This is a genomic window from Halomonas sp. SpR8 (genome assembly GCF_031010195.1).
In the GTDB taxonomy this organism is placed as follows: domain Bacteria; phylum Pseudomonadota; class Gammaproteobacteria; order Pseudomonadales; family Halomonadaceae; genus Vreelandella.
The window spans coordinates 1-57,671 of the sequence record NZ_JAUAMC010000014.1 but is presented as its reverse complement, the minus strand read 5'-3'; the positions used below and the strand labels follow the sequence as shown (position 1 = coordinate 57,671).

The 57,671-nt window shown below is 54.5% G+C and carries 52 protein-coding genes and 2 rRNA genes (1 of these 54 running past the window's edge); 27 read left to right on the top strand and 27 right to left on the bottom strand.

What is annotated here, in order from left to right:
* From QT230_RS20010 to QT230_RS19950, 13 genes are all read right to left on the bottom strand, one after another.
* Positions 1-341: the 5' portion of a methyltransferase domain-containing protein gene (locus tag QT230_RS20010; RefSeq protein WP_308323920.1), read on the bottom strand. The gene continues 268 nt to the left of window position 1, outside the view; only the first 341 of its 609 coding nucleotides appear in the window; it begins with the start codon at positions 339-341; the stop codon falls past the left edge of the window.
* 60 nt (positions 342-401) lie between these two features.
* Positions 402-1,106, bottom strand: coding sequence for an FkbM family methyltransferase (locus tag QT230_RS20005; RefSeq protein WP_308323919.1), 705 nt, complete (start codon positions 1,104-1,106; stop codon positions 402-404).
* A 120-nt stretch (positions 1,107-1,226) separates the two neighbouring features.
* Positions 1,227-2,135 (bottom strand): glycosyltransferase family A protein, encoded by a 909-nt coding sequence (locus tag QT230_RS20000; RefSeq protein WP_308323918.1) that lies wholly within the window; start codon positions 2,133-2,135, stop codon positions 1,227-1,229.
* 46 nt (positions 2,136-2,181) lie between these two features.
* Positions 2,182-3,135 carry a DUF6492 family protein gene (locus QT230_RS19995; protein ID WP_308323917.1) on the bottom strand — a complete coding sequence of 318 codons (954 nt, stop codon included), beginning with the start codon at positions 3,133-3,135 and terminating at the stop codon, positions 2,182-2,184.
* Positions 3,128-4,033: a hypothetical protein gene (locus tag QT230_RS19990; RefSeq protein WP_308323916.1), complete on the bottom strand. Its 906-nt coding sequence runs from the start codon at positions 4,031-4,033 to the stop codon at positions 3,128-3,130. The genes QT230_RS19995 and QT230_RS19990 overlap by 8 nt, the downstream gene beginning before the upstream one ends.
* Before the next feature lie 179 nt (positions 4,034-4,212).
* On the bottom strand, positions 4,213-5,130 hold the full coding sequence (locus tag QT230_RS19985) for a glycosyltransferase family 2 protein (RefSeq protein WP_308323915.1): 918 nt from the start codon (positions 5,128-5,130) through the stop codon (positions 4,213-4,215).
* Complete coding sequence (locus QT230_RS19980) at positions 5,127-5,969, bottom strand: glycosyltransferase family 2 protein (protein ID WP_308323914.1); 843 nt, start codon at positions 5,967-5,969, stop codon at positions 5,127-5,129. The genes QT230_RS19985 and QT230_RS19980 overlap by 4 nt, the downstream gene beginning before the upstream one ends.
* 40 nt (positions 5,970-6,009) lie before the next feature.
* On the bottom strand, positions 6,010-7,017 hold the full coding sequence (locus tag QT230_RS19975) for an NAD-dependent epimerase (RefSeq protein WP_308323913.1): 1,008 nt from the start codon (positions 7,015-7,017) through the stop codon (positions 6,010-6,012).
* Positions 7,018-7,597: 580 nt separating this feature from the next.
* The gene (ybiO, locus tag QT230_RS19970; protein ID WP_308323912.1) at positions 7,598-10,009 is read right to left on the bottom strand and encodes a mechanosensitive channel protein; all 2,412 of its coding nucleotides are present in this window, start codon (positions 10,007-10,009) and stop codon (positions 7,598-7,600) included.
* Between the two features lie 170 nt (positions 10,010-10,179).
* Complete coding sequence (locus tag QT230_RS19965) at positions 10,180-10,611, bottom strand: YqaA family protein (protein WP_308323911.1); 432 nt, start codon at positions 10,609-10,611, stop codon at positions 10,180-10,182.
* Between the two features lie 17 nt (positions 10,612-10,628).
* On the bottom strand, positions 10,629-11,450 hold the full coding sequence (locus tag QT230_RS19960; protein ID WP_308323910.1) for an IclR family transcriptional regulator C-terminal domain-containing protein: 822 nt from the start codon (positions 11,448-11,450) through the stop codon (positions 10,629-10,631).
* 180 nt (positions 11,451-11,630) lie between these two features.
* On the bottom strand, positions 11,631-12,452 hold the full coding sequence (locus tag QT230_RS19955; RefSeq protein ID WP_308323909.1) for an enoyl-CoA hydratase: 822 nt from the start codon (positions 12,450-12,452) through the stop codon (positions 11,631-11,633).
* 86 nt (positions 12,453-12,538) lie between these two features.
* Positions 12,539-13,501 carry a rhodanese-related sulfurtransferase gene (locus QT230_RS19950; protein WP_308323908.1) on the bottom strand — a complete coding sequence of 321 codons (963 nt, stop codon included), beginning with the start codon at positions 13,499-13,501 and terminating at the stop codon, positions 12,539-12,541.
* 185 nt (positions 13,502-13,686) lie between these two features.
* Between QT230_RS19950 and QT230_RS19945 the strand changes: the two genes are divergently transcribed.
* Entirely contained in the window at positions 13,687-14,376 is a 690-nt protein-coding gene (locus QT230_RS19945) for a pirin family protein (protein WP_308323907.1), read from the top strand.
* A 92-nt stretch (positions 14,377-14,468) separates the two neighbouring features.
* Here the strand turns inward: QT230_RS19945 and serA are convergent, their stop codons facing one another.
* Positions 14,469-15,704: a phosphoglycerate dehydrogenase gene (gene serA, locus QT230_RS19940; protein WP_308323906.1), complete on the bottom strand. Its 1,236-nt coding sequence runs from the start codon at positions 15,702-15,704 to the stop codon at positions 14,469-14,471.
* A gap of 249 nt (positions 15,705-15,953) precedes the next feature.
* Here serA and QT230_RS19935 point away from each other — a divergent pair, with 249 nt between their 5' ends.
* From QT230_RS19935 to QT230_RS19915, 5 genes are all read left to right on the top strand, one after another.
* Positions 15,954-16,244, top strand: a complete 291-nt coding sequence (locus tag QT230_RS19935) for an exodeoxyribonuclease VII small subunit (RefSeq protein ID WP_308323905.1) — start codon at positions 15,954-15,956, stop codon at positions 16,242-16,244.
* Complete coding sequence (gene ispA / locus QT230_RS19930; protein WP_308323904.1) at positions 16,238-17,131, top strand: (2E,6E)-farnesyl diphosphate synthase; 894 nt, start codon at positions 16,238-16,240, stop codon at positions 17,129-17,131. The genes QT230_RS19935 and ispA overlap by 7 nt, the downstream gene beginning before the upstream one ends.
* Before the next feature lie 2 nt (positions 17,132-17,133).
* On the top strand, positions 17,134-19,059 hold the full coding sequence (gene dxs / locus QT230_RS19925; protein ID WP_308323903.1) for a 1-deoxy-D-xylulose-5-phosphate synthase: 1,926 nt from the start codon (positions 17,134-17,136) through the stop codon (positions 19,057-19,059).
* 58 nt (positions 19,060-19,117) lie between these two features.
* A complete protein-coding gene (gene djlA / locus QT230_RS19920) occupies positions 19,118-19,882 on the top strand; it encodes a co-chaperone DjlA (RefSeq protein WP_308323902.1) in 765 nt (254 codons plus the stop codon).
* A gap of 110 nt (positions 19,883-19,992) precedes the next feature.
* Positions 19,993-20,616, top strand: coding sequence for a glutathione S-transferase family protein (locus tag QT230_RS19915; RefSeq protein ID WP_308323901.1), 624 nt, complete (start codon positions 19,993-19,995; stop codon positions 20,614-20,616).
* Here QT230_RS19915 and QT230_RS19910 read toward each other — a convergent pair.
* On the bottom strand, positions 20,613-21,299 hold the full coding sequence (locus QT230_RS19910) for a hemolysin III family protein (RefSeq protein WP_308323900.1): 687 nt from the start codon (positions 21,297-21,299) through the stop codon (positions 20,613-20,615). The two genes, QT230_RS19915 and QT230_RS19910, sit on opposite strands and share 4 nt — an antisense overlap.
* 37 nt (positions 21,300-21,336) lie before the next feature.
* Positions 21,337-21,972: a GTP cyclohydrolase II gene (gene ribA, locus QT230_RS19905; RefSeq protein WP_064235670.1), complete on the bottom strand. Its 636-nt coding sequence runs from the start codon at positions 21,970-21,972 to the stop codon at positions 21,337-21,339.
* Between the two features lie 288 nt (positions 21,973-22,260).
* On the opposite strand from ribA, the gene hemE reads away from it, so the two are divergent.
* The 6 genes from hemE to QT230_RS19875 all read left to right on the top strand — a co-directional run bounded on the left by hemE (position 22,261) and on the right by QT230_RS19875 (position 28,761).
* Positions 22,261-23,376 (top strand): uroporphyrinogen decarboxylase, encoded by a 1,116-nt coding sequence (hemE, locus tag QT230_RS19900; RefSeq protein WP_308323899.1) that lies wholly within the window; start codon positions 22,261-22,263, stop codon positions 23,374-23,376.
* The gene (gene speE / locus QT230_RS19895) at positions 23,373-24,239 is read left to right on the top strand and encodes a polyamine aminopropyltransferase (protein WP_308323898.1); all 867 of its coding nucleotides are present in this window, start codon (positions 23,373-23,375) and stop codon (positions 24,237-24,239) included. Before hemE ends, speE begins: the two co-directional genes overlap by 4 nt.
* A gap of 268 nt (positions 24,240-24,507) precedes the next feature.
* Entirely contained in the window at positions 24,508-25,533 is a 1,026-nt protein-coding gene (locus tag QT230_RS19890; RefSeq protein WP_308323897.1) for an amino acid ABC transporter substrate-binding protein, read from the top strand.
* Between the two features lie 102 nt (positions 25,534-25,635).
* Positions 25,636-26,826 carry an amino acid ABC transporter permease gene (locus QT230_RS19885; protein WP_308323896.1) on the top strand — a complete coding sequence of 397 codons (1,191 nt, stop codon included), beginning with the start codon at positions 25,636-25,638 and terminating at the stop codon, positions 26,824-26,826.
* A gap of 15 nt (positions 26,827-26,841) precedes the next feature.
* Positions 26,842-27,942: an amino acid ABC transporter permease gene (locus QT230_RS19880; protein ID WP_308323895.1), complete on the top strand. Its 1,101-nt coding sequence runs from the start codon at positions 26,842-26,844 to the stop codon at positions 27,940-27,942.
* Positions 27,943-28,032: 90 nt separating this feature from the next.
* Entirely contained in the window at positions 28,033-28,761 is a 729-nt protein-coding gene (locus QT230_RS19875; protein ID WP_374694487.1) for an amino acid ABC transporter ATP-binding protein, read from the top strand.
* Between the two features lie 154 nt (positions 28,762-28,915).
* Here QT230_RS19875 and QT230_RS19870 read toward each other — a convergent pair whose 3' ends face one another.
* Positions 28,916-30,124 (bottom strand): ABC transporter substrate-binding protein, encoded by a 1,209-nt coding sequence (locus QT230_RS19870; RefSeq protein WP_308323893.1) that lies wholly within the window; start codon positions 30,122-30,124, stop codon positions 28,916-28,918.
* A 117-nt stretch (positions 30,125-30,241) separates the two neighbouring features.
* Positions 30,242-30,487: a hypothetical protein gene (locus QT230_RS19865; RefSeq protein WP_308323892.1), complete on the bottom strand. Its 246-nt coding sequence runs from the start codon at positions 30,485-30,487 to the stop codon at positions 30,242-30,244.
* A gap of 102 nt (positions 30,488-30,589) precedes the next feature.
* Here QT230_RS19865 and QT230_RS19860 point away from each other — a divergent pair, with 102 nt between their 5' ends.
* Both QT230_RS19860 and rapA read left to right on the top strand, forming a co-directional pair.
* Positions 30,590-31,393 carry a TlpA disulfide reductase family protein gene (locus QT230_RS19860; protein ID WP_308323891.1) on the top strand — a complete coding sequence of 268 codons (804 nt, stop codon included), beginning with the start codon at positions 30,590-30,592 and terminating at the stop codon, positions 31,391-31,393.
* Between the two features lie 113 nt (positions 31,394-31,506).
* Positions 31,507-34,452, top strand: coding sequence for an RNA polymerase-associated protein RapA (rapA, locus tag QT230_RS19855; protein WP_308323890.1), 2,946 nt, complete (start codon positions 31,507-31,509; stop codon positions 34,450-34,452).
* Between the two features lie 3 nt (positions 34,453-34,455).
* Here the strand turns inward: rapA and QT230_RS19850 are convergent, their stop codons facing one another.
* On the bottom strand, positions 34,456-35,358 hold the full coding sequence (locus QT230_RS19850) for a TIGR01777 family oxidoreductase (protein ID WP_308323889.1): 903 nt from the start codon (positions 35,356-35,358) through the stop codon (positions 34,456-34,458).
* Between the two features lie 502 nt (positions 35,359-35,860).
* On the opposite strand from QT230_RS19850, the gene QT230_RS19845 reads away from it, so the two are divergent.
* The 10 genes from QT230_RS19845 (at position 35,861) to fabB (ending at position 45,448) form a co-directional block, all read left to right on the top strand.
* Entirely contained in the window at positions 35,861-36,781 is a 921-nt protein-coding gene (locus tag QT230_RS19845) for a MerR family transcriptional regulator (protein WP_308323888.1), read from the top strand.
* An 84-nt stretch (positions 36,782-36,865) separates the two neighbouring features.
* The gene (gene phrB / locus QT230_RS19840; RefSeq protein WP_308323935.1) at positions 36,866-38,272 is read left to right on the top strand and encodes a deoxyribodipyrimidine photo-lyase; all 1,407 of its coding nucleotides are present in this window, start codon (positions 36,866-36,868) and stop codon (positions 38,270-38,272) included.
* Between the two features lie 47 nt (positions 38,273-38,319).
* Complete coding sequence (locus QT230_RS19835) at positions 38,320-38,751, top strand: nuclear transport factor 2 family protein (protein ID WP_308323887.1); 432 nt, start codon at positions 38,320-38,322, stop codon at positions 38,749-38,751.
* Between the two features lie 44 nt (positions 38,752-38,795).
* Positions 38,796-39,581, top strand: a complete 786-nt coding sequence (locus QT230_RS19830; protein WP_308323886.1) for an SDR family NAD(P)-dependent oxidoreductase — start codon at positions 38,796-38,798, stop codon at positions 39,579-39,581.
* Positions 39,578-40,918, top strand: coding sequence for an FAD-dependent oxidoreductase (locus QT230_RS19825; RefSeq protein ID WP_308323885.1), 1,341 nt, complete (start codon positions 39,578-39,580; stop codon positions 40,916-40,918). Before QT230_RS19830 ends, QT230_RS19825 begins: the two co-directional genes overlap by 4 nt.
* Complete coding sequence (locus QT230_RS19820) at positions 40,915-41,691, top strand: DUF1365 domain-containing protein (protein ID WP_308323884.1); 777 nt, start codon at positions 40,915-40,917, stop codon at positions 41,689-41,691. Before QT230_RS19825 ends, QT230_RS19820 begins: the two co-directional genes overlap by 4 nt.
* Positions 41,688-42,956 (top strand): cyclopropane-fatty-acyl-phospholipid synthase family protein, encoded by a 1,269-nt coding sequence (locus QT230_RS19815; protein ID WP_308323883.1) that lies wholly within the window; start codon positions 41,688-41,690, stop codon positions 42,954-42,956. The genes QT230_RS19820 and QT230_RS19815 overlap by 4 nt, the downstream gene beginning before the upstream one ends.
* Positions 42,957-43,454 (top strand): DUF2878 domain-containing protein, encoded by a 498-nt coding sequence (locus QT230_RS19810; protein WP_308323882.1) that lies wholly within the window; start codon positions 42,957-42,959, stop codon positions 43,452-43,454.
* Positions 43,455-43,701: 247 nt separating this feature from the next.
* Positions 43,702-44,217 (top strand): 3-hydroxyacyl-[acyl-carrier-protein] dehydratase FabA, encoded by a 516-nt coding sequence (gene fabA / locus QT230_RS19805; RefSeq protein ID WP_308323881.1) that lies wholly within the window; start codon positions 43,702-43,704, stop codon positions 44,215-44,217.
* A gap of 13 nt (positions 44,218-44,230) precedes the next feature.
* Positions 44,231-45,448 carry a beta-ketoacyl-ACP synthase I gene (gene fabB, locus QT230_RS19800; RefSeq protein WP_308323880.1) on the top strand — a complete coding sequence of 406 codons (1,218 nt, stop codon included), beginning with the start codon at positions 44,231-44,233 and terminating at the stop codon, positions 45,446-45,448.
* Between the two features lie 111 nt (positions 45,449-45,559).
* Here the strand turns inward: fabB and QT230_RS19795 are convergent, their stop codons facing one another.
* The 4 genes from QT230_RS19795 to QT230_RS19780 all read right to left on the bottom strand — a co-directional run bounded on the left by QT230_RS19795 (position 45,560) and on the right by QT230_RS19780 (position 49,331).
* On the bottom strand, positions 45,560-46,294 hold the full coding sequence (locus QT230_RS19795) for a lysophospholipid acyltransferase family protein (RefSeq protein ID WP_308323879.1): 735 nt from the start codon (positions 46,292-46,294) through the stop codon (positions 45,560-45,562).
* Positions 46,291-47,181, bottom strand: coding sequence for a sugar nucleotide-binding protein (locus QT230_RS19790; RefSeq protein ID WP_308323878.1), 891 nt, complete (start codon positions 47,179-47,181; stop codon positions 46,291-46,293). Before QT230_RS19790 ends, QT230_RS19795 begins: the two co-directional genes overlap by 4 nt.
* A 52-nt stretch (positions 47,182-47,233) precedes the next feature.
* Complete coding sequence (locus QT230_RS19785; RefSeq protein ID WP_308323877.1) at positions 47,234-47,881, bottom strand: single-stranded DNA-binding protein; 648 nt, start codon at positions 47,879-47,881, stop codon at positions 47,234-47,236.
* 70 nt (positions 47,882-47,951) lie between these two features.
* Entirely contained in the window at positions 47,952-49,331 is a 1,380-nt protein-coding gene (locus tag QT230_RS19780; protein WP_308323876.1) for an MFS transporter, read from the bottom strand.
* Between the two features lie 204 nt (positions 49,332-49,535).
* Between QT230_RS19780 and uvrA the strand changes: the two genes are divergently transcribed.
* Positions 49,536-52,382, top strand: coding sequence for an excinuclease ABC subunit UvrA (gene uvrA / locus QT230_RS19775; protein WP_308323875.1), 2,847 nt, complete (start codon positions 49,536-49,538; stop codon positions 52,380-52,382).
* Positions 52,383-52,523: 141 nt separating this feature from the next.
* Complete coding sequence (locus QT230_RS19770; protein WP_308323874.1) at positions 52,524-53,261, top strand: Crp/Fnr family transcriptional regulator; 738 nt, start codon at positions 52,524-52,526, stop codon at positions 53,259-53,261.
* Between the two features lie 77 nt (positions 53,262-53,338).
* Here QT230_RS19770 and QT230_RS19765 read toward each other — a convergent pair whose 3' ends face one another.
* Both QT230_RS19765 and QT230_RS19760 read right to left on the bottom strand, forming a co-directional pair.
* Positions 53,339-54,124 (bottom strand): ribonucleoside-diphosphate reductase, encoded by a 786-nt coding sequence (locus QT230_RS19765; RefSeq protein ID WP_308323873.1) that lies wholly within the window; start codon positions 54,122-54,124, stop codon positions 53,339-53,341.
* A gap of 64 nt (positions 54,125-54,188) precedes the next feature.
* Positions 54,189-56,300 (bottom strand): adenosylcobalamin-dependent ribonucleoside-diphosphate reductase, encoded by a 2,112-nt coding sequence (locus QT230_RS19760; protein ID WP_308323872.1) that lies wholly within the window; start codon positions 56,298-56,300, stop codon positions 54,189-54,191.
* 215 nt (positions 56,301-56,515) lie between these two features.
* Here QT230_RS19760 and QT230_RS19755 point away from each other — a divergent pair, with 215 nt between their 5' ends.
* On the top strand, positions 56,516-57,112 hold the full coding sequence (locus QT230_RS19755; protein ID WP_308323871.1) for a hypothetical protein: 597 nt from the start codon (positions 56,516-56,518) through the stop codon (positions 57,110-57,112).
* Positions 57,113-57,299: 187 nt separating this feature from the next.
* Here QT230_RS19755 and rrf read toward each other — a convergent pair.
* Together rrf and QT230_RS19745 are read right to left on the bottom strand one after the other, a co-directional pair.
* Positions 57,300-57,415, bottom strand: a 5S ribosomal RNA gene (gene rrf / locus QT230_RS19750).
* A 152-nt stretch (positions 57,416-57,567) separates the two neighbouring features.
* Positions 57,568-57,671 (bottom strand): 23S ribosomal RNA (locus QT230_RS19745); the annotation flags it as partial.

Below are 57,671 nucleotides of genomic sequence, written 5' to 3'. Positions count from 1 at the left end.
ATACAGTCAGCTCTTATTTTGTCTTCTTGCTGAGTGACCATATGATCTTTTAATCGAAAGGCATCTTTATAAAAACTGACATTAGGATAGCATTGAGCAAGATTTTCACGTAATGAATTTTCATATTCGAAAGATAAAAATGATGAATTTTCACGGCGCAAAGCATTTATCTCTTGCGTTATAACACCTGTACCAGCGCCAAGTTCAACAATAACGCGTGTTTGTTCCCATTCTACACAGCGAACCATAGCAGCAGCCAGATGACGTGAACTTGGCATGACGCTACCAATTGCGATAGGGGAGCGTAAAAAATGTTTTAAAAACAACCAATTTTGTGACATAAAAAAGCTCCAAAAATTTGAATTCAACTCAATTATGATTCATAGCCTTATCAGCATCCACTAACTTATTGCATAGGAATCACGCCCTAACGCGAATATTTTGTAGCCCTCGGTTTCTAATAAATTTACTATTTTCTCATATCCATTGATTGTCAAATGCTTTGTTTCGAAAAATATTATCTTTGGCTTAATTTTTGTAAAATCTAGGCTTGTGATCACTTCAAGTTCATAGCCCTCTACGTCAATAGTTATTAAATCCACATCCCAGTATTCATATTTTTCAATTATTGTTCTAAGTGGAATAACCGCCACTTCTAAATTAATTATATTTTTCCTCAACATCGGTACATACCAAGAATGACTTTCTATAATTTTTCTATCAAAAGAAGCTAGCCTTTTACCAAAAAAAATAGTTATCCATGGCGCTTTAGGATTTATGAGATAAATATTTTTTTGCGATTCCTCACTCCCAATAGCAGCCTGCTCTAATATTATTTTTCTGCTTTTTTTATAATTCTCTTTTAATAAACTAAAATATTCTGGTATTGGTTCAATAAAGACTCCTTCCCAATCGTATTTTTTCAGAAAAGGAGCTATAGGGTCATGTTTTATACCATCATTTGCTCCCACGGATATAAATTTTATATTAGCTATATCTAACTCATATTTTTTTATTATATCTCCCAGCCTTTCTTTTTTTTGATATTTTAAATCACTTAACTCATAAGCAATTTTTTGAAAAATATTTTTTTTAAAAAATTCCATAACCATAGAACCTATACAAAAACACAGAATAGTAAGACTTAATAATACCAATATTTCCTTACCCTATGATGAATTAATCGTTCACATTTCATTCACATGAACTCGTAAAGAAAAAATAGCTCACCGGCGGAACCAACGTCGGCTTGCAACCTCAAAATCATTAAGGTGTTTTAGAAAATTTAAACCTGTTAAAGGGTTATAAGTCCAGGGAGCTGCGGGAGAAAAAGGAGAACATTCGAGAAAATCTTCTGCTACAGGTAACCGAGTTGGCGCCTTCTTTTTATTTAAGACTAGTTCATCCAATGTGATTATTTTAAAAGGATAGAAACCCACCTTTTTTTTTCGCTCAGCCAAGCGCAAACCAAGTGTTTTCTTTTTGCCACGATAGGCTGGAACTTCCGGCAACCACATCGCAAACGGCAGCCACATATAAGCCATCATATCAAACATTAGCTTCGCTTGTTTGTCGTTCTCTGGCTCGGATTGCTGAAAACTCCACCCCGTTTCGACGAGCCGACCTGGTTTAAACACGACTAGATCTGAATAGTGGATACCTGCACTTTGCCCAGAATCCTTGCGATAAAAGAAGTCAGGTGTTGGACCCATTAGCGGTATCACTGGACGCTTCTTCAGATCGATGCCCCTGATAAAACAAGGATGCACAAAGCCAAGAGTTGGGTTATGGTCAAACAGCGATTCCATTTCATCAAGTTCGGTCGTAGAAACAAGCCGTACGACTTGAGTGTCATCCTGAAGAAAGCACATTAACGGTCTTTCCTTAAAACCTTCAAGTGCGGCGTTCATATTGTGGTAAAGGCCACCATGTTTGATGGAACCAACTTTACCTGGAGTTACAACTTGGCAAGAGCTTTCTACTATCCGAAGATATTCTAAAGTTTCAGGATCATCACTATGGTCATCAAAAATAACAATGTTGGCATTCGGAATACAGCGCTGGATAGATTCCACACAATTACGCAGATATCTTCCGCGATTAAAAGAAAAGACACATACTGTCAAATTAGCCATATCCATCTCTTTTTCATTAACTTAAAATTAATAATTTAATTACGATTCAATGATCACGAGAAAAAATAGACAGAATGGGTTCCAAATACTCGTTAGGGTTTTGGTATTCGCGACCGTTCGCCTGAGAATGAATGGTCACATAATGAATCTGCGGATCATGCATCATATCAGACACGGTGTTAACTACGGATTTTACGTCTTTGGTATCATAAAGATAACGACAAAATGAAGGTTCGCGCCAATCGATGTTCACTAGCGGCTCTTTCTTTATCAAAAATGCTTTATAAAAACCAAACTCAGACCACCTGCGCGGCGGACGATTTAGAAAAACGTCCCACCAATCTTTACCGGTTCTTTTTTCGAGTAATGAGAGAGCTTCACAAAGTAACAGTCGATTGAAAACAAAAGGAGTATCAAAGTAAACATTAACATAGTCAGAATCAGGCTTTACATTAACCAAGCACTCAGATTCATCTATCCAGTTTTTGACTTTCCCTTTTATTTCAGTTCTATTTAGCCAATTAGCAAAGCATACAGTGCCAGAAGCACTTAAAAAATCTTCAATGGCTGCAGTTTTTGTAATAATCACATCCGAATCAATAATAACAGCAGTATCGCACACCAGCTCACTCGCAAGCTTTAATTTGCATATCTGCTGAGTGTGCCAGCCAGTATAAGACGGCCAGATAGGCCAGGAAAAAATTCGCTTGAGACTCCCACAAACCCGGGTGGAATGTCGTCCTAAGCGCTTAGCCAACTTTCGTGCACGTTTCCTGCGACAATCAATAAATTCAGGTAACACGTCTTTTGTAGAAAGCAGGATCAGTCCGTTACGATCACGAAATTCCTCAAATAACGCAAGATCTTCATCTTGTACAACAACGTAGTGATCAAATTGGGCGAACAACGATTGCTCAAAGGATGATCTCATTACTCGAAAGTGATCAAGATCACCCGCCCAAGTTGGCGTAATAAATACAATTCGATGTCCCTCACTCATTAGGCGTTTCTCCCTGACGCCAATCTCGCCATCGAGACTGCCAAACTCGTATCCAAGTCCGGAAATTACTTTGAGTGTCACTACCGTTATAACGTCCTTTAACAATATGTCGTATCCGATAAACTCCCGGTACCGCGATGGGTACACCTTGGCTGCGCAATAGCCAGCGAAATGCACGATCTTCATGGCATTTGGCGAATTTTTGGACGGGCTGCTGATATAAAGTGATACTTCGGCAATAGCCAATAGCTCGACATACATCGCCATGAGAAATTTGTAGCGGCCCCGTGGCCTTAGTGATCTTCCGGGTAGTAAAGGAGGAAACATCAATATCCAACACTCGAGGCCCATTATTTACCGCACAAAGCATAGAATTATCTTCCGATAGTAGACCCGTCGTGCGTTCTTCAGCCGGGAACAACAAAACATCGCATCGACCTTGTAAGCATTCTGCTAAGCTATCCAAACAACTTTCCCGAAACATGAGATCACAATCAGTAAACCATACCCAATCGGCTTTTGTGGCAAGCGCTGCACGATTACGACCAATACTACGACGAAACAGCTCCTGCTTTAGCATTGGCTGCCAGTTCCAGGTGACTCCAGGAATCTCTTGCTTTTCAAAGAATTCTAATAATTCAACCGTTTTCGTGTCCTCTGGACTGTAAAAAATAGTCATGGTGACATCGAGTAATTTGGGCGGGAAGAGCACTAAAGAACTTAATTGGTAAACTAGGAAGTGAGAGTAGTTCCAGCAGTGACTGACCACTTCAAGGGTGAGATGCCCCGTTTTAGCAGCCCGATCACGCTCCGGCGGTAGCTTTGACTCGAACCATTGAGGGGGTACCTTGCCCCCGGCTGCGAATCGGAAAAAAGCGAGTTGTAGTGTATTCCACATTTTTAAAATCCTAAGCAACTTAGTTTTACATTCCTATTGATAGAAAGTGCTTTAGGCTAAGCTAGCAATAGTCCCGGAGCCTAACATGGTGTATCGTTGAATATTTCCCCTAAAAAGCTAAAGGCGTAGATAAATTGATCAAGCGGCTACTGGATCAAACGTCGGTTTTAAGCGTTCAATTAGGCGTTTTTTGCTCTACTCAAGCTCCTCATAAAACTTTCAAGCTTGGCGAGCTTGCGTAGCAATCGATAGCGTCTGAGTGGGTCGTAAATCCATGGCTTTTTTAAACCTTCGACAGCAACTGTAAGGTAGTCTTCAGCAATTGGAGCATGCTCTGTTGAGTGTTTTCTAAGTTCCTCTGTTGTCTCACTATCCATAATATTAAAAGGATAAAAGCCAGCTTGATTGATGATCTCTGCCAACTTAAAGGTAATGTTCTTTTTTTTGTTTCGATAGGCTGGTGGGTTGGGTAGCCACATGACAAATGGTGCAGGTAGATAACCCATTTCGAGGAAGCTGGCCTTCGCCTGCTGCTCGTTTTCAAATTCACCCGATAAAAATTTCCAGTTTCCTTTACGTAGACGATCACTCCGGGTTATCGAAATATCGGAGTAGTAAACGCCGGCAACTTGCTTACGGCTGCGGTGTTCACACACGTAAACCCCTCGCTCCGGGCGAAAAACAAAGCGGTCGAGCGTACGCTGCCGGGTAATTTTTTTCTGAAACACCGGCGCAAGAAATCCGCTACTTGGAAACGTTTCAAAGTAATCTTCCATGAACCGAATATCCTGCTCATCAATCTTACGAACCATTTGCGTATCGTCCTGAAGAAAGCCGATAAGGCAGTCTTCTTCGACGGATTCAATGGCTCTCTGCATATTGGTGTAAAGCGCTCCATGCTGATTACTTGATCCCTTATCATCACGCCGCCTGACCTCATGTCGAATCTCGATTTCATCAAGTATTTGCTGAGTTTCAGGGTCATCGCTGGCATCATCAAAAACAGTAATGCGATGGCTGGGCGCACAGATTTCGATAGACTCAATGCAGTTTTTAAGATGGGGTCCACGATTGTAAGAAAATACGAAGAAAATCAATGTATTACTCCTTCTCCGTTCGACTGCTGGTGTTGTTCAATGCCAAATGCTGTACGAATCGTGCCCTCTTTATCAATGTTGATGCGATGTCGCTTATTGGACGCGATGATATCGGTATCCACATACCCCCGGGCATGATCCAAGTGAATAACAATGGCGTTGTAGCGTACGTGCTTCGGCTTTATGCCCAAATTTACTAACCTAACGCCAAATTCTCTATCCTCACCGCCGTAAGCCAGGGTTTCATCAAAACCGTTAACGCTGAGAACATCTTTTTTCCAGGCAGAGCCGTTTGAGCCTTTGAAACGGCAGCGGGTCGGTGTGAGTGTATTAAATAGCTTTGCTTGTCTAGAAGTGGCTGTCAGCTTGCTGTTTTTATAGGAAAACGACAAGCCATGAGCTTTTAGCCATTTCAGATCGAAACATCGCTCAGAGAGCACATCCTCCTTAGTGATAGCTTCACTGGTAACCATTGGCAATTTATGGTAACCGCCCGACAGGTAATAGCCGGGTAAGGCTTCTGTTGCATGTACATTGAGAAAATCCTGGCGTGGGATGCAGTCGCCATCGCTAAAAACTAAATACTCTGAGGTAGACTCAATAATGGCCTTATTCAGGATTCGACATTTTTGAAATCCGTTATCTTCCTGCCAAACATGTTTGATCGTAAGCCCTGCTTCTTCTCGCATTCGATCAATAAGATAGCGCGTTTCACTGGTAGAGCCATCATCGGCAATAATCAACTCAAAATTGTTGTAGGATTGCACGCTGTAGCCCCAAAGCACTTTTTCCAGCCATTCTGGAGAATTATAGGTACTGAGAATGACGGAAAGTTTCATCGCTATTCACCCTGTTTTTTAAAAACCATTACTTATAAAATTATACTTTGTAAAAATCCCGATACCAGCGTACAAAAGCAGTGACACCTTCCTCTATGCAGGTAGCAGGCTGATAGCCAAAATGATCGATAAGATCCCCTACATCTGCATAAGTATCGGGTACATCGCCCGGTTGAATAGGTAATAGCTCTTTGTGAGCAGTAATGCCCAAAGTACTTTCCAGAGCAGCTATGTAATCCATCAACACAACAGGCTGATGATTACCGATATTGTAAAGGCGCCAGGGGGCACGGCTGGTAGCTGGGTCAGGTGATTGTCCCGACCAATGCAAGTTGGCTTGCGCAGGTTTTCCCAGCACCCGAATAATACCTTCAACTATGTCATCGATATAAGTGAAGTCACGCCGATGTTGGCCATAGTGATATACGGGAATCGTTTCGCCTGCCAGAATGGCTTGGGTAAACTTGAAAAGTGCCATGTCTGGACGCCCCCAAGGGCCATAGACAGTAAAAAAACGCAGGCCAGTGGTGGGTATGCCGTACAGATGACTATACGTGTGAGCCATTGATTCATTGGCTTTTTTAGTCGCTGCGTAAAGGCTTATAGGGTGGTCAGCGTTGTGATGAGTCGAGAAGGGCATAGTTTCGTTAGCGCCATAAACACTGGAGCTGCTGGCGTAAACTAGGTGTTCAATCTCTTGCTGACGGCATCCTTCGAGCACATTAGCAAATCCAACTAAATTGCTGTCGATATAGGCAGCGGGATTTTCCAGCGAATAGCGCACGCCAACTTGTGCTGCTAAGTGAATAACACGTCTGAATACGTAACGTTTGAATATGTTAGCCATTTCCGCCCGATCAGCGATATCGACGCGTAAATGACGATAATTAGGGTGGGCAATTAAACGTAACACGCGTGCTTCTTTCAGAGAGGGGTTGTAATAGACATTATGATTATCCACTCCGATCACATGCTCGCCGCTGTCAAGCAGGCGTTTGGCAACGGCGGCACCGATAAAACCAGCCGTACCAGTAACTAGTATAGACAATTAGCCTCTCCATCAGTTTAAAAGTCGAGCGCCTACCCAACCACTGAATTACTACCACCACTTAAACTTACGTCTTACACCGCTTCCACTTAATAACATGCTGGATAATCTAAAAGAGCTTTCAAAACTTCTACGTTACATTGATGCATATCAACGATGGGCAGTCGAAAAAGAAAGCATGCTGCTCTTTTCGATGCGTATAAGATACCAAGTAGAACATGAACGCTAGATGAACAATGTAGTGATTAAGTGACCACGTAGGGTGGCCAGATGATATTCATGAAGTACAATTGAGTTGATGGTGCTTTGAACACTGCTCGACGTCGGTAGCACCGGGGCAAACCACCTGATCTTCCAGTAAAACGCACAACATTATTCAGCGCATTTTTGCGCGTCACCTTTCAGGCTTGCGCCCAGTAGACTCTTACCCTCATGGGAGAGATCTATGCCGTTGGCTGGCACTTCCCCTAGCCTAGCTAAGCGTACAGAGAACTCATCTCCAGCAAATACCCTCTGGGATGCACCAACGCAGCGGGGCCGCCCGAAGGCGGCCCCGCTAACACGTTAAGATGACGATAGATTAGTTTTCATCAACGTCATCATGGTCGGGCTTTTCGTGTTCGACTGTTTCAGAGGTGGTCCGACTACGTCGTGGATCAAACCGATCGTCCGATATAATATCACCTGCTTTGGGCTGGCCTGCCGGGCTACCATCAATAGTAAAGGCTTGCTGCATAACCCGTAAGTTCGCAGGCGGCGCAGAGCCCGTCTTATCTTGCCCAAAGTAAAGCGTTGTATGCGGGAAAGGTATCTCAATGCCCGCCTCATCAAAGCGTAGCTTAACCAAGCGGTTGTAAGCACGACCAACAGCCCATTGGTCACCCGGCGTGGTTTTGATCACCACACGGATGTTCACGGAGCTATCTGCCAAGGCGACCACACCAGCCACGGTTAGGTCAGCTAGCAGCTTATAACCGTGCTCTTCACTGGCTTTAAGATCTTCAAAGGCCTGCTGGAGCTGCGCAATGGCATCGTCAATGCTTTCACGATAAGCAATACCGTATTCGCCCACATGGTTACCAAACTCGCGCATGTAGTTAGATACGGTATCCACGCTTGAGAACGGTATTAAGTGGTAAGTGCCCGCAAGATCACGGATACCAACAGAACGAATACTTAACCGTTCGGCGGTTCCTGTTATGCCACCTACGGTCACCACGTCGCCGGTGTTCATGGCATTCTCTACCTGGATAAACACCCCGGTGATAACGTCTTGCACCAGCTTCTGCGCACCAAAACCAATCGCCAGACCCAGCACACCAGCACCGGCAATCAGCGGGCCAATATTGATGCCAATTTCCGACAGCACGATCATGCCGGTAATTGTCACCATGGCGATCGCCAGCGCATTGCGGAACAGGCTGAGCAGCGTTTTGGCCCTTGCAGTAGGTTCACCATGGCCGGTTTCCGGATTGAGCTTGTGCTCAATCAAGCTTGCCAAGCCCAACCAAACGGTTAACGCCACGATCAAGATAATCGCCACACCCGTCAAGTTGCCGACCAATCTGGCACCCCGTTCAGAGGCATACCAAGCGGCTAAATCAAACGCGCCCCAGGCATTGAGCACCACCATGATCACCACAACCAAAATGATTGTGCGCAGCACACGCAGCGCATTGGGAACGTAGCTGTTCAAGCGCTTTTCAAGCAATGGTAGCTTACGCCGCAAGTCGTCTGACAGGGTGATACGGCGGCCAATGGTTTGAGTAAGAAAAGACGACACCAACAGCCCCACCACAATCGCGGCCAACGACTTCAGAGTGGCATACATCACAAACGGCAGCGCATCACCAGGGCGCGTGAGCGTCAGAACAAAAACGATCAAGAAATAGAGCAGCGCGAACAGATGCCAGGTACGAGCCAACAGCTGCATCGAGACGCGGCTGGCGGTTAAGGTTGTCTTTGCCGCTATCTCGTTCAGGTTATCGCGCAGGCGGGCGCGGTTTTTTAGCACCACGACCACTGCATAGATAAACGCCAACAGTATAATCAGCGTACCGACGGCTTGACCTAGCGAGGCCGCTACATAGAAGTTGACCAGCGGTACGACCACCATCAGGCCGTAACCCACCATACCGATCAAACGGGCTAACCAGCGGTTCCAATAGGAGGCTTCTTGGGCGGAGATAGGCAGTAGCCGCAACCCTTCGTAGCGCGAAGAGAACAGCATCCGCACAGCGGCTTTAATGAGTTCGATAATTAAAAAAGCGTTCAAGAATAGCGAGGCGCGAGTCGAAAGCTCACCGGTTTCGCCGACCGCGAAGGTGGCCAGTAAATTACCGCCCACATAAGCAAGGCCAACCAACAGTACGTCAATCACCGCCGCAATCGCCACGCAAACAATCAAACGCAATACCGGCGTTAAATTATTGCCGTTTAACGACCAGCCACTGATTTTGGTAAACAGCGGTTTCGCCAGCCGTCGGAAAATTATAAACATTGCAAAGGTCGCGACAATCACAATGCCTAGATTGATCGCCGCACTGGTGAACGCAGCCATATCAAAGACACTGTCTGCCTCTCCGCCCGCGAATAGCCCGCTCACAATGCTAACTACTTGCTCAAACTGCCCACCCACATCGCTAACCACGCGACTGGTAAGCTCCGCTAACTGGCGCGGCAGCGAGACATCCTCCGGCGCTAAATCGCTGCCCTGAGCGGCCGCTTCTGGCGAAAGTTCGCTGGCAACGCCTGCGGGCAGCGCTGAGGCTTGATTGCGCAACATCTCAATCAACTCTTGTCGCGACTGCTCATCTGCTAACAGGTTTGCCAATGCCTCATAAGACGTCGGTCCCGCTTCTGTGGCGGCTTCTGAACCGTCCGCGCCAGCCGATTCACTCGGCGTGCTCTGCGCCATTGCTGGCGAGGCTAACATGACAATCATTGCCAATAGCCAGACACTTAGCCAGGGTAACAAACGAAGTGGCTTCACACCTCAACCTCCTTTTTGGTGAGTGTTCTTTTTAATCTAACGACTGCCGAACGTTAAGCAAGTAAATGGTTTACAACCGGACACGCTGCGTGCAACCGACCTTGCCTACACTGACAATACAGCTTGTTAAAAAGTTGTACAGGGTAACATGACTTGATTAATAAGATGTTTCACTGGCACAGCGGCGCTAGCCAGTGGTGCGCCAGCAGTAAAACCACGCCGTAGCGGGTGCCCTTGGCGATGACTATCCACGCCAACGCTCGCCACCAGGGTAATCGAAACACGCCGGCCAACACGGTAAGAGGGTCACCAATAATCGGCGCCCAGGAGATCAGCAGGCTCAGCTCGCCAAAGCGGTGATACCACCCCTCAGCGCGGGCTAGGCTGCGTGGTGAGGCGGGAAACCAGCGGCGGCCTTGAAACTGGCGCGCATAGCGACCCAGCGCCACGTTAATCATGCTGCCTAGTGTATTGCCCAAGGTGGCAATCAGCCAAAGCGCTAGCGGCGGCTCGCCAACACACCACAGCCTCGCTAGCCACACTTCTGACCCACCAGGTAGCAGCGTGGCGCTGACCAAGGCAACAAAAAACAGGCTCAGCATCGCGTCAGTGGTGCCCTTTAGCGCGGGACTTGGCCACCCAGTTGCTGGGTGATTTCGTCAGCCGTTTGGCGCACCAGGGCCCCCAAGGTTAACAAGCGGGCTTCAGGAATACGTGCCATCGGGCCTGAGACGGAGATCGCCGCCAGCGGCGTGCTGTATTCGTCGAAAACGCAGGCAGCGACACAGTGGAGACCAATGGCGTGCTCTTCCCGGTCGCAGGCAAAACCCTGGCCACGAATCTGCGCCATTTCCTCTTGCAGGGTGTCAGGCTGATAGAGCGTATTCGTGGTCACCCGGACCAACTCGCGGCCTTCCAGCAGCTGGCTACGCTCATCAGCGGGCATCCACGCCAGCAGCGCCTTACCGACGCCAGAGGCATGCAACGGCGCTCGCGAGCCTAGCCGAGTGATCATACGCATCATCTGTGGAGATTCATATTGAGCCAGAAAAACCGCCGTGGCTCCATCGCGGATACTCAAGTTGGCCGTTTCGCCGGTTTCGGCGGTTAAGCGGCGCAGAAACGGCCGAGTAGTGGCGACCACATCGCGGGCTTCCAGAAAACTATTGCCGATGCGAAAAGTTTTAACATCGATTCGCCACAGGCCCTGTTCGTTCTCCTGGGTTACAAACCCCTGACTCTGCAGAGCTTGTAACAGCCGATGGGTGGTCGACGGTGCCAACTCGGCCATCTCTGCCACGTCTGACAGAGCTAGCCCAAGAGGGCTGGCCGCAAGATACTCTAGCAGCTTTAAACCGCGTACCAGCGACTGGCTATGCCCTCCGCTGGCTTTGGCGGTATTCGCCGGACGACCGACCGTCCTGCGCTTGACTTCACTCACCTAGCTTTCTCCTAAAAGACGCTCTCAAAAAGACGCTCTCAAAAGCTCTCCAGCCTACTCACTAAAAGCGCCGTTGCTGGAGGCGTCTTCTTTACAAACACAAAGGGCGTCAGGATAACGCGCTAGCTAGGCCGCTGTCGCGTTTGCGGAAACGAATTCCATTCATTCAATGACAACACCTCAGCGATGCCGCCACTGCGGTGGCCGCTTGGCCATAAACGCATCAATCCCTTCGCCCACATCCTCGGCCAGCATATTGCTAGCCATGGTTTCACCGGCAAAGGCGTAGGCTTCATCAAGTGGCATGGCGAGTTGGCGGGCAAACATGGCTTTCCCGGTGCGCACCGCCACCGCGCTTTTGGCGCAGATACTGGCGGTCAGCTCGTTAGTTGCTTCATCCAGCGCGTCATCTTCTGCCACGCGATTAATCAGCCCCCACTCGGCAGCCTGCTCAGCGCTGATAAACTCCCCGGTAAGCAGCATCTCCATGGCGCGCTTAGGCGCCACGTTGCGGGAGAGCGCTACCGCTGGGGTGGAGCAAAACAGCCCAACATTGATCCCGGAAACGGCAAAGCGGGCGCTACGCGCAGCGACGGCTAAGTCACAGCTCGCCACCAGCTGGCAGCCTGCGGCAGTGGCAATGCCCTGCACTTTGGCAACCACCGGTACTGGCAGGTGGACAATCGCCTGCATCACATCACTACAGCGGGTAAACAGCGTTTGGTAGTAGGCTTTATCGGGGTTGGCACGCATCTGCTTCAGATCATGCCCAGCGCAAAAGGCTTTACCTTCCGCCGCGAGGACGACACAGCGCACGCTGCTATCGTCAGCAATCTCGGTCAGGGCGTCATGAAGTGCTCCTAGCATGGCTTCCGAGAGCGCATTAAAGCGCTCTGGTGTGCTCATGGTCAGCGTGGTGACACCTTGATGGTCAAGGCGCTGCAGAATGGGAGCGGTTGAAGATGATCCTTCAGAAGAGGGCCTGTCAGAGGTGATGGGCATGGTGAACTCCTGGTTTTGAGTAACACTTTTGCCCATCAGTCTAGCCTACAAGGCTTGTGCACGATGCTTGCCTACGGTGCACTCGCTTATTTTTTCATTAGGCGGGTATCGCGGCCTAATGGGTGCGGCTCGCCACGCTGTTTGGCTAGATCAATTTGGCGCTGACGTTCGCGAGCGGCGGCGCGGGTCTTCTCCGGCAATGAATCGATGCAGTGTGGGCAGCTAATCCCCGGCTCATAGGCTGAGGACTGCATATCTTCTGTGGAGATGGGCATACGGCAGGCGTGGCACTGCTCGAACTCGCCTTTGCTCAAGTCGTGGCGCACGGTGACTCGGTTATCGAACACAAAGCACTCACCGCGCCATAGCGACTGCTCTTCGGGGACTTTTTCCAGATAGTTCAGCACGCCGCCTTTAAGATGGTAGACCTCTTCAAAGCCCTCTTTGAGCATAAAGCTGGAGGCTTTTTCACAGCGAATGCCGCCGGTGCAGAACATCGCGACCTTCTTGTGCTTTTCCGGGTCGTAGTGCTCGCGCACGTACTCGGGAAACTCGCGGAAAGTCGTCGTCTTAGGATCGATCGCCCGCTCGAAGCTACCAATGGCCACTTCGTAATCGTTGCGCGTATCGATCACCAGCACTTCCGGATCAGCGATGATGTCGTTCCAGTTTTCCGGCTCGACGTAGGTACCCACGGTGTCATTAGGATCGATATCGGGCACGCCGAGAGTGACGATCTCTTTTTTGAGCTTGACCTTGGTGCGATAGAACGGCGTCTCGTCGCAGTAAGACTCTTTATGGTCAATATCGGCTAAGCGTGGATCAGCAGTCAGCCAGGTAAGCAGCGCGTCAATACCCTCGCGGCTGCCCGCCACTGTGCCGTTGATACCCTCTTTGGCAAGCAGCAAGGTGCCTTTCACGCCGTTATCGAGCATGGTTTGGCGCAGCGGCTCACGCAGCACTTCAAAGTCGTTGAGGGTGACGAATTTATATAGCGCCGCGACCACAATGGGCGGCATTGAGGTAGACGTCGGGGTGGATACAGACATGCAAAGCTCCAGGTAGTCGCCCTCGCAAAGGGCGGACCGGGTTAAAAGACGCGCATATTTTAGCGCAATTTTCGCCGGGAAACGTCGATTTATTCGACACAACCGTACAGAAAGCTTCACCCCACAAAGCCGATGTGAGGCGTATATTGTCATTATTCAATCTCACGCAACTCGCGGAGCACAGCATGATTATTCGTCATTCTAACGAACGCGGTTACGCCGACCACGGCTGGTTACGCTCTTTCCATACCTTTTCATTCGCCAACTATATGGATCCCAAGCATATGGGATTCCGTGCCCTGCGCGTGATCAATGAAGATCGCGTGGCGGGCGGTCATGGCTTTGGCGCTCACCCTCACCGGAATATGGAAATTATCTCCTATGTACTGGAAGGCGAAATGGAGCACAAGGACAACATGGGCAACGGTGAAGTGATGCGCCCTGGCGACGTGCAGCGCATGTCAGCGGGAACCGGCGTGCTGCACAGCGAGTTCAACCACTCCAAACAGAACGAGCTGCACTTTTTGCAGATTTGGATTGAGCCCAAGCAGCTCGGCATTAAACCCAGCTACGAGCAGAAAGCCTTTCCTACCGCCGAGCGTCAGGGCCAGTGGCGGCTGGTGGCTTCTCAAGAGGGGCGCGATGGGTCGGTGAGTATTAATCAGGACGTTAACCTGTACTCGGGCTTGTTTAGCGTGGGCGAACAGGTAGCACCGCCGCCTTCGCGCTACACTTGGCTGCATGTGGTAAACGGCGAAATGGAGGTGAACGGTGAGACACTCAGCGCTGGCGACGCCGCGGCGTTTGAGCCGGAAGAGGCAATCAATCTGACGGGTAAAGAAGCAGGCGAAGTACTACTGTTTGATTTGGCCTGATTTTCAGCTAAAAAGCCTAGCCCAACGCAAAACGGCCCTAACAAGGGCCGTTTTGGTAAGAAAGTGCTATCTAATAAGTGCTACTAACTATTTTATGACGAGTAGAGCGCACGAATTTTCAGCGTGTGATCGACCTCTCGTAACGCTCCCAGCGCCTGCGGGCCGTAAGCCTTATCCACATCAATGACCACATAGCCGACTTTTTCATTGGTTTGCAGGTACTGACCGGAGATGTTGATGTCATTTTCAGACAACACACGGTTGATCTGTGACAGCACACCCGGCACGTTGTCGTGAATATGCAGCAAGCGATGCTTGTCCGGGTGGGCAGGCAGCGCCACTTCGGGGAAGTTGACCGACGTCACGGTGGTGCCGTTGTCAGAGTAAGTGATCAGTTTTTCCGACACTTCGATACCGATGTTCTCTTGAGCTTCCAGGGTCGAACCACCTACGTGCGGCGTCAAAATCACGTTTTCCAGGCCGCGAAGCGGGCTCTGGAACTCCTCGTTGTTGCCTTTCGGCTCAACCGGGAATACGTCGATAGCGGCGCCGTTAAGCTTGCCTGCTTTAATCGCTTCGGCCAGTGCATCAATTTCCACTACGCTGCCGCGCGCAGCGTTAATCAAGATGGCGCCTTGCTTCATGGCAGCAATCTCTTTGGCGCCGATCATCCAGCGGGTAGAGGCGAGATCGGGCACGTGGAGGCTGACCACATCGGCACGACTCAACAGCTCTTCAAGACTGCCCACCTGGCTTGCATTACCCATGCCCAGCTTGGCGATGACATCATAGTAAATAACGTTAAAGCCCAGCGATTCGGCCAGCACCGAAAGCTGCGCGCCGATACTGCCGTAACCCACGATACCGAGGGTTTTACCGCGCGCTTCGTGGGAGTTCTTGGCGGACTTCAACCAACCGCCCTGGTGGGCGCGGGCGTTTTTCTCGGGGATACCGCGCAGCAGCATAATCGCTTCTGCCAGCACCAGCTCGGCCACCGAACGGGTGTTGGAATATGGCGCGTTAAACACCGCGATGCCGCGGGTAAGCGCAGCGGTTAAATCGACCTGATTGGTGCCGATACAGAAACAGCCAACGCCGACCAGTTTCTCCGCCGCCTCGAACACGCGATCAGTCAACTGGGTGCGGGAACGGATACCGATGAAATGAACATCGCGGATCTTATCGATCAACGCGTCTTCATCAAGGGATGTAGGCAGATGCTCGATATTTTCATAACCGGCGTTGTGAAAATTGTCCACCGCACTTTGGTGGACGCCCTCGAGTAGCAGGATCTTGATCTTGCTCTTGTCCAGGGACGTTTTAGCCATGGCTGAATCAACCTCTATGGTCGGCGGCAAGCGCCGTGTATCGGTTCACAGGAGGCGCATATCGTAGCACAACCAGGCCCGGTCAGACCGGGTTAAGATGATGAAAAGTGTGCGTACTGACGATGAATGGATCGCAAGTCGCCACCATTAGCGTAGGCTGAAAGGCAGACGTCCCCCCCAAGCGTCGGTGTATACTGTGCGCTTATTTCAGCTTATTTTAAAAACATATCGGTTTGCAGGCACACCCCAATGAGCGACACGACACCACCCCCGCAGGATTTTGCCGCGACGGTTGAGCAACTCGAAACCATCGTTGAACGTCTTGAGTCAGGCGAGCTCTCATTGGAAGATGCGCTGACCGCGTTTGAACAGGGCGTGCGACTAACCCGCGCTGCCCAGCAGCGCCTGGATAGCGCCGAACTTAAGGTGCGTGCGCTCAGTGAAGACAGTGAAGGGCGCTTAAACGTAGCGCCCTTCGCTGGCCCCGACTCCCCCAAGGATGCGGCCGAGGATGAGAGCAAGGAGACACCCCCATGGTAGCCATGCAGCCTAGCCAGCTCGCCAACCTGCGCCAGACCAGCAATCGCCGCGTAGACGCCACGCTTGCGGCGTTGTTCGATAGCCGCCCGGCCATAGCCCCACGACTCGAGGCCGCCATGCGCCATGGCCTGCTGGCGGGAGGCAAACGCCTGCGCCCGCTGTTGGTATATATGGCAGGCCATGCGCTAGGCGCGCAAAATGAGGCGCTGGACGCTCCTGCCGCGGCCATCGAGTTAATCCACGCCTACTCGTTGATCCATGATGACCTGCCTGCCATGGATGACGACGACCTGCGCCGCGGGCAGCCCACGGTGCATAAAGCCTTTGATGAAGCGAGCGCGATTCTCGCTGGCGATGCCCTCCAGGCGCTGGCGTTTGAAGTGCTGGCCACTACCGCGCATCCACGCTTGAGTCACTTAGTACAAACGCTGGCCTCCGCCTCTGGCCGCGATGGCATGGTAGGGGGGCAGGCGCTGGATTTAGATGCCGTTGGTGGCCATCCGGATGTCGACGCCCTGGCCCACATGCACGCCCATAAAACCGGCGCCCTGATCGTCGCCGCCGTGCGCCTGGGTGGCCTGGTCGCGGTTGCCGACGATGATCCCCGCTTAAATGCGCTGACTCGCTACGCGCGCGCCATTGGTCTAGCCTTTCAGATTCATGACGACATTCTGGATGTGACTGGCGACACCGTTACCCTAGGCAAAACGTCAGGTGCCGATGCCGCACGAGCCAAGCCCACCTACCCCAGCCTGTTGGGGTTAGGGGGCGCTCAACGTAAAGCGCACAGCCTGATTGACGAGGCCATTGCCGCGCTCGCCCCATTGGGCGAACGTGCCGCACCGCTGGCCGACTTAGCCCACTATATGATCGAGCGCGACCACTAAACATGCCCATGAAGCTGTTCGACGAGATCCCCCGCGAGCGCCCAACGACGCCGCTGCTTGACTCTTTTGATCATCCCGCCGCCCTGCGGGCCATGAATGCCAAGCAACTCGACCAACTGGCCGATGAGCTGCGCGCCTACCTGCTCTATAGCGTGGGCGTTTCCGGTGGCCACTTTGGCGCGGGCCTTGGCGTGGTCGAGCTCTGCGTTGCCCTGCACCACACCTTTAACACCCCCCATGACCGTTTAGTCTGGGATGTTGGCCATCAAGCGTATCCGCATAAAATTCTTACCGGCCGCCGCGAGACGATTTTAAGTATTCGCCAGCACGGTGGCCTGGCGGCGTTTCCCCGCCGCGCCGAATCCGAGTACGACACCTTCGGTGTCGGCCACTCCAGCACCTCAATTTCAGCGGCGCTAGGGATGGCGCTGGCAGCCAAGGCACAGGGCGATAAGCGCCGCGTTTGTGCGATTATCGGCGACGGTGCGCTGACCGCAGGCATGGCCTTTGAAGCCCTGGCCCACACGGGCCACGTAGATGCCAACCTGCTGGTGATTCTCAACGACAACGAAATGTCGATTTCCGAGAACGTCGGCGGTATGGCGACCTACCTTGCCCGGGTGCTCTCCAGCAAGCCCTACCTGAAAATACGCGAAGAGGGCAAAAAAGTGCTTTCGCATTTGCCCGGCGCCCTGGAACTTGCCCGGCGCACCGAAGAGCATATGAAAGGTATGGTCAGCCCCGCCACGCTGTTTGAAGAGATGGGCTTTAACTACGTTGGCCCGATTGATGGCCACGATCTCGACGCGCTCACCGAGACGCTGGAGAACCTCCGCGATCTCGACGGCCCGCAGTTTCTGCATATCAAAACGGTGAAAGGCAAAGGCTTTCTGCCCGCCGAGGCGGATCAGATTGGCTACCACGCCATCACCAAGCTGGAAAAACCCGCAGCATTAGCCAACGCTACAACGGTCAAGAAACCGGTGGCTACCCCGCCACCCGCCAAGAAAAAGTACTGCAATGTGTTTGGCGACTGGCTGTGCGATATGGCGGCCACCGATCCGCGCCTAATGGGTATTACCCCCGCCATGCGTGAAGGCTCCGACCTGATTCGCTTCTCAAAAGAGTACCCACAGCGCTATTTTGATGTGGCAATCGCCGAGCAGCACGCGGTAACGCTGGCGGCGGGGATGGCCTGCGAAGGCATGAAGCCGGTGGTGGCGATTTACTCCACCTTTCTGCAGCGCGGCTACGACCAGCTTATTCATGACGTCGCCGTGCAGAACCTGGACGTCACCTTTGCCATTGATCGCGCGGGCTTGGTGGGTGAAGACGGGCCCACCCACCACGGCAGCATGGATCTCTCCTTTCTGCGTTGCGTGCCCGGCATGGTAATTCTGGCCCCGGCGGATGAGGCCGAGTGCCGCGCCATGCTCAGCGCCGCCTATCACCACCCTGGCCCTGCTGCTGTACGCTACCCCCGCGGCACCGGTCCAGGCATGGAGACACCCACGCATCTTGAGCCGTTAACCATTGGTAAAGCGGAAGTGTGCCGCCACGCCGCCAACGACGGCGTGCGTATCGCGCTGCTTGCCTTTGGCAGCCTCAACAGCGCCGCGGCGAAAGTCGCCGAAAAGTTGAACGCCACCCATATCAATATGCGCTCCATCAAACCGTTGGATCGTGATGCGGTGCTGCACGCCGCCGACGAGCACGAACTGTTGGTGACACTGGAGGAGAACGTCATTGCCGGCGGCGCAGGTAGCGCTGTCAATGAGCTGCTCCACGCCGAAGGGGTTCAGGTGGAAGTGCTCAACCTCGGTCTACCGGACGCCTTTATAGAGCACGGCACGCCTGCGCAGCTATTGGCCGATTGCCAATTGGATATCGAAGGCATCGAGCGCGCCATTCGTGCCCGGCTTCCATAAGCTAGCTCCATGAACTGCCTCCGTAAGCCATTACTTTTAAACTACTTTTGAGACCAATATGCTATTTCTAATTATTATTTTTGCCTTGATTGGGCTTGCATTCGGCGGCCCGGTGGGCCTGTTGATTGGCGGTGGCCTGGGCTGGTGGCTAGGCAAACGCCTTAGCCGCCGCCTGAATATCGCGCGGATGCGCATCCAGGAAGGCTTTCTGGAGTCGATCTTCTCGGTGATGGGCTGCCTGTGCCAAGCCGACGGCAAAGTCACCGACGGCGAGCTGGACATTGCCGAAAAACTGTTTGACCAGATGCACCTCCAGGGCGAACAGCGTGCCAAGGCGCGCGCCGCTTTCGAGCGTGGCCGCGCCGATGACTTTAATCTAGACGCCGAACTGGCCAACGTTAACCGTCTCACCCAGCGCCAACCGGTTCTGCGTCAGGTATTTATCCAGGTTCAGCTCTCGGCCATCGCGGCTGACGGCGTACTTCACCCCGCCGAGCACGAGATGATTCTGCGCGTTGCCCGCGGCGTAGGCTGCAGCGACGCTGAAGTTCAGCAGATCGAAGCGATGCTGCACGGCGCCGCCGCCAACTCCCAGGGCGCCAGCGAAGAGGCCCTTAAAGATGCTTACCGTGTGCTAGGGGTTTCTGAAGATGCCAGCGACAGCGAGATCAAAAAAGCCTACCGCCGCCTAATGAGCCAAAACCACCCAGACAAACTGGCTGGCAAAGGCCTGCCTGAAAGCATGCGCGAAGTCGCACAAGCGCGCACCAGCGAAATCGGCAATGCCTACGAGCGAATTCGTGAGGCGCGAGGTAGCGCTTGAAACGGCGCTTTGAGATAGCGCGCTTAGAGATAGTAGTGAATACAGGTAATCAACAGCGCTGCTAACACCCGCTAGATTGAAAAATCATTGCCTATTGTCAGGAGCACGCCATGATCACATTATACAGTTTCCCCAACTCCCGCTCGCTGAGAGCGGCCTGGACGCTTGAAGAGCTAGGTTTGGAGTACCAGTGCCAGCACGTTGCGCTGGACAAGGGTGAAGGTCAAACGGCAGAGCACTTGGCGCGGCATCCCGATGGAAAAGTGCCGGTGATTGAAGACGGTGACGTGCACTTATTTGAATCGGCGCCTATTTGCCGTTATCTGGCCGAGACCTATGGCGATGGCACGCTGCTACCCAGCGACCCCGCCGCCCGAGCCCAAGTCGACCAGTGGCTCAGCTTCATTGTCACGGAAATTGAGCAACCGCTGTGGAATCAGGCCAAGCACAAGTTCGCCCTACCCCAGGATAAGCGCGTTCCCGCTCTTCTACCGGTGTGTGCCTGGGAGTTTCAGCGTGCGCTAAGCGCCTTGGAGCGCCGCTATAACGGGCAAGAGTACTTGGTAGGTAACACCTTCACTCTCGCGGATCTGTTCTTAACCCACACCCTTTCCTGGGCGATTAGCATGAAGCATCGTCTACCTGAACCGCTTTTAGCCTACCGCGAGCACCATATTCAGCGCCCCGCGATGGCCAAAGCAGCAGCGCGCGAGAAGGCTGCTGCCGAGCCCTAAGCGGAAGGGGCGTGGGGCAGCACAGCGCTATAAACAGCAAAGTAGTGGCATATGCTTCCGGCTATCACAAACAGATGCCAAATAGCGTGGTTGTAGGGAATTGCGCGCACGGCGTAGAAAACCACCCCCAGCGTGTAAGCGATGCCGCCTGCGGCCAGTAAGGCAATACCGATGGTGGGCAAGCTGGCCGCCATCTCACCCGATGCCAGTACGACCATCCAGCCCATAAGTAAGTAGATCGCCACCCGGAATATCGTAAAGCGCTGGGGCCATAGCAGTTTGCAGGCAATGCCCACCAACGCCAGCGACCACACGGCGGCAAACAGTACCCACCCCGTTGTGCCGCGCATGTTAACGAGCAGAAAGGGCGTATAAGTACCCGCAATCAGTAGATAAATAGCGCAGTGATCAAACAGTTGAAAGCGCTGCTTCCACTGCCGGTGCTGAATAGCGTGATAAAGGGTTGAGGCGCTATACAGCAGCACCAGCGTGGTGCCATACAGGCTCAGACTGACTATTTTCCAAGGGTCGACATGAGCAGCGAAGCTCGCGGCCACTAGCAGTATTACCATCCCCACGAGGCTGAGCACGGCTCCAATGCCATGGGTAATGCTGTGCAGCCACTCTTCAAGATGGCTAAATTCGCCCTGCTCTTCACTTTGGCGTTTATCGACGTTTTCCATTTTAGGGTGCTCCTAACGTCCACCATCCCCTTCAATATCACCCCTTGCGCTCAATATCCACATCACTGGCGTGGGTGAAATCATCCAACGCCATCATATGGCCGAGCTTGCCCGCTTTGGTTGAGAGGTATTGCTCGTTGTGGGGATTAAGGCCGGTGGTGATCGGCAGTCGCTCCACTACGTTCACCCCATCGCGGGTCAGGGCATCCACCTTGCGAGGGTTATTGGTCATTAACCTTAACGACGTAATGCCCAGATGGTTTAGCATCGGCACGCACAGGTCGTAGCGGCGCATGTCGGCGCCAAAACCAAGCTGCTCGTTGGCCTCAACCGTATCGGCGCCTTGATCCTGCAGGTGATAGGCACGAATTTTGTTTAACAAGCCAATACCGCGCCCTTCCTGGCGCAGATAAAACAGTACGCCGCGGCCCTCTTCAGCGATGCGCTTAAGCGCTTCCTGCAGTTGGTAGCCGCAGTCGCAGCGCATGGAAAACAGCGCATCGCCGGTCAAACACTCGGAGTGCACCCGCCCCAACACAGGCTCGTCGCCGGTCACATCACCCAGCGTTAGGGCGATATGATCCTTGCCAGTGGCCTCATCTTCGAAGCCATGCATAGTAAATGTTGCCCAGGGCGTGGGCAGCCGGGAAGCGGCAATGAAGCGAATGGTCACAGGTTACCTCGCTGATTGACCAAACCAGTTAACCACACCAGTGTTGGCAAAGTGGGCCAGTATTCTAACAGGAAGCGGCGCACGCCTCACGTTGGCGAAGACGCTAAAATCGGCTAATTAAGCGAGAAAAATTGGCCGGGTGCGACGATTTTTGCCACTTCGTACACCGCCCTAGCGCTTATCTTCAAGTACAATTGTACGCATACGTTCCCAAGTACCGCCTGAACATGCAGTTCCCTGTACCTATCTCAAGTACGATACGGGCAAATTTCTTAAGAGCAAGTGTCTATGACTTCCACACCGTTGCAAAATGATCGTTTCCTTCGCGCGCTCGCGCGTAAGCCCGTTGACCGCACCCCGGTATGGATGATGCGCCAAGCGGGCCGCTACCTGCCGGAATACCGCGCCAGTCGAGCCGATGCAGGCAGCTTTATGGATCTATGCCGTAACCATGACCTGGCCTGTGAAGTCACCCTACAGCCCTTGGAGCGCTACCCACTCGATGCCGCCATCCTTTTTTCGGATATTTTAACTATTCCGGATGCCATGGGTCTTGGGCTCTATTTTGAAACCGGCGAAGGCCCCAAGTTTCGTAAAACCGTGCGCACTCAGGAAGAGGTTGCCGCACTCAGCGTACCCGACGCCGAACGCGACCTGGATTACGTAATGCGTGCAGTATCGACCATTCGCCGCGAGCTGAATGGCCGTATGCCGCTGATCGGTTTCTCTGGTAGCCCATGGACGCTGGCGACGTATATGGTTGAAGGCAGTTCCAGCAAAGACTTCCGCCATTTGAAAACCATGCTTTACGATACGCCAGACACCATGCACCAACTGCTGGATACCTTGGCCCACGCGGTGACCGACTACCTGAATGCGCAGATTCGCGCGGGCGCCCAGGCAGTGCAGATTTTTGATACCTGGGGCGGCGCGCTGTCTACGCCTGCGTATCTGGAATTCTCGCTGCGCTATATGGAGCAGATTGTCTCTGGTCTGATCCGCGAGCACGATGGACGCCGCGTGCCGGTGATCCTGTTCACTAAAAACGGCGGCCAGTGGCTTGAACATATCGCCTGCGCCGGTGCTGATGCGCTGGGTATTGACTGGTCTACTGAGCTTTCAGATGCTCGCGCCCGCGTTGGCCACAAGGTCGCACTGCAGGGTAACCTCGACCCCAACGTGCTATTTGCCCGCCCCTCGGCCATCCGCGCCGAAGTGGCCCGGGTGCTGGAAAGCTACGGCCACGGCCCTGGTCACGTGTTTAACCTGGGCCACGGTATCAGCCAGTTTACCAATCCCGATAACGTCACCGCCTTTATGGAGGCGCTGCACGAGCTAAGCCCACAGTACCATCGGGATATTCCGACGCAATCAAACGCACCGCAGACAGGAGCCCATTCATGAGCGAATTACGCGACGACCAGTGGTTTACCGAAGTCTTTGAGAGCCACGGCAGCGCTTTCTCGCTGAAGATCTCCGAAAAGCTGCTGGATGTGCAGAGCGAGTACCAGCACCTGGAGGTTTACGCCACCGAGACCTACGGCAACCTGATGGTGCTGGATGGCTGCGTGATGCTGACCGATCGCGACAACTTCCTTTATCACGAGATGATCGCTCACCCGGCGCTGTTTACCCACCAAGATCCCAAGCGGGTTGTCATTATCGGTGGTGGCGACTGCGGCACCTTAAAGGAGGTGCTGCGTCACCCCGGTGTTGAAAAAGTAACTCAAATTGATATCGACGAAGAGGTCACGAAAGCGTCTGAGCGCTTCTTTCCATCACTGGTTGAATCGAATAGCGATCCCCGCGCCGAGCTACTGTTCGCCGATGGCGTGAAATGGGTAGACGATGCACCGGATGAGAGCATCGATGTGCTGATTATCGACTCCACCGACCCGGTTGGGCCTGCTGAAGGGCTGTTTAAAACCGACTTTCTAAAGCGCTGCCACCGCATTTTAAAAGACGGCGGCGTGATGGTGCAGCAGAGCGAGTCACCGCTGTATCACAGCGGTTCGATCATCCGTGAGCTGCGTAACGACATGCAGGAAGCAGGTTTTGATAGCGTCGCCACGCTGCCGTTCCCGCAGCCAGTGTACCCGTCAGGCTGGTGGAGCGTGACGTTGGCAGGTAAGGCCATCGACGTTAATGCCTTTCGCGAGCAGGCGGCGGCAAGCCACGCACTACCGCTTGAATACTACAGTGTCGAAGCCCATCGCGGCGCGCTCGCGCTACCGCCGTTTATGCGCAAAGCTTTCGCGGTCACGTAACCCCTGCCCATCGCCTTATTTTTGTCACCTTTTGCCTCGCGCTGCTCCACAACGGTGCAATGCGAGGCGTTAGGTAACTTTTTTTGCATCTAGACGTTCGTCTCTAATTCGTTGAGTAGCGTTGAAAAGCGCTGAATTAACGCATGTACCCTCGTTGGCATCTTCCTTGCTAGGTTTAGTTACATGCTACGGCATGCACAACTAATTCAAATATTGATTTCAATAACTGATTTCAATAGCTGATTTCAATAACTTCGAGGGAAACTAAATGCTCAATAAAAAACACCTAGTGCTGCTGGCATCTGCTGGCTCACTTAGCCTAGCGGGAATAGCAACTGCTCAAGCCGACACCCTGGAAGATACCATTGAGCGTGGCGCCGTTCAGTGCGGCGTGAGTGATGGTCTGCCGGGCTTCTCGGCGCCGGATGACGACGGTAACTGGCAGGGCCTGGACGTTGATGTTTGCCGAGCAGTCGCGGCAGCGGTACTCGGCGATGCGGATGCGGTTAACTACATTTCCCTCAATGCGGTAGAGCGCTTCACTGCACTACAGTCAGGTGAGGTTGATGTACTTTCACGCAACACCACCTGGACAACGACCCGTGACACCACCCTGGGCCTAAACTTCACCGGCGTTAACTTTTACGACGGCCAGGGCTTCATGGTCTCTCGCGATCTGGGCATTACCGGTGCCGATGAACTCGACGGTGCCTCCATCTGTATTCAAGCGGGTACCACTACCGAGCTGAACCTGGCTGACTACTTCCGTGCTAACGACATGGAATTCAACCCGATCGTTTTCGATACCTCTGAACAAACCGCGGGTGGCTATCAAGCGGGCCGCTGTGACGTGCTGACGTCTGATACTTCGCAATTAGCCGCCCTGCGCATCCAGCTCGAGGATCCATCCGCCTCAATGATCCTGTCTGACGTTATCTCCAAAGAACCGCTAGGCCCGGTCGTTCGTCAAGGCGATGACACCTGGTTCAATATCGTGAAATGGTCGCTGTTCGCGATGATTAACGCAGAAGAGTACGGCGTCACCAGCGAGAATGCTGAAGAGATGCTTGAATCCGAAGACCCTAACATTGCTCGCTTGCTCGGCCAGGACGGCAACTACGGCGAGGGCATGGGTCTTGAAGCGGACTGGGCTTACAACATTATTAGCCAAGTCGGTAACTACGCTGAAAGCTTCGAACGTAACGTGGGTATGGACTCTCCGCTGGAAATTGAGCGCGGTGTCAACGCCCTGTGGAACGACGGCGGCTTCCAGTACGCTCCGCCGATTCGCTAAGCGTCTCGCTTGACCCCGGCCCGCCACACTTCCTACAGGTATCTGTTTTAAGGGAATAGGCGGGCCATCTGATTGACCTTCCGTATCGCGGAGACGCCACCCATGTCTGTAAGACCTAACGCTCGCCCCGCCGGCCAAAAGCCGCCGTTTTGGCGAGATCGAGCTAAGCGCGCACTAATTTTTCAGCTCATTTTAGTCGCCGTTGTGGCGGCTTTCCTGATCTATATTATCGGCAATACCCAAGCCAACCTGAATGCCCGCGGCATCACGACCGGCTTTGGCTTTCTGGGCAACACAGCCGGCTTTGGTATTGGTCAAACTTTAATCGAGTACTCCTCACAGAGCACCTACGGCCGTACCTTCGTGATCGGTTTGCTCAATACGCTGCTGGTCGGAGGCTTAGGGGTGTTAGCTGCCTCGATTATTGGTTTTATCGTCGGTATTGCACGGCTATCGCCCAATTGGCTGATTGCTAAGCTAGCCAACGCTTATATAGAAACCTTTCGTAACATCCCGCTGTTGCTGCAAATTTTCTTCTGGTACTTCGCGGTACTGCGCACACTTCCCAGTGCCAGAGATAGCATGGCGTTTGGTGAAGCCATTTTCCTGAACGTTCGCGGGCTCTACCTGCCTCAGCCGTTGTTCGAATCAGGCTTTGGTCTGATCCCCGCTACCTTTGTGGTAGCCATCATTGCCAGCATTGCACTGGTCATTTGGAACAAGCGCCGCCACGAAGCCACCGGAAAGCGTCTACCGGTTTTCTGGATGTCGCTGGTGATTATTTTTGGCCTGCCATTGCTGGTATTGGTGGTCACCGGTGTCCCGGTCACTTGGGAGATGCCGGTACTGCGCGGCTTTAACTTCGGCGGTGGCGTTACCATCATTCCCGAATTTTTGGCCCTGTGGCTGGCGCTGTCTATCTATACCGCCTCGTTTATTGCCGAAATCGTGCGCTCGGGCATCCAGGCTATTCCTCATGGCCAAACGGAAGCCGCTCAGGCATTGAGCTTGCCGCGCAATCTAGTGCTGCGCCTAGTGGTGATTCCCCAAGCCATGCGCGTCATTATTCCGCCGCTCACCAGCCAATACCTTAACCTGATTAAAAACTCATCCCTGGCCACCGCCATCGGCTACCCCGACTTAGTTTCGGTGTTCGCCGGTACCACGCTCAACCAGACCGGTCAGGCCATCGAAGTGATTGCCATGACCATGGCGGTTTATTTGATCATCAGCTTGCTGGTGTCCATGTTCATGAACTGGTTCAACGCTCGCGTTGCGCTGGTCGAACGCTAGGCCGGAGGCGACCCCATGATTCACAATAAAGAAACCATACCTCAGCAGCCGGCTCCGAAAGGCACAATTGGTCCGATTGCCTGGCTACGTGGCAATCTGTTCAACGGCCCGATCAATAGCATTTTCACGCTGCTGGGCCTGTACGTGCTGTATCTACTGGTGGTGCCAACGGTTCAGTGGGCGTTCATTGATGCCGACTGGGTGGGCGATAGCCGTGAAGACTGCTCACGGGTAGGTGCTTGCTGGGTTTTCGTCAACGCGCGGTTTTCTCAGTTTATGTATGGTCTTTACCCCAGTGAGGAGTATTGGCGCGCCAATATCGTGTTTGCCATGTTTGCGGGCATTATTGCCTGGATGGTTATTCCGCGGCTGCCGTTTAAACGCTGGATGGCACTGTTTGCCCTGCTGATCTTCCCGGTAATCGCCTACGTGCTGCTACACGGCGGCTACTTCGACCTACCGCGGGTTTCTACCCACCGCTGGGGCGGTTTGATGCTAACCCTGCTACTGGCCAGCGTGGGAATGATTGGCGCGTTGCCGATTGGTATTGTGCTAGCGCTCGGGCGACGCTCGAACATGCCCATCGTTAAAACTTTCTGCGTGATTTTTATCGAGTTCTGGCGCGGCGTTCCACTGATCACCATTCTATTTATGGCTTCGGTGATGTTGCCGCTGTTTCTCCCTTCAGAACTCAGCGTGGATCGCCTTGTGCGGGCGCTGATCGGCCTGACGCTGTTCCAAAGTGCCTATATGGCGGAGGTTATTCGCGGTGGCTTGCAGGCCATCCCCAAAGGCCAGGACGAAGCCGCTGCGGCGCTAGGCATGACCTACTGGAAACGCATGGGGCTCATCGTCATGCCCCAGGCGCTGAAAATGATGATTCCCGGTATCGTCAATACGTTTATCTCGCTGTTTAAAGACACCACCCTGGTGATGATCATTGGGCTGTTTGACCTGTTGGGCATTGTGCAAGCGGCGCTTTCCGACTCGCGCTGGCTTGGCTTCTCAATAGAGGGGTATGTATTTGCCGCGTTCGTGTTCTGGGTCTTCTGTTTCAGCATGTCGCGCTACAGCCAGTACCTGGAACGCAAGCTAAATACCGGTCATAAGCAATAGGCTCATCCACAGCGCCTAATGCCGCTTTCTTTCGATTTTGAGTAGGATTTCAACATGACACAAGCAGCCACCACCAACGCGTCTGAACTGATGGTCGAGATGCGCAACGTCAACAAGTGGTACGGCGATTTTCACGTACTGCGTGACATCTACCTTGAGGTGAAGCGCGGCGAGCGTATCGTGGTGTGCGGCCCTTCGGGGTCCGGCAAATCAACGCTGATTCGCTGCATTAACCACCTTGAAGAGCACCAAAAAGGTGAGATCGTGGTGGGCGGTGTACCGCTGACCCAAGACGTGAAGCGTATTGAGCAGATTCGCCGCAGCGTCGGCATGGTGTTCCAGCACTTCAATCTGTTCCCGCATTTATCAGTGCTGGAAAACTGCTGTATCGCGCCAATGTGGGTACAAAAGAAACCCCGCAAAGAGGCCGAAGCGCTGGCCATGGAGTACCTGGAGCGGGTGCGCATTGCCGAACAGGCGACTAAATACCCAGGACAACTTTCGGGCGGTCAGCAGCAGCGCGTGGCGATTGCCCGCTCGTTGTGCATGCACCCCGATGTCATGCTGTTTGACGAGCCCACTTCTGCCCTTGATCCAGAGATGATCAAGGAAGTGCTGGACGTGATGGTTGAGCTAGCGGAAGAGGGCATGACGATGATCTGTGTCACCCACGAAATGGGCTTCGCTAAAAAGGTGGCTGACCGAGTGATTTTTATGGATCAAGGGCAAATTATTGAAGAAAACGCGCCTGAACCCTTCTTCAACAACCCACAATCCGAGCGTACTCAGCTGTTCTTAAGCCAGATTCTTGGCCATTAATCCACAGCCCGGCAACAGGACCGTTGTTGATAAGTGGGTCATTATGGGCGGCGACCGAAGAAGATAAAGAACCCTAGCTGCCCCTTAAAAATTTGTTCCATAGAAAATGCCCGGCTAATTAACCGGGCATTTGTTTTAACACTAAACGTGAAGCTTAAAGATCAACCTGACCTTTGCTGGTAAAGGTACCATCTTCGACAGCCATTTCGACCACCACGCCGGGCACGTCGCCGTTTTCATCAAACTCGTGGGAGCCGGAAGCGCCTTCGTAGTTGATCTCGGTGCCAGCGGCAATCAGCTCAACCGCCTTTTCCCACTCACCGGGCAGGATAACTTCGCCGGGGGCACTGGAAACGCTTCGCAGCGCGTCTGAAAGGCCTTCACGGTCAGCGCTGCCGTTCTGCTCAATCGCCAGCGCAATCAGGAAAGCGGCGTCGTAGGCCTGGGCAGCAAATACCGCACTTGGATCCAGCTCGACGGCTTCGGCGGCCTCAATAAACATATCGGTGCCGGGAAGATCAGGGCTGCCGGGGCGGGTAGCGATCATGCCATCCAGCACGTCTGCGCCGATGGCCTCGATAAGGCTATCACCGACCATGCCGTCAGCGCCCACGTACTGGGTAAACATGCCGCTTTCATAGGCTTGACGCAGCACCGTTTGACCAGAGGTGTCAGCATAGGCCAGTACGACGAGGGTATCAACGCCACTCACTGAAAGTGAACCTAGCTCAGAGCGATAATCAGCGCGGTTATCTTCATGGGCAAGGTTCTCGGTAATCTCACCACCGCCTGCTTCAAAGGCAGTGCTAAAGGCGTCAGAGAGGCCTTGACCATAATCGTTATTCACGTAGGTCACCGCCACTGCGTCAATGCCTTTTTCGAGCAGCAGCTTAGCCAGCATTTCCCCCTGGAAAGCGTCTGAGGGCACGGTGCGGAACACAAGATCGTTATCGTCAAGCTCGGATACCGCAGGTGCGGTAGAAGCGGGCGATACCATCAACACGCCACCGGGAATAGCGGCGTTATTAGCCGCGGCAATGGTCGCACCAGTACACAGCGCACCGACAATCGCGGTGACATTTTCAGAGTTCACCATACGGTCGGCGGCGTTAGAGGCAGCCGATGCATCGGAACAGGTGGTATCACCGGACGGCATCACTAAGGTTTGGCCGTCTAAAATCCCGCCCTGTTCATTGATCTGCTCAACGGCTAGCTGGGCACCTTCAAAAATCGGTGGCGTTAAACTTTCAATTCCCCCCGTAAAGCCGCCCAAGAAGCCAACTTTGACCTCCGCCTGTGCGAACCCGGCCACTGCCAGGATTGAGGCCGCCACAGCGGTGGCTAATGCGCGTTTAGTGATCATGTTGTTTGTCGCTCCCAGTCAAATAACAGACTATATCGTTTTAATGTGCCCCAGCGGTCAATCGTTAAGGCTGCTATTAATCTGGAACTGGAACGCTAAAAACACAAGCAACGCTTTCTAACGCTCGTCGTCTTCTTCAAGAGATTGCCTGCGTACGGCGAGTTGTTTCTGAGCGCGTTTACGTCGGTAAAGACGCACCAGCGCAATCGTTAACGCTGTGACCAGCATGGCGGCCAGCACCACACCCTGCCAGGGGCGTGCACCGTCCCCCATGACCGTTTCCAGGGTAATAATCAGTATTAAGCCAATCGCTTGGGAGCCGATCGCTAGCGCGCGCAGCTTATCGAAAGCGGGTGGGGGCATAACGTCTCCGTAATTTTCAGCTCGCGTGATATGGTCTCTCAGTGTACCTGCTTCGCGGCTTGCGTAAGTGTAAACTTGAATTAAAAACTGAACTGGAAAGCCATGAATGCCATTGCTCTCGGCCCACTACTGATTTCGCTGCCACGCCTTTATGCCGTTGGCTGCGCGCTTCTGCTACTGCTCTGCGCGCGGTTTTTATTGGGGCTGCCACGCCCAGTTCAGCAGCGCTGGTTTACCGGGCTTATCATGGTCTGGTTAGTGGGCGCGCGGGCGGGCCATATTCTGCTCAACCTGGAGAGCTATAGCGCCGACCCGCTTGAAGCGCTCAAGGTCTGGCAACCCGGCTACCACGGCCTATGGGGAATGGCCGCAGGCTTGGTATGGACAGCCTGGACGCTGCGCGCACGACTGTTAGCCATGGGCGGTGCAATGGCGCTGCTAATAGCCGCCTCCAGCCTGTGGCTGGTTCTGGTCACCCTAGCGCCCCTGGGCAATGACTTTGCGGTTGACACGCTCCCGGAGGTAACTCTTGAGGATATCGAGGGTAATCAGGTGCATCTGCCGTCATTAACTGAAAACGGCGACCTGATTATCGTCAACCTTTGGGCTACCTGGTGCCCGCCCTGCCTGCGTGAAATGCCGCTGCTGGAAGAAGCCGCCCAGCGCGATGGTGTCAGCGTCGTCGTTGCCAATCAGGGGGAAGACCTGCTGCCCATGGTGCGCTATTTGGATGAGCAGCAGCTTGCGTTTCGCTATGCTCTGCGCGACCCCAGCCAGCAACTGACGGCGCTTTTTCAAGCGCCGGGTCTGCCCACCACCGTGCTGTTTGACCGCCAGGGCAACACCCTGGATATCCACGTTGGCGAGCTTACTCGCGCCCATCTGGATCGCTGGTTACAAGATTGATGCCGATACACCTTAATCCCCCCGCTGCTTTGCGTTAGAATCCCCCGCCCTGTTGCCGTCGGCGCTCCCCTCCGGCGGCATATGACCCGTTTTGCAGACTCCTCCGAGGCATCATGAGCGATTTTTCTCCCGGCCAACGCTGGATTAGCGACGGCGAAGCTGAGCTTGGGCTCGGCACCGTGCTTAACTGCGACGCCCGTAGCGTTACCATTTTGTTCAGTGCCAGCCAGGAAACCCGTACCTACAATACCCGCCAGGCGCCGCTTACCCGCGTTATGTTCGGCAGCGGCGACCGCGTGCTGTCAGCCGACGGCTGGCAGATCATCGTCGATGACAGCAAAGAGTCCGGTGGCCTGATCACCTATATTGGCGAAGACAAGGCGGGCAATCTGCGCGAATTGCCCGAGGCCAAGCTCGCCGATACCATGCAGTTCGATCAGGCTCGCGATCGTCTGTTGACCGGTCAGGTCGACCGCAACGACTGGTTTGATTTGCGTTTTCGCACCCTGCATCACTATCAGCGTATTGAGCAGCACAGCGCGCTGGGTTTCTCCGGGCCGCGCATCGACCTGATTCCTCACCAGCTCTATATCGCCAATGAAGTCGCCAACCGCCATGCGCCCCGCGTACTGCTGGCGGACGAAGTGGGCCTGGGTAAAACCATCGAAGCTGGCCTGATTCTGCACCGCCTGCTGCTCAATGGCCGCGTGGAGCGGGCGCTGATTCTGGTACCCGACAGCCTCACCCACCAGTGGCTGGTCGAGCTGCTGCGGCGCTTCTCGCTTAACGTCTCGCTGCTGGATGAAACCCAGAGCCAGGCTCACGGCAGCGCTAACCCCTTTGAGAGTGCCCAGCTTGTGCTGGCAAGCCAGGGCTGGCTATTTGCCAACCCGCAACGTCAGGAGCAGGCGCTGGCCAGCCAGTTCGACCTGCTGATTGTTGACGAAGCGCACCACCTCGACTGGAGCGAAGAGGGCAGCGGCCCCGGCTATCGCTGCGTCGAACAGCTCTCGGCGGTGATTCCCGGCCTGCTGCTGCTTACCGCCACCCCCGAGCAGATGGGCATTAAGAGCCACTTTGCCCGCCTGCGGCTGCTGGATGGCGAGCGCTACCACGACCTGGAACGCTTTAAAGCCGAAGAGAGTCACTACACCGAAGTGGCCCGCGCCATTGATGCCTTGGAGGCACTGCCCGGCGACCCTGATGCCCGCGCCCACGTCTCCGCAGTAGCTGACGACCACGACAGCCAGGCGCTGCTGGACATTCTGTGTAACGAAGAAGCCGGCAAAACACAACAGGACGCCGCGCGCGCGCAGCTCAGTGAAGCGCTGCTGGATCGCCACGGCACCGGACGGGTGATGTTCCGCAACAGCCGCCGTCACGTAGGCGGCTTCCCCGAGCGGCGCCTAAACATAGCCCCACTGGCGCTGCCTTCGGCCTACCGCCGGGTGGTGCGCCGCCTGGAGCGCGACGACGACTACCTCGACGAGCTACTGATCGAGACCGGGATGGATCACCCCGATGTGCTGATCTATCCCGATGCGGCCTACCGCGAGCTCAAAGATGACCCGCTCAATGGCGAAGAGTGGTGGCACATCGACCCGCGGGTTAATTGGCTGCTAGACAAGCTCAGCGACGACAGCGAGAGCGGCTTCGCCAATGACAAAGTGCTGGTCATTGCTCACCACCGGGAAACCGCCGAAGGGCTTGCCGAAGGGCTACGGGTGCTGGGCGGCTACCACGCGCCGGTGTTCCACGAAGACCTTTCACTGATAGAGCGTGACCGCGCAGCGGCAGCTTTTGCCGATGAAGACGAAGGCGTACAAGTACTGGTGTGCTCGGAAATCGGCTCGGAGGGGCGCAACTTCCAGTTCTGCCGCCACCTGGTCATGTTCGACATGCCCCAGCACCCGGATCAGCTCGAACAGCGCATTGGCCGCCTGGATCGCATCGGCCAGCGCCACGCCATTGAGCTGCATATTCCCACCTTTGAAGGCAGCCCCGGCGAGCGCCTGCTGCGCTGGTACCACGAGGGCATGGATGCGTTCAGCGCCCCTCATGGGGTCGGCAACGAGCTGTTTGCTGCCTTTGGCGACGCCCTGGCCGATGCCCTGCTCGATGATGAAGCGCTTGACGAGATCATCGCCGAAACCCGTACCCTGTTTAGCGCCAAACTGGCGGAGCACGATGCGGGCCGCAACCGGCTGCTGGAGCTCAACGCCTGCCGCCCCGCCAACGCCCAAAAAGTGATCGACGCGGTGCGCGAACTCGATGAAGACGCCGCCCTGCCACGCTACCTTGAACGGGCGCTGGATATTTTCGGCGTGGATAGCCAGGAGATCGGCAAGGGCTTAATGCACCTGCAGCCCAGCCAACATATGCTGGATGGACTGCCTGGACTGGTTAAAGGCGAAGAGGGCTTTACCGCCACCTACAGCCGCATCCAGGCGCTGGCCCGTGACGATGTCCAGCGGCTCTCCTGGGAGCATCCGCTGCTGCGCGAGATGATGGGCCGCGTGCTGGATGGCACCATGGGCAACTCGGCGCTGGCCCTGCTGCGCCACGACGCCATTCCCGGTGGACGATTGATGGTCGAACTGGTGTTCCGCACTCACTGCCCAGCGCCCAAGAAGCTACACCTTAACCGCTTCCTGCCGCCCACCGCCGTGCGCCTGCTGCTGGATGAATCCGGCGCCAATCTGACCAGCAAGATCTCGTTCACCGGCCTGGGCAAAAATCTCCAGAAGGTGAATAAATCACTGGCCCGGGATCTGATCAAAAGCCGCCACGACCAGCTACGTGAACTGCTTACCCAGGGTGAAGGCGAAGCCGAGCGCCAGTTGCCCAGCATTGTCGAGAACGCCGAAGCCCGCATGCGCGCCCAGCTGGACGCCGAGATTGCCCGCTTAACGGCACTTGCCGAGCACAACCCAGCGGTGCGCAGTGCAGAAATCGACGCCTTGAAAGATGAGCGCATGGCACTCAGCGAAGCGATTGAGAGCACCCGCCTGCGGCTTGATTCCGTGCGGGTGATTATCACCGTTGATGCTGACCGCTAATCGCTAAAGAATCGCCTCAAGCGCCTTGTCGAGGGTGGGGTACTGGAAGGTAAACCCTGCCTCTTCAAGGCGTGCGGGGCGCATATCGGCCCCGGTCAGCAGTAGCCGCGACATTTCCCCGAAGCCCGCTTTCAGTACAAAAGCGGGGACTGGGAAAATGGCCGGGCGATTGAGGTGGCTGGCCAAGGTTTTAGTAAAGGTGGCATTGGTCACCGGGTGTGGAGCGCTGCCATTGAAGGCGCCGCTCAAGCCGTCTTGGTCGATAAGAAACAGGATCGCCGCAACTAAATCGTCGCGGTGAATCCACGGCATAAACTGCTCGCCGCTGCCAAAGCGCCCCCCTAACCCTAGCTTAAACGGCGGCAGCATCTTCTCCAGACTACCGCCGCCCGCCTCCAACACCAGGCCAATGCGCACAATCGTCAAACGCACCCCCATTGCCTCAATGGGTCGGGCGGCGGCCTCCCACTGTTTGCACAAGCGATGGGCAAACTCCTCAGTAGGCATGGTCTCTTCAGTTACCACCCGCTTGCCCTGATCACCGTAGTAGCCCATCGCTGAACCCGACACCATCACCTTGGGCAAAGGTTGGCCGTTAGCTTTAAGCTGCTCGCAAAGCACTACCAACTGTTCGGTCGCCGCCACCCGGGAGTTAATCAGCTTGGCTTTCTGCTCATCGCTCCAGCGCTTGGCGGCAATCGGCTCGCCAGCGAGGTTAATCAATGCATCCGGTGGCGATTCAATAAACGCCTGGGCGCTATCACGAATGTCACAACTGCTCGGCAAGCGATCCTGCACCTGGTGCGGCGAGCGGGAGACCACCTGCACCTCGTGACCTTGTTCGACTAACTGCCGACAGAGCCGCTGGCCGACAAAGCCACTGCCTCCGGTGATTAGTACGCGCATGGGGTTTTGCTCCTGTTGGTGGCATCGTTGAAATCCTACATAGCCGCCTGGCCGACACTTACCTATCAGGCTAGTTCACGCGGCCAGCAGGCGCACAATGATGGTCAAAAGCGCTACACCGGCACGCTCATCGATGACGCTATGCGCAGCCATCAACTACTTGCGCACATGTTTTCTTATACAATGCAAGTGGCTTGGCTCTGCGCGGCGACAGCTTCCGCGACGGCCGCGTTGAGGATGCCTGGCTATCCGGCCACCGTTTAGGAAAGGCGCTAATAGGCCAGTCGGTTCAATAAAGAGCGAGCTTAAATGATTAAGAAGGATTCTTATAAAGGTTGTACCGGGTAGCGACAAGTTGTACAAATGGGCATACAGTATCGTGCTAATGTTTAGTTTTTGAATCAGGCAACCTTTAAATGGAACATGAATCACCTTCGCCGCGGCGAACAATAACAAGCCCCTGCAGCGCGGCGCTGCAGTCAACGAAGAGGTACTGGCGCCCATGAGTCTTAAGGCGATCCACCCCCCCGATACGCCACTCTATCCGATACGCGAGGTTTCTCGCTTAACTGGGGTGAATTCGGTCACGCTTCGCGCTTGGGAACGACGCTATGGGTTGATTCGCCCTCAGCGCACCCCGAAAGGTCATCGGCTTTACGCACAGGACGACATTACCCGCATCGAACGCATTTTGCAGTGGCTCAATCGTGGTGTGCCGGTCAGTCAAGTCGCCGACTTGCTTGACCAGCCAGAAACAATTGAGCCCCCGACGCCTGATGCGGGTGACTGGGCGAGTCAGCGCCAGCAGCTGCAAGCCATCATCGAGGCGTTAGATCTCCCCAAATTAGAGGCGTTTTATCATCAGAGCTTAGCGCTCTACCCGCTGAGCATTGCCATCAACGAGCTCTGGCAGCCGGTCATTTTAAGCTTAGAAGCTAAGTGGGCCATTCAGTCGGATCAATTAGTACGTCGCACACTGGAAGCGTTTTTGCGCAGCCAAGTGGGTATCCGCCTGCACTATGCCAACCAAGCTACCCGTGGACCGCTGATTCTGCTTAATGCGATGCCCGATGACCCCGGCCCTTTGTGGGTGTTGATGTCGGCGCTGATGGCCAGCGAGCAGGGCTATCGTGTACAGATGTTTGATCACTCGCTGCCGCTAGAAGACCTTCCCCAGGCAGTCGCGCGGCTACACTCATCGCTGGTGCTGCTCTCAAGCGGTCAGCGGGAAAACGATAGCTATATCCATCAAGCGCTGCCCAAGGCAGCAAAGACGCTGAACGTACCCATTGGTGTATGTGGCGAGGTGGCTCGTCTACGCCAAGCCGATCTCAGCGGCGGCCCAGTGCACATGCTTGGCGATGATTTGCCCCAGGCGATCGCTCGGTTGCGCCCGCTATTACGCGAGTCGGGCGTACTCTAAGCCGCAGATTTTTAACATGGCCGTTCGCCCCTCCGGCGACCGGCCTTTTTTTGTGCCGTAGGAGGCCCTATGCCCGGTAAATCTATGAAACGGCAGTTAATTTGGCTACGCAGCGACCTACGTATTGACGATAACAGCGCACTTGCCGCTGCTGCAGCCAAAGGCCCGGTGATAGCAGTATTTTTGCGCAGCATTCCTCAGTGGCAAGATCACGGTCACGGTGCCAATAAGCTGGATTTTTGGGCTCGCGGTGTCGCCGCTGTTAAAACAGCCCTTAACGGTTTAAATATTCCGCTGCTGCATCGCGATATTGAGCGCTATGATCAGGCGCCTGAAGCACTGCTTGAGATTGCTCGCGAGTATGACGTCGAGCAGTTGCACTTTAACCACGAGTACGTGCTCAACGAGCGCCGCCGTGATCAAGCCGTGCAGGATGCGTTTAAGCAGGCCGGCATTGCCGCCCATGGTTACCACGATAGCATGGCGTTTGCCCCCGGCAGTCTATTAACCGGTAAAGGCGACTACTACGGGGTTTTTACGCCGTTTTCCAAGGCCTGGCATAAGCAAGTCAGCAGCGAACAGTTAGCGCTGCGCGATACGCCAAAGGTGCAAACGGCGCTAGACATTAAAAGCGATCCACTGCCTGCACTGCCGGAACTCAGCGACACGCCGATTGATGGACGGCTGTGGCCTGCTGGCGAAAGCGCCGCGGCGGATAATTTGGCGCGTTTTTTGCGTTTTCGCGGCCGCCACTATAAGGCCCAGCGCGACCTACCCAAGGTGCGCGGTACCAGTGAACTTTCCCCCTATCTGGCATTGGGCATGATCTCCTACCGTCAGTGCTTGCAAGCGGTAATGGCTGAGAATGGCGGCCATTTGGCAGACGGCGATATCGGCCTTACCACCTGGGTCAACGAGCTGGTGTGGCGGGAGTTTTATCAGCACGTAGCGGTGGGTTTTCCGCAGGTGTGTCGCTACCAACCCTTCCAAGAACATACCAAGCAGCTGGCCTGGCGCGACGATGACGAAGGCTTTCAAGCCTGGTGCGAGGGGCGAACGGGCTACCCGATTGTCGATGCCGCTATGCGCCAGCTAGTGACGACCGGCTGGATGCACAACCGGCTGCGCATGGTCACGGCGATGTTTTTAAGTAAACACCTATTGATTGATTGGCGGCGTGGCGAAGCCTTCTTCATGCAGCATTTGGTGGATGGAGAGTTTTGCGCTAATAACGGCGGCTGGCAGTGGGCAGCCTCGACGGGTACCGATGCCGCTCCTTACTTTCGTATTTTCAACCCCACCACCCAATCCACGCGCTTTGACGCGGAAGGTGAATTTATTGCCCACTGGCTGCCCGAGCTTGCCGAGCTGCCCGCCAAGGCGCGCCATGCGCCGCCGCACGATCAACTAACCGACTATCCAACCCCCATTGTCGACCATAATGCAGCACGCCAGCGCGCCTTAGAGGCGTTTAAATCACTGCCTAAATAAATTTCTGGTTAACGACTGCATAACTTCATAAAGAAAGGAGACCCGCTATGGCTGAGCCTGCGGCGCTGGAGGCGTTCTGTGCCTTTTTTAAAAAACTAGACAACACATGTACAGAAAAACTATACGAGGTATATACTGATGATATTATTTTTAGCGATCCGCTGCATAAGATTGAAGGAATTAAAGCGTTAGAGCGGTATTTTTCAACCATGTATGAAAATGTCGAGGCGTGCCAATTCAGTTATCACACTCGGCAGTTACAGGGTCAGCAGGCTTTTGTGACTTGGACCATGTCATTCGTGCATCCAAAGCTGGCCTCCGGACGTAGGATAGAAGTAGAGGGCTGCAGCGCACTGACGTTCGCTAATGATGGGCGCGTCTCACAGCACCGCGACTACTTTGATGCGGGGGCCATGCTTTACGAACATCTACCGCTGATGGGTAGCGCCATTCGCTGGTTAAAAAAACGCCTTGCCTAACCGCACCCATTTAAAGGTGCAGGCGGGGCGCATTAGGAGGCTTGATGAGTACTTGGAAAACGCCCCAACGCATCTGGTTAACCGGTGCCACCTCAGGCATTGGTGAAGCGCTTGCGCGTAAGCTGATCAACCAAGGTCATCAGGTGGTGCTTAGCGCCCGCAGCGCTGAGGCACTCGAAGCGCTGTGCCAGGGCCTCCCCAATGCCCATCCTCTTCCGCTAGATATCAGCGACCGCCAAGCAGTGCTTGGTGCTACCGAGACTATTCGTGAGCGCCTGGGGGCGTTAGATCTGGCGCTGTTCAACGCCGGTACCTGCGAATACCTGAATGCTCGTCAGTTCGATATGGATCTAGTCGAGCGGGTATTTAAACCTAATCTATTTGGCACTTTATACGGCGTCGAAGCCGCCCTGCCTCTGCTGCGCGCGGCGCGTAAAGAGGGTTTGCCCGCCCGGCTAGCCGCCACGTCAAGCGCTTCAGCTTACTTACCGTTACCCCGCGCGGAGGCCTATGGCGCGTCTAAAGCCGCGGTAAGTTACTTTTTAGAGTCACTGCGTTTGGATCTTGATCAGGAAGGCATCGAGGTCAGCCTTATCCATCCTGGCTTTGTCAAAACGCCACTCACCGAGCGTAATGACTTTCCTATGCCGATGCAGGTCACCGCCGAACAAGCGGCCGACGCCATTATCGCAGGGTTGGTTAAGGGTCGGCTGGATATCCACTTTCCACGCCGGTTCACCTATCTGGTTAAACTGCTGGGCATTATGCCGCCCGCCCTACGCCGTCAGATTGGCCTGCGCATGACCCGCGCCCAGAAGGAGCCGTCATGAGCTCGCAGCGAATTGCGATTGTCGGTAGTGGCGTTAGCGGCATGGCCGCTGGCTGGTATCTCTCGGCTCAGCACGAAGTGACGCTGTTTGAAGCGGACTCACGCTTAGGTGGTCACACCGCTACCATGGACGTGAATGTTGATGGCCAGTCGCACGCTATCGATACCGGCTTTATTGTCTTTAACGATTGGACCTATCCACACTTTCAGCGCCTGATGGCTACACTGGGCGTCGCCTCACAAGCCACCGAAATGAGCTTTTCAGTTCATGAAACGGCGCGGGATTTTGAGTATAACGGCCATACATTAGGGTCGCTGTTTGCCCAGCGCCGCAACCTGATCAATCCCTCGTTCTATCGCCTGCTGCGCGACATCCTGCGCTTTAATAAACAGGCCACTAAAGCGCTCGAGAGCGAGCAGTTGCCCGCCCACATGACGCTGGGAGAGTATCTTGACCAGCATCATTACAATCGCGACTTTCAGCAACGCTACTTGCTGCCCATGGGCGCAGCTATTTGGTCAGCCAGCATCAACGATCTTCGCGCTTTTCCGCTGGCTTTTTTCGTGCGCTTTTTCCGTAATCACGGCCTGCTATCGGTTAATCATCGTCCGCAGTGGTACACCCTGGTGGGAGGCTCGAAGAGTTATATTCCCAGCCTAACGGCGCCCTATGCATCGCGTATTCACCTCAACACACCGGTTATTAACATCACCCGTGAGCGCAACGGTGTTTATATTACAACGCCTTCTGGCACTCAGCGCTTTGACCAGGTGGTGCTCGCCTGCCACGCAGACCAGGCACTGGCCATGCTGGGCGACGCCAGTAGCGCCGAGCAGGAAGTGCTTGGCGCAATGCCGTACCAGGATAACGAGGTGGTGCTGCATACCGACACCGCCCTGCTACCGCGTCGCCGACGTGCCTGGGCGAGCTGGAATTATCGTCTTGACCAACGCGATAGCGAAGCGCGGGTATCGGTCACTTATGACATGAATATCTTGCAGCGGATCGACAGTGACACCACGTTTTGCGTCACCCTAAATGACAGCGCCAGCATCGATCCCAGCAAGGTACTTGGCCGCTATACCTACACACATCCACAGTTCACTTTGGCTGGCCAAGCGGCGCAGACGCGATACGCCGACATTTCGTCTACAGCCCATCGCACCCACTATTGCGGCGCCTACTGGCGAAACGGCTTCCACGAAGACGGCGTTTGGAGCGCGCTGCGAGTAGCGCAGGCGTTGGGCTGCGATGAGGCGGCCCCGCCACCAGCTCCCTATACCGCACTCCCTGCCCATGAGCTGCTAACGCCTCAGGGCGTCGAGGGGCTAGGATGATGGCAGCAATCATTCCAAAGCCGCGCTCGCGTATCTATCGCGGCACCCTGCGCCACCGCCGCTTTACGCCCAAGTCCCACACCTTTAGCTATCAGCTATGGATGGCGTGGCTGGATTTGGATGAGTTGCCAGAGCTGTTCGACAAGGTGCCTGGCTTTAGCGCTCGCCGCCCGGCGCTAGCGCGTTTTCGCCGGGAGGATTACCTCGGCCCAATCGACCGACCGCTAAAAACCGCCGTGCGCGAAGAGCTTATTCGTCAGTTGGGCAGCGCGCCCAACGGCCGTATCTGTGTACTGACCCAGCTACGCACGCTGGGCTGCATGTTTAACCCTATTTCCGTTTACTACGCCTACGACCACCTGGGTAGGTTGGCAGCGGTATTGAGCGAAGTCACTAACATGCCTTGGCGCGAGCGCACCTGCTACGCCAGCGCCGTGGATCCTTCAAGGCATAGCCACCAGGCCCATTTTGATAAAGACCTACACGTCTCGCCGTTTAACCCTATGGAAATGACCTACCGCTGGAAGTTTAACGCCCCCGGCGAAAAGCTCTTTCTGCATATGGAAAACTGGCAGGATCAGCAGTGCCACTTTGATGCCACGTTAACGCTTGAGGCTTCTCCGGCTACCCGGGCCGCGCTAATTAACGTCTTGGCACGCCAGCCATGGATGAGCCTAAAAACCATTGCGGGCATTCATTTTGAAGCGCTGCGCCTGTGGCTTAAGCGCGTTCCTGTCTATAACCACCCCAAGCGCAAGGAGACTTCAAAGTGACGACCCTGCGTACCACGCCCCCTAACCTTCAACCGGTTGCCCAAGACCGCTTAACCAAGTGGCTAAAACCGCGCCTAATGGGTCAACTTGATACCTTTCGAGGGGGCCGCATTACGCTGATTGAAGGCGACCAATGCCATCATTTAGGCCAGGTAGGGCCGCTACAGGTAACGGTGCTCATTCGCCACACTCGGGCATGGAAACGCCTCGCCTTTGGAGGTACCGTCGGCGCGGCCGAATCGTATATGGACGGCGATTGGGACACCGATGACCTTGTCGCCCTGGTACGCCTCTTCGCTGCAAACCTTGAGCAAGTGAATAGCAAAATAGAGAACGGCAGTGCCCGCTTAGCCCGCTGGTTACTGGGCGCCGCCTACCGCTTTCAGCGCAACAGCCTAAGTGGCTCGAAACGTAATATTGCCGCCCACTACGATATTGGTAATGACCTGTTTTCGACGTTTTTGGATCGCCACCACTGGATGTACTCAAGCGCTGTTTTCCCCTACCCGGAAGCCAGTTTAGAAGAAGCCTCAACGTACAAACTTGATATCATGCTTGAAAAGCTCGACGTGCAGCCCGAGCATCACCTGTTAGAGATTGGCACCGGCTGGGGAGGGCTGGCGATTCACGCCGCCAAAACCCGCGGCTGCCGTGTTACCACCACGACCATCTCAGACGAACAGTACTCTCATACGGCTCAGCGCATTAAGGAAGAGGGCTTAGAGGATAGAATCACCCTGCTCAAGCAGGATTATCGCGAGTTAACTGGCCGCTACGACCGACTTATATCAGTTGAGATGATTGAGGCGGTGGGGCATCAATACCTCGACACCTACCTCAAGAAGCTGGATAGCCTGTTGACTGACGATGGGCAGGCGATGCTTCAGGCGATTACCATTCGCGACCAGCGCTTCGAAGAAGCGAAACGCGACATGGATTTTATCAAACGCTACATTTTCCCCGGCGGTTTTTTACCCTCGCATCACGCCATGCTAACCAGCGTTATGCGCAAAACGTCGCTGAACGTGGTCGCCCTCGACGAAATCGGCCAGCACTATGCTCGCACGCTGCGCGAATGGCGCCACCGGTTTGAGGCCAGCTTGGACCAGGTCCGCGAGCTTGGTTATGACGAACGCTTTATCCGCATGTGGCGCTACTATTTATGTTACTGCGAGGGCGGCTTTATCGAACGTTCTATCGGTACCTGTCACCTGTTGCTAGCAAAGCCGGCGGCGAAACCCATCCCGCTGACAGGCGCACTTTAAATGGCAACGCGCCGTTGGCAGGCACTGCTGTTTAATGCGTTGCGTTTCGAAGCAGGCTGGTTGCTCTGCGTAGTTGGTGGGTCATGGGTTGCTGCGGTGGCGGGTAGCAGCTTGCTAGCTTGGCACCTATGGCGCTGCGCGAAGCCCGGTGAGTGGCGATTTATCACCGGATTTTCCCTGCTAGGACTGGTGATTGATGGCGGTTTGCAACTGCTGGGAGGCTTCGATTTTAACAATCAAACGCTGGTACTGGGGCTGTTGCCGCTGTGGCTGTGGATGCTTTGGCCGCTGTTTGCCACTTTGGCCTTTCATTCACTCGCCTGGCTGTGGCGTTATCCGCTGCTTGCTGCGCTGTGTGGCGCCGTCAGTGGCCCCCTCTCTTATTATGGTGGCGCGCTACTGGCCGGGGTTAGCCTTGCGCCCTGGCTACTCTCCACTCATGCGCTAATTTGGGCGGCACTTTGTGGGGGTATCAGCCACTTTTATAGAGTTCAATAAGCTATAGAGTTCAATAAGTACTTAAGCTCGATAATACTCACGAGTCCGTCTAAAGGTATAAACCCCATCCACTTCCAAGATAATGTGCGAAAATTGAAGCGCGCAACGCTTCAGGCATGCTGTCTATTATGCTACTGGCTACTGCACCAAGTTCTGTAGATACGCCAATAAATAGCCTCTTACGTGCATTCAGGGGTTTCGGGAAGTAGACTAGCCTAACAACCAATTTGATATTCGGAACGATTCAGTGACCAAGCAACACTCCTTTGATCGCGAAGAACTGCTGGCCTGCTCGCGCGGCGAGCTCTTCGGCCCCGGCAATGCCCAGCTCCCGGCTCCTAACATGCTGATGCTTGATCGTATCAAGCACATTCATGAAGAAGGCGGCGAACATGGCAAAGGCGAACTGATCGCCGAGCTGGATATTAGCCCCGACTTGTGGTTTTTTGATTGCCACTTCCCCGGCGATCCTGTCATGCCCGGCTGCTTAGGCCTTGATGCCATGTGGCAACTGGTCGGTTTTTATCTAGGCTGGTTAGGCCACCCCGGCAGAGGCCGGGCGTTAGGTTGCGGCGAGGTTAAATTCAGTGGACAGATCCTGCCTGACGCTCAAAAAGTGACCTATAGCATTAATATCAAGCGTATTATTACCCGCCGTCTTATTTTGGGTATCGCCGACGGCACCGTAACCGTTGACGGACGCGACATTTACCAGGCTAATGATCTGCGCGTTGGCCTATTCACCTCCACTGCGAATTTCTAAACAGGAGGCTCCCATGCGACGAGTGGTAGTCACTGGTCTTGGCATTGTGTCATGCCTAGGCAACGACCAGCGCCAGGTCCTAGATGCGCTCAAGACAGGGCGTAGCGGCATTCGTTTTAAGGAAGAGTATGCCGAGCATGGCTTCCGAAGCCATGTTGCGGGCAGCGTTGATATTGACCTTGACGCTCTCATTGACCGTAAACTACGCCGCTTTATGGGCGACGCAGCTGCCTACGCGTATGTTTCGATGGCGCAAGCCATCGAAGATGCAGGGCTCTCAGAGGAGCAGGTCTCCAACGAGCGTACCGGGCTTATTGCCGGTTCCGGCGGTGCTTCAAGCGCTAACCAAGTGGAAGCAGCTGACGTTTTACGTGACAAAGGCCTGCGCCGGGTTGGCCCTTATCGCGTCACCCGGACAATGGGCAGCACCGTATCTGCGTGCTTGGCAACGCCGTTTAAAATTAAGGGCGTGAACTACTCCATCTCCTCTGCCTGTGCTACCTCCGCACACTGTATCGGCAGTGCCATGGAGCAGATTCAGCTAAATAAACAAGATGTGGTGTTTGCCGGTGGCGGCGAAGAGGAGCACTGGACACTCTCGTGCCTATTCGATGCCATGGGCGCCTTGTCTACCCACTACAACGATACGCCTGAGCAAGCCTCACGCCCTTACGACAAAGCCCGCGACGGCTTCGTTATCGCCGGCGGCGGCGGCATGCTGGTATTGGAAGAGCTGGAGCACGCCAAAGCGCGCGGTGCCAAAATCTACGGCGAGCTGGTAGGTTACGGCGCGACCTCTGATGGCCATGACATGGTCGCCCCTTCGGGTGAAGGTGCCATACGCTGCATGCACCAAGCAATGGCGACAGTAGAGGGTAAGATTGACTACATCAATACTCACGGTACTTCTACGCCAGTAGGCGATGTTGCCGAGCTTAAAGCCATCCGCGCCGTATTCGGTAATACCACGCCCGCAATGAGCTCAACTAAATCTCTGACTGGTCATTCGTTAGGCGCTACAGGTGTGCAGGAAGCCATCTATTCACTGCTGATGATGAAGCACAACTTTGTAGCGGCGTCGGCCAATATCACCGATTTAGACGAACAGGCTGATGGCTTTGATATTGTCACTGAACGCCGCGATGGCGTGACGATAGAGCGCGCCTTGTCTAATAGCTTCGGCTTTGGCGGCACCAATGCGTGTTTGGTCTTCCAGCGGTTTAACGACTAACGCTCGTCGGTTAACGACACATGTTAACTACCAAAACGGCGCCCATCGGGCGCCGTTTTGGTTCAAGGCAAGTACGCCAAAGATATGAGCCGAGCTTTATAAGCTGAGTTGTTAGCGAGATGTTGGCCGTGGCACCTCAGAAATTTCCTGCAGCTGCGCTTCAATCCACACTTCGACTTCTGCAAGCACTTCATCGGGCATGCGCCCCGCCGTCTCAATCGGCTTACCAATGCGAACACGCAGCACGCCCGGCCGCTTAACCCAATGGCGCCCTGGCCAGCGCTCGCCTGCGTTATGCGCCACCGGCAATACCGGTACCCCAGCACGGCACGCCACCACGCTGCCGCTTTTGTTATAGCGCTTGCGAATGCCGGGATCTACCCGCGTTCCTTCAGGAAAAATCAGTACCGAAAGCCCCGTTCCTAATCGCTCGACGCCTTGAGCAAGCACTTGCCTCATCGCCCGAGCCGGTTTAGAGCGATCTAAACTAATCGGGCGTAGCAACCGTAAACCCCAACCAAAAATGGGTAGCCGCAATAACTCGCGTTTGAGCACGGTACACACCGGGGGCTTTAATACCTGCAGAAACACGGTTTCCCATTCGCACTGATGGTTAGCTTGAATAACGCAGGGGCCACTAGGCAGGTTTTCGCGACCCTGAATGTCATAGCGTACGCCGCAGGCAATTCGAAACCACACCATTAAAAAGTAGTTATACAAGTTCAATAAGCGGTAGCGGCCTGACAGCGGAAGAAACGGTGCAATGGGTAAAAATAGAATGCCAATCATCAGCATGGCAAGAAAATAGCCAGCATAAAATACCAGACTACGAACCACATTTATCAAGCCGACGCTCCTGTATTACTGACACGATTATGCTCACGGGTAAAGCACCATGCATCGATCATACGCCCGGCCTCTAAGCGCCACGGCTTTTGATGCACACCAAACACATCCAACACGCGACGGCAGTTTAAGACGCGGCGCAGCTTAGCGTCATGATGGTGCTTGAGTGGCTTCACCTCGCCGAGGGCAATCTTTTCGCCACGCCCTTCAAGATGCGTCAATAGCTGGGTACGCACCATAGAGGTAAACGTAAAGGCGCTAACCGGCTCGGTGCCTGCCAGATGATAGGCGCCCCAGGCGTTTGCACCACTGGCTTGCTGTTGAAGCATCCCTATCAGCGCCATGGCGACAGCGTCGGCAGAGGTCGGGCAAAAAATCACATCTTCTGCGGCGCTTACCGCCTGCCCGAGCACTAAGTTATCAATAATCTCATTGAGCCACGCGTGACTACCTTCCAAGGCAAACAGCGGGCCCAAGCGCACGATCAAATGGCGCTGAAATTCTGCGCGAATTCGATTACCGGTCTGCACCAAACGGCGTAAGCTTTCATCGCGCGGCGCAGGCACCACATGCTCATCAATGAGCACATCCAAACCGTCTTCGTAGAGCTGGTCTGAGACACACCATACCAATGCCACGTTTAGGGCAAGGCAAGCGTCCAAGCAGGTTTCCACCGCATCGGCATGCGCCGTTACCGCTGCTGGTGCCATATTCAAGGGATGCGCCAGCGGTGGAACAATTACCGCATCAGGCGCTATGGCCTCAAGGCGCGAAGCGGTAATAATCGTGCCTTGCTCAATGATCAATTCCGTATCGGCGCGACGGCTTACCTCCCGGGCCAGTGCCAAACTTAAGCAGTGCCCCGCATCCAATATCAGCAGCTTCAAGACCGCCTCTCCTTGTCAGATCCAAGCCTGTGCTGCATGGCTACTGGCATACTCAGAACGGAATCTCATCGTCGAAGTCGTCGAAGTTGCCCGGGTCAGGCGCACCGTAACTGCTGTTCTGCTGGTTGGGCTGGGGTGCTTGATTACCCTGCTGCGGCGCTGGCCGTGGCGGCTGCTGCGGGCTCTGCCCCCCCGGGTAGTTATTACCGCCTTGCGGCGCACCGCCCTGTTGGGGGTAACCGCCGCCCTGGTTATTCTGGGCGGGGTTATTTTGGGCAGGATTGTTCTGAGGCGAGCTGTTCTGCACAGCAGCGTTTTGGTCATAGTGGTTTTGCGGGGCGCCGCCGCCCTGGAAATCACCGCTGCGACCGTCAAGCATCTGCATATCGTTGGCAACAATTTCGGTTGAGTAGCGATCCTGGCCGTTTTGATCCTGCCACTTACGGGTCTGTAGGCGCCCTTCAATATAAACTTTGGAGCCTTTTTTCAGATACTGCTGAGCGATTTCGGCGGTTTTGTTGAACATCACCACGCGGTGCCATTCGGTACGCTCTTGGCGTTGGCCGCTTTGGCGATCCATCCAGGTATCGGTGGTGGCCAAGTTTAAGTTCGCTACAGCCGTGCCGCTGGGCGTGAAACGCACCTCTGGGTCCTGCCCGAGGTTACCAATCAAAATGACCTTGTTAATGCCGCGAGCCATAAGGCGCTCCTATAAATGCTGTTATGTAGGGTTAATTGCCAGCTGTAGTCAGTGTTACAACCCAGCTAGATTAAGATTTGGGTGGCGTCATGAGTCTGGTCAATGCCGCCTGATCAAGCTGCTGACGGTTTACCTTTAGATAGACCAAACGCTCTTCCGGCACCACCATGACGTCCTCAACGCCGACCACATCGGCTAAATGTTCCATAAGCAGGTCGAGCGCATCTACCTGGGTCTCATGCAACGCGACCACTTCGCTGGATAGCGGCGGTGGCGCGGGCATCCGCCACATCGCGATCCACCAGCATAGTGCCAACACAGCACAGCCGATAAAGACTGCGTTAAGGCCTCCATAATGAGCCAATAAACCGCCTAGCGTACCTCCTAAAAAAGCGCCTAAAAATTGACTGGTAGAGTACACCCCCATCGCAGTGCCTTTCGCGCCCGCTGGCGCCAGCTTACTGAGCATGGAAGGAAGCGTGGCTTCCAGCAAATTAAAGCCAGTAAAGAATATAAACAGCCATATAAACAGCCAGTAGCCCGGCGATAATGGCAGCCCCAGCCCCGCCAGGCTAATCACAATAGCGCCAATCGCCATTAGGCACATCAAGCGCATGCGCTGTTGCTTCTCTCCCACAATAATTAGCGGCACCATGGCCACAAACGATAGCGCCATAATGCCAAGATACGCCAGTCCGTGATACTCAATCGCCACGCCAGCGTTCAATAGCCGAAAAGGCACCGCGACAAATATCGCCATCAGTACCAAGTGCAGGGCAAAAATTGATAAATCCAACCGCAATAAATCGGGGCGGGTTACCACACTTTTAAACTGCTGGCGGTCCATTCCCACATCCCGGTGACGCCGCCTGCGCGGCGCGGCAGGTACCCAGCGCCACAGTACCAGCAAACTGACCAGCGTCAGCAGCGCGGTAAACCAGAACACACCCGCCAGTCCCGCCCAGGCAGCAAGCCAAGGGCCGAGCACCATCGCAATGGCAAACGACACGCCAATCGAGAGGCCAATGGTCGCCATGGCGGCGGTGCGAATCTCCTCACGGGTTTGATCCGCCAGCAGTGCCATAATTGCCGCAGCCACGGCGCCCCCGCCTTGAAGCGCACGGCCGACAATCACACCGCCAATCGTATCGGAAAGCGCGGCAACCACGCTGCCAAGTGCAAAAATCACCAAACCCATGGCAATTACCCGCTTGCGGCCAATGCGGTCAGAGAGTAAGCCGAACGGAATTTGCAGCGTCGCCTGGGTTAAGCCATAAACGCCTAATGCAATGCCCACCAACAGCGGGGTCGAACCTTCAAGCGTGTCGGCATACAGTGCCAGCACCGGCAACACCATAAAAAGGCCCAGCATGCGAGATGCATAAAGCCCGGCCAAACCGCTGATCGCACGACGTTCAGAGGCCAGCAATAGTGCAGAAACCTTGCGCATAATGCCCTTGTGTGTGACGAAGCGTCAGTAGGTGGTGGATGAACGTGGAGTCAATAATGGTAACAACTAACGACAATCCTCTATTCTAGCGGTTTGAACCAGCCCTGGAAACGTCACGAGTTGCCGCAGGTTATGAAAGCCGTTTTGCCGTGAGGGGTCTGACAAACGTATAATCGCGCTTTTGCCGCGCGATTCGAGGTGTTGATGGACAGCATTCTGGTCAGGGGTGCCCGCACCCACAACCTCAAGCAGATCGATGTGGAGCTGCCCCGTAACAAGCTGATTGTGATTACCGGCCTCTCCGGCTCAGGTAAATCATCGTTAGCGTTTGATACCTTGTATGCAGAGGGGCAGCGCCGCTATGTGGAGTCACTCTCCACCTATGCGCGCCAGTTCCTGTCGATGATGGAAAAGCCCGATGTGGACCACATCGAAGGGCTTTCGCCTGCGATCTCCATTGAGCAGAAGTCAACGTCCCACAACCCGCGCTCGACCGTGGGCACCATTACCGAAATTTACGACTACCTGCGCCTGCTGTTTGCCCGCGCGGGCACGCCCCGCTGTCCAGAGCACGGGGAAGACTTAGAAGCCCAGACCATTTCACAGATGGTCGATCAGGTCATGAATCTCGCCGAAGGCACTAAGCTGATGCTGCTGGCGCCGGTGGTTAAAGGGCGCAAAGGCGAGCATCTGCAGCTGTTGGCAGAGCTACGCGCCCAGGGTTTCGTTCGCGCGCTGATCGACGGTCAAGTACTGGAACTCGACGATATCGCGCCGCTGGATAAGCGCAAAAAGCACGACATCAGCGTCGTCGTTGACCGCTTTAAAGTGCGCGACGACCTTGCCCAGCGGCTGGCGGAATCTTTTGAAACGGCACTGAACCTCGCCGACGGCACCGCCATGATTCACTTTATGGATGGTGAGCGCGAAGATATTGCCTTTTCGTCACGCTTTGCCTGCCCGGTGTGCGGCTACTCCTTGGCTGAGCTTGAGCCGCGCATGTTCTCGTTCAACAACCCGGCGGGCGCCTGCCCCACCTGCGACGGGCTGGGCGTGCAACAGTATTTCGACCCTGACAAGCTGATCAGCCACCCGGAACTCTCGCTCGCTGAAGGTGTGATTAAAGGCTGGGATCGACGCAATATTTATTACTTTACCCAGCTTCAAGCGCTGGCTCAGCACTACCGCTTTGAGCTGGAAACGCCTTGGCAAGAGCTTGCCCGTCATGAGCGAGAGGTCATCCTCAACGGCAGCGGCGACGAGCAGATCCCGTTTGTTTACGTCGGCGACCGTGGTCGTAAAGTGACCCGCGAGCACGCCTTTGAGGGCGTACTGCCCAATATGCAGCGCCGCTACCGCGAAACTGAATCCAATATGGTGCGCGATGACCTGGCCAAATATATCGCGGTGCAGCCCTGTGCGACCTGTAGCGGCTCGCGGTTGCGTAAAGAGTCACGCCATGTCTACGTCGACGACCACAATATCGCCGAGATCGTACGCTTTCCGATTGGCGAAGCCTGGCGCTACTTTGCGGACCTCAAGTTACCTGGCCGCAAAGGCGAAATTGCCGATAAAATTGTCCATGAAATTCACGCCCGGCTAGAGTTCCTGGTCAATGTAGGGCTCGATTATCTCAACCTGGAGCGTAGTGCCGACACGCTCTCCGGCGGCGAAGCCCAACGTATTCGCTTGGCCAGCCAGATTGGCGCGGGCCTGGTTGGGGTGATGTATATACTTGACGAGCCCTCGATTGGTCTGCACCAGCGTGACAATGACCGGCTGCTGAAAACCCTTGAGCGGCTGCGCGATTTGGGCAATACCGTGATTGTGGTCGAGCACGACGAAGACGCTATTCGCGCCGCCGATCACGTGCTGGATATCGGCCCCGGTGCCGGCGTACACGGTGGGGAGATTGTTGCCCAAGGCACGCCGCAAGACGTGATGGACAACCCCAACTCGCTGACCGGTCAATACCTATCCGGCACTCGGGAAATCGCCGTGCCGCCCTACCGCATTCCCGGCAACCCAGAAAAGCAGTTGGTGGTACGCGGCGCTACCGGCAATAACCTGCAAAACGTAACGCTTAGTCTGCCGCTGGGGCTGTTTATCGCCATTACGGGGGTTTCGGGTTCGGGCAAATCGACGTTGATCAATGGCACGTTAATGCCGATTGCTGCGCGCGAACTGAACCGCGCCACCACGCTAACCGCCGCGCCTTATGAGAAGATTGAAGGGCTCGATCAGCTCGATAAAGTGATCGATATTGATCAAAGCCCGATTGGACGCACACCGCGCTCTAACCCGGCGACCTATACCGGCATCTTCACACCGATTCGCGAGCTGTTTGCAGGCACCCAGGAAGCACGCTCCCGAGGCTATAAACCCGGCCGCTTTAGCTTTAACGTTAAGGGCGGGCGCTGTGAAGCCTGCCAGGGCGAAGGCATGATCAAGGTAGAGATGCACTTTCTACCCGATATTTACGTGCCCTGCGACGTGTGTAAAGGCAAGCGCTACAATCGTGAAACGCTGGATATTCATTACAAAGGAAAAACCATTCACGAAGTGCTGGCCATGACGGTAGAGGACGCGCTGGAATTCTTCAGCCCGGTACCCGCCATTGCTCGCCGTTTGCAAACCCTGCTTGATGTAGGGCTCTCCTATATTCGTCTGGGACAAAGCGCCACCACCCTGTCAGGTGGTGAAGCACAGCGGGTTAAATTGGCCCGTGAATTGGCCAAGCGAGATACCGGCAAAACGCTGTATATTCTTGATGAGCCCACTACCGGGCTACACTTTGAAGATATTCGCCAACTGCTAACGGTACTCCATCGTCTGCGCGATCATGGCAATACTATCGTGGTGATTGAGCACAACTTGGATGTGATTAAAACAGCGGATTGGATTGTCGATCTCGGCCCTGAAGGGGGTTCCGGCGGTGGGCAAATCATTGCTGAAGGTACGCCGGAGCAGATCACCAAGAAGGACGAATCGCATACCGGTCGTTTCTTAGCGCCACTGCTGGCACGCGGTAAACGCGCAACGAAGCGCTGATATGTGGGGCTATGAGGGGGCGCTTCTAAACCTGCGCTCCGCTATGCCCATTCGACAGCATAGAACGCGACCATACTGCTTATAGTAGTAGACAGATAAAAATTCGAAGTACTATGTAAACCTCTGCTAGAGGGAAAAGTTGTGGATCCAGAAAACAGCTGTATTATTAAGCACTTTAGTCACTACTGCTCGCTCACCGACGAGGAGAAGAAGCTACTTATCTCACTTGAAGATAGCCCCTCTGATGTTAAATCGGGCTCACTACTTTGGGAGATGGGCGACCCAGCCAATGAGTTTTGCACACTTAAAAGCGGCTGGGCTTACTCCTATCGACACCAAGAAAACGGTGATCGGCAAATTCTGGAAGTGTTTTTGCCTGGCGATATTGTTGGTCTACGCGAATTTGCTTTTTCGCAACGCCTTGAGGGCGTGCGCATGATTGGCGACGGCGTCGTTTGCCACTTCCCCCATAAGCGCTTGCTAGACATATTTCGTGAGTCGCTGCCGCTTACTTCAGTGATGTTTGCGATTAGTAGCCGCCAGCAGGCGCTAATGACCGAGCGTCTGGTCAACTTAGCTAGGCGTAGTGCCCGGCAGAAAATGGCGCATTTTCTTTACGAGATGTATCTAAGATTGCGGCAAACCAATCCGTATCTTACCAATCAATTCCGCCTGCCACTCTCCCAAGAGCAGTTGGCCGATGTGCTGGGGCTGAGTCCGGTACATGTTAGCCGCACCTTTACAGCACTGAGCGAAGACGGTTTGGTATTCCGCGATCGTCACCACTTAACAATTCCTGACTTAAATGCGCTCAGTTGCGAAGGTGATTTTAATGATTGCTATCTCACCGACAGCGTTCGGCCACTGCTCGGCGACTAACCATACGTTAAACGAGCCTGCATAAAAAAAACCGCGTGCTACTGAGCACGCGGTTTGCATTAGTCAGAGATTTTAGTTTAACCGCACTTGGACCAGCCACAGCCAGCGTAGCAGGTGGGGCAACCATCCATCATGATTAGCTCACCACGGCACTCAGGGCAGTTACCCACCGTGGCAGGCCCACTGCCTTCAGGCTTTTTTGGCGCTGACGGCTCCCCGCCAATGGGCTCTACTACCCCTGCCTCAACGTGAACATCGGCTGCCTCTTCATCCGGCTGCCAAGCATGGCCATGGGTCATGCGGTGGGCATAGCGCTCGACCAACTGCTCAACCGGCACTTGGTTGCCATCCCGATCCAGGAAGCCACGGCGATAAAGAATCTGCTGGATCGACCAGGCAATCGCCGCCACTTCCGAATCGTGAAACATCGGCTTATTCCAGCGGTTCATGCCACAGCGCACCAAGCCTTTATCCCAGGCCACTTTACGCAGATCCGCCACCGCCTGGGTGACATAACCACCGCGGGCCGCCAGCGAAAGACTGCGCATGGTCGCGGTGATCCACTGATGCTCACTGGAGAGCTGCCCGGATGGAAAAAAGAACTCCACCGGACGCTCAATCACCACGCGTTTACTGCCAATTACACCCTCCACCGGCATAAACGACACCAATAGATAAACCTTCTTGCGGCCTTCAGCGCCTACATAAGAGATCTTTTCGGACACCGCTTCTAAGGTACCTTCCGGTCGGGAAGGAATACGCACTGTCAGCGGATCTTCATCCTGTAGCTCAGGAGCGGGCGCGGCCTGCTCCTGCTGCTTGATACGGTAACCAACAATTTTTGAGGTAATTTCAACAGCCATGGTGTTCTCCACTCAGCAAAGGCAATGCAAAGGTAATCGGGCGATTGTTGTCAGGTGCAGCGTATTACCATTTGCCGTAGGTACCCTCTTTTAAGCCATCAAACAGATTGGCCGCATTATGCTCTTCACCGTCGTAAATCACCGTTTCGTTCCCATTGAGCTCAAGGGTTTCGCCATTTTCCAGCTCAAACACGTAGGTAGTGTTTTTAAGGTCATCTTCACGCACCAGCACCCCCTGGAAGGCTTCTGGATTAAAGCGGAAAGTCGTGCAGCCTTTTAAACGGCTTTCATAAGCCTGCAAATAGAGATCCTGGAACTGTTCAAAAGGAAATTCGGTAGGCACGTTAACCGTTTTCGAGATCGCCGAATCCACCCAGTGCTGGGCGGCGGCCTGAACAGCGACGTGCTGTTCAGGCGAAATCGCATCGGCGGTGACAAAATAGTCGGGCAGGTCGCTTTCCACTGCATCAGCGGCGATAAAGTGACGATAGGCCGCCAGCTCAAAGGAAACGACTTCAACCTGCTCTTTGGTCTTTTTACCCGACTGGATAATATTGCGGAAGTAGCGGTGCGAGAACGATGGCTCAATGCCGTTGGAGGCGTTGTTACCCATCGACAGGCTGATGGTGCCAGTCGGTGCAATAGAACTATGGTGGGTAAAGCGCGCGCCGTGCTCAGCCAATTGTGCCACTAGCTCCGGCTCAAGCTCAGCGACCTGAGCCATATACTGGCTATAGCGAGCGTGCAGAATACGCCCGGGCACCTGATCACCCACCTCGTAGCCATCTTTGGCCAACTGTGGGCGCTCACGGAGCATTTTGGGGGTTATGGTGTGCTCCTGCTCCAGCACCGGTGCCATCCCCTTCTCTTGAGAGAGTTCCAGCGCCTGCTTCCAGCCCTCGATCGCCAAATGGCGGCTCACCTCTTCAGTGAACACCAGCGACTGCTTGGAGCCGTAAGGAATTTTGAGCATAGTGAGCGTCGACCCTAAACCCAGAAAGCCCATGCCGTGGCGGCGCTTGGCTTCAATTTCACGCTGCTGCTGGGGCAGCGGTAAGCCAGCAATTTCCACCACGTTGTCGAGCATACGGGTGAAAATAGCGACCACTTTGCGATAACGCTCCCAGTCAAAACGCGGCTCGGCGCCGAAGGGGTCGATGACAAACTTGGTCAGATTTACGGAGCCTAACAGACAAGCGCCTTCCGGGGGCAGCGGCTGCTCGCCACAGGGGTTGGTGGCGCGGATATCTTCGCAGAACCAGTTATTGTTCATGCGGTTAACTTGGTCGATCAGGATAAAGCCCGGCTCGGCATAGTCGTAGGTAGAGGACATAATGGTGTCCCACAGTTCCCGCGCTTTAATGACTTCAACAATGCGACAGGCGACACGACCCTCGGCATCTACCGTGTAGCCCTCTTCGACGACCGGCCAGTCGCGGTAAAGCAGGTCTTCCGGGTTAACGTCCTCTTTCTCACCGGGATGCAGCGGAAACGCCAGCGGCCAATCGGTATTGTTTTTGACCGCCTCCATAAACTCGTCGGTGATCAGCAAACTAAGGTTAAACTGGCGCAGCCGCCCTGCTTCGCGCTTGGCCTGAATAAACTCACGTACGTCCGGGTGCCCTACATCGAAGGTACCCATCTGAGCGCCACGACGGCCGCCAGCAGAGGCCACGGTAAAGCACATCTTGTCGTAGATATCCATAAACGCCAGCGGGCCGTTAGTGCCCGCGCCCGCGCCGAATACGAATGCACCTTTGTGGCGTAGCGTCGAGAAGTCGTAACCGATACCGGCCCCTGATTTCAGCGTCATGCCCGCATCGACCACCGAGTCGAGAATATCGCGCATGGAGTCGCGAATGGTGCGCGAGACGGTGCAGTTAATCAGACTCACCGCCGGTTTATAGGCCTCAGCCCCCGCATTGGAGAGGATGCGTCCGGCAGGAATAGCGCCGTTTTCCAGCGCCCAGCGAAATTTCGACAGCCACTCTTCGGCTTTGTCACCCTCTACCGCTGCGAGAGCGCGTGCGACACGTTCAAACGAAGCTCCGACGTCCTGATCCACGGGTTGGCTATGACGATCCTTAAGACGGTATTTGGCATCCCAAATCTCCCGCGAGGGCGCCTGCATAGGAACATCATTAGAGGTCTTCATAGCCTTGGCAGCGGTGCTCATGTCGCAAAACTCCTTCACAACGGGGTGAATAATAGCGCTTAAATCGTAGCGATTATACGTAGCATCGGAGTGAAGTATAGACTTGACTTCCCACCATATGAGGCACTTTTTTTACATTTTTCTACCATATATAGGAAAATCAGCGCGTTACTCTTTTGCCTTTCTGCAAGACGCTATAGACTGGTTTTTATTAATAGTCGATTGGTTTTAGTTAGATGCCCCTGATCATAACCGCGCTTCATGCCCTGCGTTTTCATTTACTCCCCCTAGCCACTATGACAATGGTCGTCTCCTCGATGGCCGTAACACCCGCCACGAATGCAGCCACGTTTAACACTGAGGACGTGGCTTCCCACGATCATTGGCAATCAATGACGCTCTCGCTGGGCGGCGAACAGCATTATCGTGCGGTAGAGACTCACAGCTATTCAGACGCCACACTTAGCCTGAACACAAGTCCCGGAGTCTGCGATTTGCCCTGGCTGGAAATGCGCGTCACGCTTGAGCAACAGCAGGGTGAAAGCCGTACGGTTAACCTAGTGCCCACCCGACTGCGCATCGATGAACAGCCGGTGATCGACACCATGGCAGAATTTATTACCGAGCGCGGCGACGATGGGTTTTATACCCATTTTTACCTTAGCGACTTGGAAGCACTGATAGCGGATATGCGCCAGGGTGAGCAGCTATTTCTCGGCTTTGACCAGGAAGAGCGAGAGCCATGGTATATGACCTTTAGCCTCCAAGGGGCGGATGCGGCGATTACCCGAATGCTGACTCAGTGTGAAGGCACTGAATATACTACACACTAAGATTCTCTATCTGACGCCAAGAAATACTGCTGCACTTTTGTTAGGAAGAGCTTATAAGCCAAGTGAGCGGTTGGAGTGGTCAGAGTGTGGCTTTTCTACTCACGATTCACCACTTACGATTTACCAGCCTCATTACGCAAAAAAAATCCCCCAAGGCATCAGCCCTGGGGGATTTTTCATAATAAGTGCCTGACGATGACCTACTCTCGCATGGGGAGACCCCACACTACCATCGGCGCTAAGCGGTTTCACTGCTGAGTTCGGCAAGGGATCAGGTGGTTCACGCTCGCTATGGTCGTCAGGCGTAACTGGCGATGTATATCATGCTGACTAGCTTTCTATCGTTGCTTGCTAAATTGTGATCGTCTCATCGTGCCGCCGGCTCGTTGAGCCAAGCCACACGCTGCGTATCCGGTTTTTACGTTACCACTGCGACCAGACCCCTTGGGTGTTATAGGGTCAAGCCTCACGGGCCATTAGTACACGTTAGCTCAACACCTTGCAGCGCTTCCACACCGTGCCTATCAACCAGCTGGTCTCGCTGGGCCCTTCAGGAGGC

What these genes read in the sequence shown, in the direction of transcription:
- QT230_RS19860 (WP_308323891.1), top strand. Translation starts at nt 30,590, where the DNA reads ATGAATGCCATTGCTCTCGGCCCACTACTGATTTCGCTGCCACGCCTT.
- QT230_RS19850 (WP_308323889.1), bottom strand. Translation starts at nt 35,358, where the DNA reads ATGCGCGTACTAATCACCGGAGGCAGTGGCTTTGTCGGCCAGCGGCTC.
- QT230_RS19915 (WP_308323901.1), top strand. Translation starts at nt 19,993, where the DNA reads ATGATCACATTATACAGTTTCCCCAACTCCCGCTCGCTGAGAGCGGCC.
- QT230_RS19950 (WP_308323908.1), bottom strand. Translation starts at nt 13,501, where the DNA reads ATGTCTGTATCCACCCCGACGTCTACCTCAATGCCGCCCATTGTGGTC.
- QT230_RS19880 (WP_308323895.1), top strand. Translation starts at nt 26,842, where the DNA reads ATGATTCACAATAAAGAAACCATACCTCAGCAGCCGGCTCCGAAAGGC.
- QT230_RS19910 (WP_308323900.1), bottom strand. Translation starts at nt 21,299, where the DNA reads ATGGAAAACGTCGATAAACGCCAAAGTGAAGAGCAGGGCGAATTTAGC.
- QT230_RS19765 (WP_308323873.1), bottom strand. Translation starts at nt 54,124, where the DNA reads ATGGCTGTTGAAATTACCTCAAAAATTGTTGGTTACCGTATCAAGCAG.
- QT230_RS19945 (WP_308323907.1), top strand. Translation starts at nt 13,687, where the DNA reads ATGATTATTCGTCATTCTAACGAACGCGGTTACGCCGACCACGGCTGG.
- QT230_RS19820 (WP_308323884.1), top strand. Translation starts at nt 40,915, where the DNA reads ATGATGGCAGCAATCATTCCAAAGCCGCGCTCGCGTATCTATCGCGGC.
- QT230_RS19835 (WP_308323887.1), top strand. Translation starts at nt 38,320, where the DNA reads ATGGCTGAGCCTGCGGCGCTGGAGGCGTTCTGTGCCTTTTTTAAAAAA.
- QT230_RS19830 (WP_308323886.1), top strand. Translation starts at nt 38,796, where the DNA reads ATGAGTACTTGGAAAACGCCCCAACGCATCTGGTTAACCGGTGCCACC.
- QT230_RS19780 (WP_308323876.1), bottom strand. Translation starts at nt 49,331, where the DNA reads ATGCGCAAGGTTTCTGCACTATTGCTGGCCTCTGAACGTCGTGCGATC.
- QT230_RS19825 (WP_308323885.1), top strand. Translation starts at nt 39,578, where the DNA reads ATGAGCTCGCAGCGAATTGCGATTGTCGGTAGTGGCGTTAGCGGCATG.
- QT230_RS19845 (WP_308323888.1), top strand. Translation starts at nt 35,861, where the DNA reads ATGAGTCTTAAGGCGATCCACCCCCCCGATACGCCACTCTATCCGATA.
- QT230_RS19760 (WP_308323872.1), bottom strand. Translation starts at nt 56,300, where the DNA reads ATGAGCACCGCTGCCAAGGCTATGAAGACCTCTAATGATGTTCCTATG.
- QT230_RS19885 (WP_308323896.1), top strand. Translation starts at nt 25,636, where the DNA reads ATGTCTGTAAGACCTAACGCTCGCCCCGCCGGCCAAAAGCCGCCGTTT.
- phrB (WP_308323935.1), top strand. Translation starts at nt 36,866, where the DNA reads ATGAAACGGCAGTTAATTTGGCTACGCAGCGACCTACGTATTGACGAT.
- hemE (WP_308323899.1), top strand. Translation starts at nt 22,261, where the DNA reads ATGACTTCCACACCGTTGCAAAATGATCGTTTCCTTCGCGCGCTCGCG.
- QT230_RS19875 (WP_374694487.1), top strand. Translation starts at nt 28,033, where the DNA reads ATGGTCGAGATGCGCAACGTCAACAAGTGGTACGGCGATTTTCACGTA.
- fabB (WP_308323880.1), top strand. Translation starts at nt 44,231, where the DNA reads ATGCGACGAGTGGTAGTCACTGGTCTTGGCATTGTGTCATGCCTAGGC.
- djlA (WP_308323902.1), top strand. Translation starts at nt 19,118, where the DNA reads ATGCTATTTCTAATTATTATTTTTGCCTTGATTGGGCTTGCATTCGGC.
- QT230_RS19890 (WP_308323897.1), top strand. Translation starts at nt 24,508, where the DNA reads ATGCTCAATAAAAAACACCTAGTGCTGCTGGCATCTGCTGGCTCACTT.
- QT230_RS19755 (WP_308323871.1), top strand. Translation starts at nt 56,516, where the DNA reads ATGCCCCTGATCATAACCGCGCTTCATGCCCTGCGTTTTCATTTACTC.
- QT230_RS19865 (WP_308323892.1), bottom strand. Translation starts at nt 30,487, where the DNA reads ATGCCCCCACCCGCTTTCGATAAGCTGCGCGCGCTAGCGATCGGCTCC.
- QT230_RS19965 (WP_308323911.1), bottom strand. Translation starts at nt 10,611, where the DNA reads ATGCTGAGCCTGTTTTTTGTTGCCTTGGTCAGCGCCACGCTGCTACCT.
- QT230_RS19935 (WP_308323905.1), top strand. Translation starts at nt 15,954, where the DNA reads ATGAGCGACACGACACCACCCCCGCAGGATTTTGCCGCGACGGTTGAG.
- QT230_RS19990 (WP_308323916.1), bottom strand. Translation starts at nt 4,033, where the DNA reads ATGTGGAATACACTACAACTCGCTTTTTTCCGATTCGCAGCCGGGGGC.
- QT230_RS20005 (WP_308323919.1), bottom strand. Translation starts at nt 1,106, where the DNA reads ATGGAATTTTTTAAAAAAAATATTTTTCAAAAAATTGCTTATGAGTTA.
- dxs (WP_308323903.1), top strand. Translation starts at nt 17,134, where the DNA reads ATGCCCATGAAGCTGTTCGACGAGATCCCCCGCGAGCGCCCAACGACG.
- QT230_RS19810 (WP_308323882.1), top strand. Translation starts at nt 42,957, where the DNA reads ATGGCAACGCGCCGTTGGCAGGCACTGCTGTTTAATGCGTTGCGTTTC.
- QT230_RS20000 (WP_308323918.1), bottom strand. Translation starts at nt 2,135, where the DNA reads ATGGCTAATTTGACAGTATGTGTCTTTTCTTTTAATCGCGGAAGATAT.
- serA (WP_308323906.1), bottom strand. Translation starts at nt 15,704, where the DNA reads ATGGCTAAAACGTCCCTGGACAAGAGCAAGATCAAGATCCTGCTACTC.
- QT230_RS19980 (WP_308323914.1), bottom strand. Translation starts at nt 5,969, where the DNA reads ATGAAACTTTCCGTCATTCTCAGTACCTATAATTCTCCAGAATGGCTG.
- ispA (WP_308323904.1), top strand. Translation starts at nt 16,238, where the DNA reads ATGGTAGCCATGCAGCCTAGCCAGCTCGCCAACCTGCGCCAGACCAGC.
- rapA (WP_308323890.1), top strand. Translation starts at nt 31,507, where the DNA reads ATGAGCGATTTTTCTCCCGGCCAACGCTGGATTAGCGACGGCGAAGCT.
- QT230_RS19870 (WP_308323893.1), bottom strand. Translation starts at nt 30,124, where the DNA reads ATGATCACTAAACGCGCATTAGCCACCGCTGTGGCGGCCTCAATCCTG.
- uvrA (WP_308323875.1), top strand. Translation starts at nt 49,536, where the DNA reads ATGGACAGCATTCTGGTCAGGGGTGCCCGCACCCACAACCTCAAGCAG.
- QT230_RS19955 (WP_308323909.1), bottom strand. Translation starts at nt 12,452, where the DNA reads ATGCCCATCACCTCTGACAGGCCCTCTTCTGAAGGATCATCTTCAACC.
- QT230_RS19785 (WP_308323877.1), bottom strand. Translation starts at nt 47,881, where the DNA reads ATGGCTCGCGGCATTAACAAGGTCATTTTGATTGGTAACCTCGGGCAG.
- QT230_RS19995 (WP_308323917.1), bottom strand. Translation starts at nt 3,135, where the DNA reads ATGAGTGAGGGACATCGAATTGTATTTATTACGCCAACTTGGGCGGGT.
- speE (WP_308323898.1), top strand. Translation starts at nt 23,373, where the DNA reads ATGAGCGAATTACGCGACGACCAGTGGTTTACCGAAGTCTTTGAGAGC.